Here is a 57,671-nt window from a genome sequence, read left to right on the forward strand (position 1 = left end):
GCCCTCATTCATTTCGCGCACCGTACCGATAAAACTGACCACCGCGCCCACACCGGGCAAGCCGGCGCGCAAGGCCGCCACTTCGCGGCTTACATCAAAATCTTCACTTTGTATTCTGACTGTCATGCCACCCTCACACGCGCAACGGCGCTTCGCTCAACAAGGCGATTTGTTCACGTAATTCGATGATTTTTTCCTGCCAATAACGCTCTGTGCCAAACCAGGGAAAGGCGGGCGGGAAGGCCGGATCAGTCCAGCGCCGCGCCAGCCAGGCGGAATAGTGAATCAGGCGCAGACAGCGCAGGGCTTCAATCAAATGCAATTGGGACGGGTCGAATTCGGCAAAATCTTCGTACCCTTCCAGAATATCGCACAGCTGCTGCGTCATCTCGGCGCGATCGCCGGATAAGAGCATCCATAAATCCTGAATCGCCGGGCCGTTTCTGGCGTCGTCAAAATCGACAAAATGCGGGCCGGAATCGGTCCACAAGACATTGCCCAGATGGCAATCGCCGTGCAGGCGGATTTCCGGGTAGTCGCCAGCGCGCGCAAATGCGGCGTGCACCGCTTCCAGCGCCTGCTCCCAGGCGGCGCGCCAGGCCGGGCGCAAGGCTGGCGGTAAAAAGTCGTGTTCCAGTAAAAAGCGCCCGGATGCTTCGCCCAGCGCCGCGATGCTGATGCGCTCGCGCGCGGCAAATGGCTGGCGCGCGCCTATCATGTGGATGCGGCCCATAAAGCGGCCCAGCCAGCGCAACACTTCAGGATCAAACAATTCCGGCGCGCGCCCGCCCTGGCGGCGGAACAGGGCGAAGCGCAAATCGCCATCGTGCAACAGGGTTTGCCCGTCCACTGTCAGCGCCGGCACCGAGGGCACTTCGGCTTCAAACAATTCCTGCAAAAACGCATGCTCTTCCAAAATCGCCGCATCGCTCCAGCGATGCGCGCGGTAAAACTTGGCGATGATGGGCGCGCCATCTTCAATACCAACTTGATAGACCCGGTTTTCATAGCTGTTCAGGGCCAAGAGGCGGCCATCGACCGCCAGCCCGCGCGCGGCTAAAGCATCCAGCACGCGCTCCGGCGACAAGCCGGCAAAGCCCTGGCCGAGCTGGTTTGCTTCTGTGGTATGTGATAAAGACATGGGAACGATCCGGCTGCTAATGCCTCATTTTAGCCCAGCCTGGGAATCGCTGGACAATTCAGCGTCTTGGCTGATTTGGCTTGCCCAGGCACAGTTTTTTTATCATTCGTAGCGGGCTGAGGGCTGTTTTTTGCCGTTCGCACTGGGCTTATTGCATTTTTTCCCTTGCGCCACCCTGCCCTTCGACAGGCTCAGGGCGAACGGCAGGTAAAAATTACCGTCAGCGCTCTTCACTGTATGTGGGTGGCGCCGTGCGTGCTGAGCTTGTCGAAGCACGCTTTACGCATCAATCTTCGTTTTTGGACAACAGCTCCACCACAAACTTCACCGCCTCCACAGCACTTGAAAAGCCACTGACCAGACCCACCGCATTCATGATGTTGCGCATGTATTTTTTCACTTTGGGCAGATTCGGCTGTGCGCTTTGCAATTCCGCGATGGCCTCTTGCACATCTGTTTGACAATCTTCAGCCTTCTGCGCGTGCTCCGGCATGCTGGCTTGCCAGGCGGCGAATTGCTGCTGCAGCTCAGCAAGCTTTTTCATGACTTCATCGTAGCCGGCGCTGCCCTGGTTGAAGGAATGGCTGATGGTTTCGGCTGCGGCGACATTGCCGTGGATGGTGTTGTTACCGGTGATATTGACGGTCGAACCCATATTCTTTTCTCCTAAGATTTCTACATGTGAACCTGCGTGAAAATGCTGATGAAACTCCATGCTGCCGGTTTTGGATTGACCAAAAATGGCGAAGACTTTGCGCAAATCATATTTCACCCCTTTGGCCGAGATATAGCTCGCCTGCCCTTCGCGCATGGTTTCCTGGATTTGCAAATAATTCGCCCATTCCGGTTTGTGATGCGGCAAAGCAAACCCGGCGGCGCGCGCTTCCTCCGGCAATTGCAATTCCTGCTCCCATTCCAATTGCGGCAAACGCTGCAAAATCGCACTCAAGTCGGCCAAAATCGCCGCCAGAAAATCGCGTACATCGCGCCCGAACAGGGTGATGGCGATTTCGCGCCTTTGGTAGTCAGATTCCAGCAAGGCCAGCGTCTGCCCGGACTGGTCTTGCAGCGCCACGCCGTATTGCCACACCAAGTCACGCACGATTTGCTTGTGGCGCATGACGATGAATTCCGGCAAGACATGGCGCGGCAAGAATTCGGCAAAGCGCAGGCGGAAGGCGCGCTGTGTGCCTTGTTGCTTCAGAAAACTGCCCAGCTTTTTCGGCGCCGAGGTTGGCAGCAAGCCTGGGATGATGTACTTACCCGGCTGGCCTGGCTGCACATAGCAAAGCTTGAAATGCAACATGGCATCCAGAATCACCTGGCATTTGGCGGCGGGGTAGTCAAGGGTTTGCCCCAACTCATCGACTTGCGGCGTGGCGCTCAGCAAATGGCGCACGCTTTGCAAATCAATATTTGCCTGCTCTTGGTACATGACGGTGTACACGCCATAGGTCAGCCAGCGCGGGTTCAAAATGAAATCGTCATCGCATGTGATATTGCCGATATGCAGGATCACGCCAAGGCGGTCTAAGACATCCAACAGCCAATCCCGGTTCAAGCCTTCTTGCTGCACCTTATTGTCTGCGCAGAGTGTGGTGAATTCTTTGTTTGCTAAAAATGATTTCTGCGAGGCCAACTGGCGCACTGCTTGCAAAACCTGGAAATGCGCAGGGCTGAACATGACCTGGTTGTTATTCAAGCCATGCAATTCTTTAATCAAGCGCTGTTTGAATTCGTCAAACTTGTGCTTGCGCTCCCCTGTAAGCGCTTGCGCGCATGACAGCGGGTAATAGCCGATGATGTTCGGATATTTGCGGCACAAGCTGTCATAGTCCAGCTTCAGTTCGGTCAACTCGCATTTATTCGCCACCAGCAAGACCGGCGCCGCCTCGCCCTGTTCATTGCTGCCATAAGCTTTGACATGCTGTAACCAATATTCCGCCTGTTCATTCGCATTCGTTTCCGCACGCGCGCACATTACCAGCACATACAGGCAGGAGGCGCGCAAGAAAAACTGGTGGGTGGCGTGCGCAATCACCTGCCCGCCAAAGTCCCAGATGTGGGTGGTCAAATTCTGTCCCGCACCCGGCCATTCGCTGATGGCGATACCGGGCGTCATTTTTTCATTTTCTTGCATGGCCAAGCCATGCAGAGCGCGCACCAGCGAAGTTTTGCCGGCATTGCCATCGCCCAGCACAATGGCGCGCACGCGGTTGAGCGGCTTGCTCAAACTTTTATTGCGCAGGCCAGCCAGGTATTCATTGATGGCGATAGCGCCTTGGGATTCGATTTCGGGCGGGCATTTCAGCCAGCTTAAATATTCGTCAGAGGCTTGGAAACGGCCTTCGACGCAGTCATTCCAAAGCTCGTACCAAATCAGGAAGGAGGGATGCAAGGCCTCTAATTGCTGGCGGAAGGCGGCGCGCAGGTCGAGCCAGATCGGGGGCGGGGTGTCATTTGCTGCAGATGAAGAATGCGGAGTTTGTTGACGCCAGAGTGGCTGCGCCAATAGTAATTCAGTAGAGCTTGTTTTTAACAAATTTAAATCAAAAAGAAAAATTTCTTTTAGCTCCGGTATAGTGCTTTGTGCTTCGGCGGCGGCGGTAGCGGCGTAGGCGGTTGCGACGTAGGCGGCGGCGGCGGAGTCAGCGTAGGCGGCTGCCGCGGCGGCGTAGGCGTAGGCGGCGGAGGCGGCGTAGGCGTAGGCGGCGGCGTCGGCGGCGGCGTCGGCGTAAGCGTAGGCGGCGGCGGCGTCGGTGTAGGCGGCGTTCTTCGCTCTGAATTCTGCAGCAATATGCGCTCTCAGCACACTCAATGCGAAGTCAACCCTTTTATCCTCTTCCCAATAAAAAAATGGTGCGCGCCCAGGATTTTGCAACACGGTCCAGGCAAGTAAAGGCAGGGTGCGGCGCGACAGCCGTAATGTAAATGCCTGCCTTTTTTTCCGGGGCAAGCCGCTGATTTTTTTACGGTAAAAATCCCGTACCGCTTGCCGATCTTCATCTCGCCCCATCCCGCCTCCCCGTTTTATTTGCGCCTGACCATCCCCGCCAACCATCAGTCACGCAGTCTATCATGCGTCTCGATGCAAAAGCGCAGCCAGACACAGCCAGCCCGAAGCGGCCATAGGTCTGGGTTGAACGACGCGATAAGCCACCATTCGACTGCGCTGGATACGCAAATGCCCTGCCGCCGGCCACCATCCCCCGGCAGGAAGGGCTTCAGCTGCGAATGATGCTTGCGGCAGGCCAAGGCTGCTGAATTAATTGTGTGAGGGGCTTGGCGCCCCGAATCAACACTTGCGGCAGGCCAAGGCTGCTTTCGCGGCTAAAGCCGCTCCTACCAGCAAAAAATACGGCTGCGCCTTTGCCACTGACAGACTTTGGCGCAACCACCGGCTGCTGAATTACTTGTGGGAGGGGCTTGGCGCCCCGGATCAACACTTGCGGCAGGCCAAGTCCGTTTTCGCGGCTAAAGCCGCTCCTACCAGCAAAAAATACGGCTGCGCCTTTGCCACTGACAGACTTTGGCGCAACCACCGGCTGCGGCGTTGTTTGGCTTTTTCAATGGCTGCTGAATTACTTGTGTGAGGGGCTTGGCGCCCTGAATCAACACTTGCGGCAGGCCAAGGCTGTTTTCGCGGCTAAAGCCGCTCCTACCCGCAGAAAATACGGCTGAGCCTTTGCCAAGGACAGAATTTGGCGCTACCACTGGCTGCTGAATTATTCTTTTAGCTCTACCACCGGCTGCTGAATTACTTGTGGGAGGGGCTTGGCGCCCCGAATCAACACTTGCGGCAGGCCAAGGCTGTTTTCGCGGCTAAAGCCGCTCCTGCCAGCAGAAAATACGGCTGCGCCTTTGCCACCATTTTCGCTGCGGAACCGCCGCCAGCTGCTGCACGCAGCAAAATGCGATACCGCCCACGCGCTTTCCCAAGCTGCGCCTCACATGCTAGGCTTATAGCGTTTCCCTGACCATTTTTCATCATGTTGCAAACTGTGCGCCATCTGCTGCTGTGTCTGTGCTGCCTGCCAGGGCTGGCGGCGGCGGCGGATATCTGGCGTGCGATTGGCGAAGATGGCGTGCCGCGCTACGCCAGCAGCAAACTCGATTCCAGTTACTCCCTGTTTTTACGCGACGATGCGCCACCCGCCGGCGAGGCCGCGAAAAGCACGATGCCGGCGGCGCGCCGCAATCTGCTGCTGCGCTGGCTGCCCACCATCGAAAAACTCAGCAGCAAACACGGGGTCGAATTGGCCCTGGTGCTGGCGATTATTGATGTGGAATCGCGCTTTAATCCCAGCGCCACCTCACCCAAAGGAGCGGCAGGTTTAATGCAAATCATGCCCGCCCTGGCGGCGCGCTACGGGGTGCGCAACAGATACGATGTGCAACAAAACCTGGAAGCTGGCATACTTTATTTGAAAGATTTACATAAAATCCATCAAGGCAACATCCCCCTGATGTTAGCTTCCTATAACGCCGGAGAACACGCAGTGGCGCGCCATGGCAAGCGCTTGCCGCCGTATCGAGAAACCATGCTGTATGTGCCGCAAGTGATGGCGAGCTTAGCCGCCGCACGCGAATTGGCGGCCACAGCAAACGGCGTTGTTGCCGTTCCCTGACAGGAGAAGCCGTGGATGGCATTTTGATATTGCTTGCTCTGGCGTATTTTTTATTCCCGGTGTTTTGTCTGATTTTATTTATCAGCATGCGCCAGCGCTTCAAGCAACTTGAGACAAAACAGGCGCAGGATGTGCACGCCATTGTGCAGGAGCTGGACAAATTGCATAGCAGTTTGCAAGCCTTGCCGGAGCAAGCTGAACATCAGGCCGCCATCAGCGCCCACATCGCCCAATTGCAGCAGCGCATCAGCCTGTTGGAACAGGGCCGGCGGCAAGGGCAAACAGCGCAAGCAGCCAGCGCGCCCGAGGACAAGAATGTCTGGCAGGCGCCCGCCAGCGCCCCCGGCGCGCCGGCCCAGAGTTTGCAGGAATTGGAACTCAATCTGGCGCTGCCGCCTGCCGCAAGCGCGCTTGCCGACGATTCGACGCCCGCTACTGCGTCCTCTACTGCGCCGGCCACGCCAGCAAGCGCGCTGCAGATCAGCGCTGATCTGGATATGTTGACGCCGGCGCCAAGCCTGCCCGCTGCCGAAGCCGCAGCGCCCGACGCGGCAGAAAGCGCGTTCTTGCGCGAGCCGGCGCAGGAAAGCGCCGCAGCACATGCCACTGAAACCACCGCCGCAAGTGCAACATCCGGCGACGACACCCCCGATACAGCCGCAGAGCGCGCCGCCAACAGCGCAGCCGCGCCGCCTGCCGCGCCCGCCATGCCGGCCTGGCTGCAAACCGCGCGCGACTGGCTGTTCGGCGGCAATCTGGTGGCCAAAATCGGTTTGCTGATTTTGTTCTTCGGCATGGCCTTCCTGTTGAAATACGCCAGCGAACAATTCGAGACGCCAATTGAATTGCGCCTGGCCGGCATGGCCGCCGGGGCTATCGGGCTGCTGCTGTGGGCCTGGCGCATCCGCGACAGCCGGCGCAATATCAGCTTGCCGACTCAGGGCGCAGCGCTGGCGATGTTGATGCTGATCACCTTCGGCGCACTGCGCTTTTATCATGTGATTCCACCCGGACTGGCGTTTTTCCTGCTGTTCGCCCTGACCGCCTTCACCTGCATCCTGGCGGTTTTGCAAAATGCGCTGTGGCTGGCCTTGTTTGGCATCAGCGGCGGTTTTTTGACGCCGGTGCTGACCTCCAGCGGCGGCGGGAATCATATTGCGCTGTTCTCGTATTACCTCTTGCTCAACGCCGGGATTTTGGCGATTGCCTTGAAACGTTCCTGGCGCAGCCTGAATCTGGTCGGCCTGTTTTTCACCTTCACCATCAGCACTGCCTGGGGCGTGCTGCGCTACAGCCCGGAGCACTATCTGAGCACGCAGGGCTTTTTGCTGGTGTTTTTCCTGTTCTATGTGGCGCTGGCGCTGCTGTATGCCGAGCGCCAGCCGCCCAAACTCAAGGGTTTGATTGACGCCACGCTGTTATTCGGCACGCCGATGCTGGCGTTTGGTCTGCAAGCGGGGCTGGTGCGCGACAAGCCGTTTGGCCTGGCCCTGTCAGCGCTGACGCTGGGTTTGTTTTACGCCGGTTTGAGCATGCTGCTGTGGCGGCGCAAGCAAGCCCTGCCGGGCTGGCGCTTGATGCTGGAAGCTTTGCTGGCGCTGGCGGTGGTGTTTGGCACGCTGGCGATTCCCTTCGCGCTGGATGCGCGCTGGACTTCCGCCGCCTGGGCGCTGGAAGGCGCGACGATTGTCTGGGTCAGCTTGCGCCAGCAGCGCCCGCTGGGCTGGGGCTTTGGCTTGCTGGTGCAAGCCGGGGCCTGGCTGGCCTTTATGTATCGCCTGGCGGATGTGACTTTGCGCCAGGAACACAATGTGTGGCTGGGCTTTTTACTGCTGGCCCTGGCCGGTTTTGCGATTGCCCACCAGTTCCGTCGCCAACCGGCCACGGGGCCGAAGCAGCCGCCGGGCGTGTTTGCCCTGTTCGCGGCGATTTTCCTGTGCATTTCGGCGGCCTGGCTGCTGGCCGGGGCCTGGCTTGAGCTGTTTTTGCGCGCGCATGGCGCCGATCTGGCGCTCGGCCTGGTGCTGTCTGCGCTGGCGGTGGCGGCGCTGCTGTTTTGGCTGGCGACCTCTTATGTCTGGATGCTGGCGCGCACCCTGGCCTGCACCATTGTGCTGTTGGCCAGCCTGACGCTGGGCATGGTGTGGCTGAATATGCCGGGTTTTGTGTGGGCAGATCAGGGCGGCGGCTTGTGGCAGGGGCCATTCCTGTCTTCTCTTTTGCTGGCGCTGGGCGCGCTGGCCTCGGCCTGGTTTTTGCAGCAGGCCGGGCAAGGCCGCTGGCAGGCGCTGTTGCTGGCGGTGGCCGGCATCTGGTGGTTTGGCCCGGCGCTGACCGATCTGGCGCGCGCTTCCGGCAGCCTGGCGGCATGGCTGAATGTGCGCCCGGATGATGTGCAAGCCGCTTGCTGGTGCATCCTGGCGGCAGGCACGGGCGCACTGGCGCAGCAGCAGGCGCACCGGCGCTGCTGGCCTGATCTGCGCCACGCCGCCTGGCCGGCCTGGTTAGTGCAAGCCTTGTTATCGCTGGCGGCTGGCGTCATGTTGCTGGATGGCGAAATGCTGCCCTGGCTCGGCTGGCTGAGCATGCTCACGCTGTGGCTGCATGGCGAATACAGCTTGCGCTTGCTGCAAGCCGGCGCACTGCCGCCGGCGCGCGCCGCGCTGCTGGGGCAAAGCCTCTTGCACCTCTTGCGCAGCGTGGCCCCGCTGCTGCTGGCGGTTGTGCTGTGCCGCTATTGGCTGCAAGCGTTGCTGTTGCCGCCGGCCAGCTTGCAAACGCTGCTGGATTACGCCAACTGGCGCGTGGATCAGATCTGGATTCTTGCGCTCAGCCTGGGCCTGGGTCTGGCCCTGCTGTGGCAGCTGTTATTGCGCGCCGAACAGCAACGCTGGCCGGCGGCCCCGCGCAGCATGCTGTATCTGCAAATTGTGTTGCCGGCGGCGCTGGCCGGCGGCGCGCTGCTGCTCTTGTTCTGGCACCTCACGCAAGATGGCGGCATGCGTCCCCTGCCCTATCTGCCGCTGGCCAATCCACTCGATTTGCTGACCCTGGGCTGGGCGATGCTGGCGTGGCGCCTCAGTCAAACTTATGCGCAGCATGATTGGCCCGGCCAGCAGCGGCTTGCGCGTCTGGTTCCGGCCCCGCGCCGCCACTTGCTGCTGCATGGCGCGCTGTTTTTATGGTGCAATCTGACGCTGATGAAAACCATCGCCCATATGCAAGGCATCGCGTGGGATGTGGATCTGCTGTTTGCCTCCCAAACTGTGCAAGTCGGGCTGTCCCTGTTGTGGAGCACGTATGCCTTGGGCTTGATGCTGTACGGCGCGCGCCGCCGCATCCGCCTGGATTGGAGTCTGGGCGCGGTTTTGCTGGGCTTGGTGGTGGCAAAATTATTCCTGGTCGATCTGTCGCAAGCCGGCAGCATCGCCCGCATTATTTCCTTTGTCGGCGTAGGCTTGCTGATGCTGACGATTGCATATCTGGCCCCATGGCCAGGTCAGGCGGAGAAAACATGAACCGATTGATTTGCGGCGCCATGCTGGCGCTGGGCGCGATCAGCGCAGGCAGTTACGCCGCCGGCGTTGAAAAACCGGCCAAGCCGGAACACTACCGTTACCTGATGCCGCTGGAGGCGCCCGGCAAAGGCGGCCTGGTGGCGCTGCGCCTGCCGCCGGCGGTGTATTTGCAAGCGCGCGGGCGCGAGCTGGAAGATGTGCGCCTGTTTGATGCGCAGGGACGCCCCTTGCGTTTCGCCCTGCACTATCCGGAAATGCAAAACGTCAAAGAGCAAGTGGAAAAAGCGGCGCGCATTTTTCCGCTGTATGGCGAGAGCAAGGACACCAACGCCAGCAAGATGGCGCTCGACATCGATACCGATGAGGGACAGGTGCGCAGCGTGCGTTTAAAAAGCCAATCCGGCACAGCGCAAGGTTTGCACGCGCTGTTTTTGGATCTCGGACTGGGTCAGGAAGAAAAACCGCTGTTTGAGGAATTGCGCTTGCAAGCGCCGCCCGGCAGCAGCAATTACAGCGTGCGCGTGTGGCTTGCCGTATCTGACGATTTGCAGCAATGGGAGACGATCGCCAGCGCGGATCTGCGCTGGCTGCAAAACAGCGACGGCCAGACTTTGCAGCAAGACCGGCTGCGTTTCGCCGCGCGCAGTTTCCGCTATGCGCGCCTGAGTTTTGAGGAAAATGGCAAAACTGCGGCCAAACCGTTTTCCACCGCGATTTTTTATGGCGCACAAACGCATGCGCTGCCGGGCGGGCGCGACAGCGTCAGCTTGCAAGCGCAAGCCGGCGCGCTGGCCGACACCGATCTGATGTATCAGGTTTCGCGTGCCTTGCCGGTGTACAGCATGCGTCTGGAATTCAGCGAGCCGCAAGTGGTGCTGCCGCTGACCATCGGCACCTATCGCGACATTCCGGCAGTCTCGGGCGGCGCACCCAAGCGGGTTTTTCATGGCGATTGGCAGCACACGTTTTACCGCATGCAACAAGGCGATGCGGTGCGGGTGTCGGGCGATGTGCGTCCCGGCGGCGAAGACCGGCAAGATCTGTGGGTGTTCCGCGCCAATGCGCCGCTGAGCAGCAAACCGGTTTTGCGGATTGAGTGGGCGCCGGCGCAAATGCTGTTTTTACACGATGGCAACGGGCCGTATCAATTGGCTTTCGGACGCGCAGACGACCACAGCGCGGCCAGTCCCTTGCACCAGGTGGCGCCGGATTTTCAGTTGAGCGAGTTGGAAAAGCTGCCGCAAGTCAAGGCTGGCGAAGCGCGCTTGAATCCGGCGGCGCAAGTCGCACAAAGCGAGGTTGAGCGCGCCGGCAAACTGGCGCAGCGCAATACCTGGCTGCTGTGGGGTGTGCTGTGCGCCGGCGTACTGCTGCTGGGCGGCATGGTCTGGCGCTTGCTGGGACAGATGCGGCGCCAGGATGCGAAGCAAGATGGCGGCGCGGCATGAAGTGCCGTCCCGGTTGCGGGGCCTGCTGTATTGCGCCGTCTATCTCCAGCCCGATTCCCGGCATGCCGGATGGCAAGCCGGCGGGGGTGCGCTGCATCCAGCTGGATGAGCAGGAACGCTGTAAAATCTTCGGCCAGCCGGAACGCCCCGCCGTATGCGGCTCGCTGCGGCCTGATCCTGAGTTATGCGGTGAAAACCGGGAGCAGGCCATGCGCTGGCTGGGCTATGTGGAACAAATCACCAAACCCGGCTCCTGAGCCGGGCCGCTGCCATTCATTCGAGGACAACTATGAGCCAAGCGCCGCGCATTGATGCCGCCTACTATATCGAGACTTTACAGATGCAGCGCCATATCGAAGGCGGCGCGTATAAAGAACATTACCGCGCCGCCCTCACTCTGCCGCACAGCAGCCTGAGCGCTGCGCACCAGGGCGCGCGCAATGCCTCGACCGCGATTTATTTTTTGCTGGAACACGGCGAGTTTTCCGGCTTCCATAAGCTGGCCTCAGACGAGGTTTTGCATTTTTATGACGGTGCGCCGATGCATGTGTATGAAATCGACGCCGCCGCGCAGATGCACCATCATGTGCTGGGCCGCGATTTGGCCGCCGGCCAGCGCTTTTCCCTGGTGATTCCGGGCGGCCATTGGTTTGCGCTGCGCTGCGAAACCGCGCAGTCTTTCGCCCTGATCGGCTGCACCGTGGCGCCGGGTTTTGATTTTGCCGATTTTCAGATGGACGACCGCGCCAGTCTGCTGGCGCAATTCCCGCAACATGCGCAGCTGATCACGGAAATGACCTTCAATCGTTAAATCTGCAACACTTTCTTGCAGACCGGAAAAGTTTGTTGCATTTTCCCAGTACATTGCAGCAAACAAGTACGTGAATTTTGATTTTGCGCTATGCTTCGCCGACTGCCGCCCCGGCGCCGGAACTCCGGGCGGCGCTGTCTTCCGCCCGTATTCCCGGCGGATTTTTCCAGACATTCTCCCTGCACAAGCCAAACGGGCGCGCGCCTGATATAGCTGGCTGCGGCATATCAAAAAACAAGGAAAAACGATGCAAACTCTGAATCAGGCGATTGCCGCTTATCGGCGCAAAGCCGACGGCATGCAGTCAGATCTGGCGCAAGCGCAGCAGGCTGACGCGGCGCAATTGGCGGCGCTGGCCGGCGCTATTCCACATATCCTGCCGGCGCAATTGATTGTGCTGTACCAGTCAATTGGCGGCTTGCACAGCACGCAAGCGCATGGCCCGCAGTTGCAGATTGACAGCGTGCAACAGATTTTGGCCAGCCGCAGCGCCAACCCGGCGCGCGCCGGCATGGGCTTGCTGGACAGCATTCAATACAGCGCGCCGCGCAGCCCGGCCTGGTGGGATGGCGTAAACGCTGAGGAAGTGCAGCAACTCAATCGCGAATATCTGTGTTTTGGCTGGTTCAAGCTGAGCGCGCAAGGCAACGATATGCATTGGCTGTACGCCGATTATTTTGGCCGTTTCGGCATCTTGCACGGCAAAACCGACCGTTTGCACGAATTGCAGCCGGTGTTGCGCCAAATGCTGGCGCACAGCCCGGCGCGCCAGCTGTTCCTGCCGGCCCTGCTGCAAGATGTGTTGCAGCAGATGGAACAGGCGCTGCCGCAGGCGGAGTTGTTGCGGGCATAGATGCGGCTTGGGGCCAATTCCTTTGTTGCGCCAGCGCTGTCTGACGCCGGATAAGCCGCTGCGCGGGGCGCAGCCGGCAAAGGCGGCTTGATCTGCGCTTTGGTGTGCTCAGGGCAACTGGAAAAACTGCCTGATGCGTCCCAGCATGCGGGCTTGCTGGCCGGCGCTTTGCGCCACGTCAACCGCGCCGCCGGCCATGCTGCTCCAGCTGCTGCGCGCGCTGATGATGGCGGCCAGCTCGTTCGCCAGCGCGGGGCGCTCTTGCAAGATGGTGACAAAGGTTTGCTGGTCCATGCTGTAGCACTCCAGATTGCTGCGCGCGGTGACGGTGGCGTTGCAAGGGTCACCGGTGAGCATGCCGAGTTCGCCAATCACTTCGCCCACGCCCAGGGTGGTGATGTGTTTGCGCGCGCCATTCGATTCGTCCCAGACATCCGCCTCACCATGCACCAGCAAATACAGCCAGTTCGCCACCGCCCCCTGGCGTGTGATGACATCGTTTTTGGTGAAGGGGGTGACGTGCAAGGCTTGCGCCAGCTGGCGCAATTCGTCGCTGTGAAAACCGGCAAACAGCTTGACCCCGGACAGCATATGCATGCGGTGCTGCACCTCCGCCTCGCGCTTGGCGACATTGCGCGCATCAGTCCAGGATGACATTTTGGCGTCCAGCACAGGGCGCGCCAGCTTCAGATTGGCGCGCTTCAAGGCGGTGTAAATATGTTTTCTGATCACCGAATCCGTATTCACATCGTATTGCGGTTGCAGCAGCCAGTAACGCACGCCGAAAATAATCTGGCCGTCGCGATAATCCAGCACCAGACATTGCGGCGGCGGATCGAGCGCAACATGCTCAATCAAGGCGGCGCGGATCGCGGTTTGCACCGCGCTGCAGACTTTTTGCGGCTGCGCGCTGTTATCGGTGGCGAATTGCACCGTGCGGCGCGAAGCCGGATGGCTGATGCTGGAAAACACCACCACTTTGCCGGCCATCAACAAGCTGTTGGGCAAGACCACCAATTCGCCTTCATTGGTCAGCACCGCAGTATGGCGCCAATGCACTTCCACCACTTTGCCGCGCACGCCTTCGACCTGCACCCAGTCGCCCAGTTGCAAGCTGTTATCGAGCTGCAAAGCCAGCCCGCCCAACACATTGCCCAGGGTTTCTTTCATGGAAAAAGCCAGAATCGCAGTCACCACGGCGGAGGTGGTGAGCAGGCCGGTCAAATCCAGGCCGGCTAAGCGCAAGCGCACCAGGCCCCAGCCCAGACACAGGCCGAGAAAGACGATTTCTTCCAGAATACGCGGGCGTGGCCGGCCAATCGATGGCAGAAACACGCGGAAAAAGAAAATCCCGGTAATGCGGATGAACAGCACGCCCCAACCGACCAAGGCTAATTCGCCAACGATTTTGGCTTCTTTGGCCATGCCCAGCGCCGGCAGGCTGCGCGCAAACACATCCAGGCCAATGCCAAACACAATCAAGCCCAGATGCATGCGCAACAGGGCGCGCCCTTCGCGCAGACGTTTGCAAATCAGCCATTGCAAGACCGCGCCGATCACAAACGCGCCCAGCAGCACCGGATTCCAGTGCGTCAGCCAGGCGTCGTAAGCCAGCGCGGTATTCATGCGCCGCCCTCGTTATTGGCCGGCGCCAGTTGCGGCGCAGAAAACGGCAGGCGCAGAGTGAAGCAAGCGCCCTGCCCCGGCGCACTGCGCACGCTGATGCTGCCGCCCAGCACCCCGCTGACAATATTGTGGGTGATGTTCAACCCCAGACCGGAGCCGCCGGCGCCGAATTTGGTGGTGAAAAAGGGATCAAAAATCAAACCCTGATGTTCTGCCACAATCCCCACCCCATCATCCTGCACCGATAATTCCAGCCAGGCCGCATCCAGTGCGCGCGCCAGGATGTGGATGCGCCCCTCGCCGCGCCCCTCAAAGCCATGCAACAGCGCATTGCTCAGTAAATTGGTCAACACCTGTCCCAGCGGGCCGGGATAGCTGTCCAGATATAAATCGGGGTCAACCTCGACACAAACCTGCACGCTGGTCTGTTTCAATCTGGGGCTTAACATCATCAAAATTTCATTGCTGACTTCAGACAGGGGAAAGTGGCGGCGCTGTGAGCTGGTCTGGTCTATCGCCACCTGTTTGAAACTGGTCACCAGATCCGCCGCACGGCGTAAATTGACCAGCAGAATATCGCAGGCGCTGGCGGCGTCGCCCATATAGTTGTTGAGCGTCACAGCTTGCAGATTGGGGCCGATCTGGCGCACAAAGTCGCGCGTTTCATCGCTTAACATACTGGCGGCCAGCAAGGAATTGCCGATTGGCGTATTGATTTCATGCGCGATCCCGGCCACCAGCGAGCCAAGCGCCGCCAGCTTTTCTTTGCGCACCAATTCCTGATGCGCGACTTGCAGATTATCCAGCGCCAGCCGGGTTTCCTCATGCGCCGCCTGCAGCTCGCGCCCGCGCTGCTCCAACAATTGATTGCGCGCCTCCAGTTCCTGATTTTTGCTTTTGATGCGCTGGCGCAGGCGGGCGATGAAATTGCCCAGCAGTGAGATTTGCACCATCATCGCCACCAAGGCCAGCAAGGTCAGGATTTCGCTGTTGCCGTCCACCATGCGGCCATTGTGCGCCAACAGCGCCAACATCAAGAGATAGCCGGCGATGGCCGAGCCGGTGACGATCAGAAAATCTTTGAGCTGGAAACGGAAAACCCCAAACAAAAACACCGGCACGCCCAGCAGCACAAACATGAGCCGCTTGTCGCCAGCGTAATACATCAAATATAAGCCGGTGGGCAGCGCCAGCAGTAATTGCAAGCGGGTCAGGCTGGGATCTTCAAAGCGCAGATTAAAACCGCTGCGCAACATGCCATAGATGAGGAGATTGACGCCAAGCGCAATGAGCAGGTAATTTTGCACCACATGCCAGGGCAGCACGTCCAGACGCCAGCAGGCGGCGGCCAGCACGGTATACAACAGGTATGAGCCGGCCCCGGCCAGCATGCGCCGCACGCGCAGGGCCTGCAAAGGGTCGTCATCGGGGATCACGCGCCAAGCGCTCATGCTCATTTTTCCTTTGCCTGCAATGAAGTGCAGCGTATCACTTTCAGCGAAAAATGGGCATGCTTTTGCCATGCTGCGGCGCATTTTCACATTGGCAGGCGGAGCCCGCAGAGGAAGCGCCGCCGGCTTGTGTTAAAGTCAAGCGGCACACAGGAGGCGCTATGGCCAAATCAATCTCACGTCTGATTATTATCGTCCTGCTGGCGTACGCCGCCTGGATTGTCGCCAGCCCGCATGTCGCCTTGCGGAATATGCGCCAGGCCGCTGAGCGCAATGATGCGCAAGCCTTTTCCAGCTATGTCGATTACCCGCAATTGCGCGAAAGCATGAAAGTGCAGCTGCAACAGAAAATGCATAGGGAAGCCGGCGCCGTGGGCGGCTTTCTGGGCGCGCTGATCATGAATCCCCTGCTCGACTATCTGGTCACGCCGGAGGGCATGCAAACTATTATGCTGGAAGCCCGTTTAGCGGATAAACCGCGACGCGGGCAAGACGCCAAACAGGAGGAAGCGGCGGCGCGCAAAAAAACCCACACCTCCGGCAGCTATGACGGCTGGTCGCGCTATGTGGTGGAGATCAAACATGATGACGGCCACAGCCTGTCGCTGGTTTTACAGCGCCATGGTTTGAGCGAATGGAAGTTGAGCGGCATCCGCCTGCCTTGAATGCGCGGCGGGGCTTGCCGAAAGAACAAAAAATTCCCCAAATGCAACAATTTTGTTACAATCCATACGCCAGGCAATGATTGCAGATTGGCAATTATTCCCGCCGGCCCCGCATTTCCTGCCGTCCTTATTCATCCCTGGAGTCCCTATGAAGCAATCCCTGCTGCGCCTTTGCCTGCCCGCCGCCTTGAGCCTTGCCTTCGCCTTGCCGGCGCAAGCCGCCGTGCAATCGTTCACAAATGACTACGCAGCCTGGGCCGCCGCCGCGGGCGCAGTCAGCACGGTGGATTTTGAAACCCTGCCGAATGGCGCCGCGAGCACAGCAGGCACACAAATCACCTCCAGCTTCAACTATGACAGCCAGCAGGTGCATTTTTCTTCCAACGCGAACTATTTCGGCATCAATGGCAATCCGCAAACCGGTTTCGGCCTGGCCGGGAGCGAATGGTTTTCCAATAAGCAAGTTTATATCCGCGCCGATTTGATCGGCAGCCGGCACGCTTTTGGCCTGTACTTCCCCGGCAACACCACCTTGTCAGTGTATGACGCGCAAAACAATCTGCTGGCCAGCAACAGCTTCAGCTCCAGCGGCAGTTATTTCTTTATGGGCTTTGTCTCGGATACGCCAATCGCATATGCCGTCAGCACGCGCGGCTACGACATGGAATATTGGCAATCGGTGGCGTTTTCATCCACCGCCGCCGTGCCGGAAGCGGAAAGCTGGGCGATGATGGGCGCGGGTTTGCTGTTGTTGGCGGGGCTGGCCAAGCGCAACAAGGCTTGATGGGCAATCCTTCTTCATCCCCTGCCAGCGCTGCACTGCTATAAAAAAACCCGCAAGCGGAAGCCTGCGGGGATCAATGGGGATCAATGGGGTCATACTCGATTGATATCAACAGTGACGCAAAACTTTCAGCGCGAGGCCAAGTTGGCACACACCGCCGCGCAGATCGCTGTGCAACTCCTGAAATGGCAGCTTAAACAACATTCCGCCAATGCTGCGCTATTCTCCCTCGTTCATATTTCAACGTCTCGATGAAGGAGTTCAGGCTATCCGGCTGGGCGACTTGAGAATCAATCCAGTCTGACCCATTTCGTTATACACATCTTTTTATTCTTTTAAATCATGCACTTACGTTGAAGCAGAGAGGCTTCCTGAACAGAAGGCGGCAAGTTTGTATGTGTAAGGGTTAAGGCTTACAGGTGGGAATTTTTGCAAAATAATCAACCATCTTGCTGATTTCGCTTCCCCTGGAATACTCGCACTCTCGAACCTTGTATGGCCTGCTGATCAGTCCAGGACTTGTGTATAAAGGTATGAGTCTGACCCCATTGATTCTCGCAGTGATTGTGAATCTGCACTTTGTACGCGAAGTGGTGCGCGGGGTGAATGAAACTGCTGATTTGTATTTGCGCGACTGTGATGAGGTGCTGCCGGTCAGCAGGAGTTATTTGCAGCATTTCAGGCAGATGTAGAATATCTGCAGAGCGCAGTAATCATTACCTGATGGAAATTATTTTCCTGAACGCATCAAAATCATTTTTTCCAAAAACTGGAAAATTTTAATCGGAATACAGTCTGCGAATGCTATAATTTTCAGATATGTCAATCCACTATCCATCTCTTACCTGAGAGCAATCCATGCAGATTCATTCCAGTGACGTTAATGATTTTTACAACTGGGCCCGCTTGCTCATTGAAGATAAAGGCTCATGGGTGTTTCCGGAAATCAATCTCGACCTCAGCTTTTATGGAAATGATGATTCCTGTTATTTGGTGCTTGAAGTGTATCAAAATGAAGAGCAGACGCAACTTCACCAATATGTGATATCCAGCCAAAAGGAAGAAAACAAGAAAAATAATCTTCGCCTGATTTTTGATCTGCTGAAAGAAAAGGATTACAACCTTCTACAGCTTATTCAGTGGTTGGAAACAAGTGAATTCACAGAATCGCAGGATGGCGCCTGCCTCGTTTGGAAAGACTTGAGCATACATCGGGAAAATTACAGCTATCACCCACAAGAGGCTCAGCCATGAAAAAAGAAACTCCTGCAAACATTCGCCATGTTAAAACCGGTATGGAAGATGCCTTGGCTTTTTTAACTCCCCAAAGAATTACCGAAATTGCCTTGGCAAATGAGAAAGACTTGATTGCAAAAGGGAAAAATCCAGAGCTTCAAAATGATGAAGGCGACCTGATATGCATATTGTGACACATTTATCGGACAGGATCAGCAGGCAATTGAGCACAGAGCAAATTGATGCACTGATTATCGAATTTGTGAATTATAAGTCAGGAAAAGGCTCACAATATTTTGGGCGTGACGAATTATACAACCGTCCTGCCAGCGCGGTTGACGCAAGCTTAAGGCACGCCCATATTCACCCACATTTTCTGCAAGGGCTGCCTGTAACACGGCAAAATAATACAGAAAAGAAATGGCGCTTACAATCAATTCCATTTCATCGCACCAGTGATACACATTTGATTTATTGCCAAGGTATACGCATGCAAAATCACTATAAATTGCTGGCATTTCTTAAAACCGGCGCACATGATTATGCAAAAATGACATCCAATATCGGAATGCTGGCAGATGAGGCCGAGCTTTTTCAAAGGAAATATTGAATATTTGAAGGGCAAAGCCTGATTCAATTAGATCAATGGGATCAGACTCGATTGATATGAACAGTGGCGCCCAACTTTCAGCGAGAAGCCAAGTTGGCACACACCGCCGCGCAGATCGCTGTGCAACTCCTGAAATGGCAGCTTAAACAACATTCCGCCAATGCTGCGCTATTCTCCCTCGTTCATATTTCAACGTCTCGATGAAGGAGTTCAGGCTATCCGGCTGGGCGACTTGAGAAATCAATCCAGTCTGACCCCATTGATTCGCGGCTGGGCGACTTGAGAAATCAATCCAGTCTGACCCCATTGATTCGGCTGGGCGAGTTGAGAATCAATCCAGTCTGACCCCATTGATTCTTCAGCGGGATGCGTCAGATGGCCAGCATAAGCCAAAACCGGGCGCCTGCGGCCCGAACAGAAAATGCAGCACGCGGCGCTGGCGCTGCGCTGTGATTTTGCCGGAGGCGTGCCACAAGCGGGGGCGCATCAGCATCAGGCTGCCGGCCTCGGCGCTGCACAGTGTTTCTCCGCAGGCTGCGCGTGCGCTGGCGGCGTCGGCATACTCGCCGACATGGCTGCCGTTCAAGACCCGTAATGCGCCGTTTTCAGCGTCCACCGCATCCAGATGCAGGCGCAGCGCCAACATACGCGCCAGCAGGCTGGAGGGCGGCTGCACGAAAAGCTGTCCGTCTTTGCACGACCAGCCGCGCAGGGCCGGGTGTGCGTTGCGAGCGGCCACCGGCACGCTCAGATCCTGATGCAGCGGAACCAGCCAATTACAATCAGCGCTTTTGGCGAAGTAGCTGCATTGTACCGCTTGCATACCGTGTAAATGCGTTTGCAGCGCAGGCAGTTGGCGCATGGCTTGCAGCAGCGCCACGCACCAGCTTTGCGCCAGCACGTCGCGCCGCCCGGCCCCTTGTTGATGCAGACTATCCGCTTGCGCCGCGATTGCAACGCAGTCTGGCGCCTTGAGCCAGGCGGGCAGGATGGCCCAGCCCTGGCTGGCGAAATTCTGATCCCAATCAATTGAATGCGGCAGCATGTTTTTGAAAGTGCGGAAAATCCCTATCCTATCCGAAAAAGCGCTTGCGCCCGCCCTCGCGATCAATGGCGATCGATCAATGGGATCAATGGGGTCAGACTCGATTGATCTGAGCAGTTACACCCAACATTCAGCAGCGCGGCCCAGTTGGCGCACACCCGCCGCGCAGATCGCTGTGCAACTCCTGAAATGGCAGCTTAAACAACATTCCGCCAATGCAGCGCTATTCTCCCTGTTCATATTTCAACGTCTCGATAAAGGAATTCAGGCTATCCGGCTGGGCGGCTTGAGAAATCAATCCAGTCTGACCCCATTGATTCCTACCCCATTGATTCCTGCTATAAAAAAACCCCGCTGGCGGGCGCCTGCGGGGCAAGGCGCAAGCCGGGCTAGCCGGCCTGCGCAAACGGAAAATCAATGAATTCCGTCAGATTTTTCCGCCGCATACGTGGCGTCATCTGCTTTTTTCAGGAATTCGCCAGCCAGATTCAAATCGCCCGCCAGCTTGGTGGCGAAAGCCTGGTTGTCAAACATCGTCACCTTTGACCAGAAATTCTGCAGCCAAATGCCGAGCTGATTGCGGCGCGCCGCATCGTTTGGCAGTTTTTGCAGGAAGTCATGAATTTTCTGGTAGTAATCGACGCCATTGGTCTGCTTCATGGCCCATTCCGCCGCCATCTTGCCGATTTGCGCCGGTGTCGCGCTGTCCGGCGTGGCCGGCACATCAATCTCCTTATGCACCAGATAATTCAAGCGCCGCCCCACCACTTCCTGGATAAAGCGGTTGCGCGCCACTGCGCCGGCGGCGCGGTCAGCTTGCGCCACATTCGCATCAAACAGGAAATCACGGGTGTCCGCTTCAATCAGCGCTTCGCTCTGGAACAGCAGGTAGTGACAGATCTCATGCGCCAGGATGGGGAAATAATCCTTGGCGTAACCCGGCTTCACCAATTTGTAAAAGCGCATCACGCAATACGGCAAACCGCCATCGCTGAAAGAACGGTTATAGGCCCAGGTCGAGGGATCGGGATCAGTCGCCGGATTTTTGCCGTCCCAGGCGGCAAACGATTCCGCCGCAATCGTCTTGGCCTTGTCCGCCGCGCTGGAATATGTCGCCGGCACCGCATTCGTGCCCAGATACTCGACCAGCTTTTGGTGTTCGCCATGATCCACCATGCCGATGATGCCGCCCTTGCCATTCCACACATTTTCCAGCTTGGACTTGACGTAATCAGCCACGATTTTGACCGTGGCCCCGGCCGCATGCCCGCTGTACTTGGACAATTGGCTGCTGATTTCAGCCGGTGTGCGGCGCGCATCTTTATCCACACTGGCCGCGCCTTCCACCGGCCCGCCTTCGCCTTCGCCCGGCTTGCCGGCACCGGCTTTGGAGGCAAAATGCACGATCTGCACAAACAGATTGTCGGAAGGATTGTCCGTCACCATTTGCTCATAGGCGGCGACAAATTTGGCGAAGCTCTCGGTGGTCTTGCTGCCGGAAGCCGGATCAATAAAGGTGAAATTCGTGCCCACGCCATCGGCAGCGCCGGTACCGGAAATTTTCACCAGAATCCGCGCATGCGGGCTGAATTTTCCGCTGGCGTCAGACGAATCGGTCGTCACCCACAGCGGGCCGTATGCATTCACCCAATCAATATATTGCTGCACGGTGTAGGAAGCCGGCGCTTCGCCCTGCATACCCAAGACATTCAGGAAGGCCGGTTTTTCACCTGCGCTCAAGCCTTTTTTGTCATTGAATTTTTGCAGATAAATCGCGCCCGCCGAAGCCAGCACTTCCGGCACAGACAGGCTTTGCTGTTTCTGCCAATTCACCATCATGGTCGCCACCGTGGCCCAGCAAGCCATATTGTTTTCCTGCTTCAAGAGCGGAATCGCGCCTTTCACTTCAGCCAGCACCTTTTCCGGCGCTGCGCCTTCGATGGTGACAGATTCAACACCGCCTTCCGGCCCCACTTTTTGCGCCTTCACGGTCTTGCCCTGCTCGGCGGCTTTGACGGCTGCCTCGGTCAGGCTGGGTTTGTGTTTTTCCGCTTCGGCTTTCTGGCCATCGCCGCCGTCAATCAATTGCTGCAAATGGCTCTTCAACAGACTGCCATATTCCTGCTGCGTGATGCCGCCGGAATCTTTGGCTTTCTTTAAGGCATTCATGATCTTGTCGGAATTACTGGTGTTGCGCTCTTGCGAGACCAGTCCCTTGGAGGTTTCCGCCAGCGCGCGCACATTTTCATTATTCGATTGCAGTGTCTTGAGCGCGTTTTCCTGATTGCCCTGCAAGCCGGTGATGTCATTGAAGATGCCGGCTTTGCCCAGCAACTCGCCAAGACCGGCCAGGCCGGCCCCCGGCGCGGGCAAGCCGGGCGCGCTTTGAATATTCACAATCGGCGCGGCAAAATCTTTATAGCTCGGCTTGTAATCCGTGATGCTGGGCGTCGGCGCGCTCAGCGGCAAAATCGGCGTCGGTTCATCGGTGGTGAACTTGGTCCAATCCTGCGAAGTGTTTTCTTCCACCGGTTCGCAGGCATTGCAAACGCCCTTGACCGCTTCTAAGAACACCCCGCGCGAGGGGACGCTGATGCGATACGGCGCAGCCGGCAGGCTCGGCCGATAGTGTTCCAGCAGGGACACATGCTCCTCATCGCCCTGCTCATTGTGCTCGACGATATACGACTTGCTGATCTTGTAGCCGGCAGCGACTGGAAACACCAGCGAATTGCCGACGATCGACAGCAATTGATTTTTCACCACAGAAGCCAGGGCGCGATAGCCTGCGGGCTGGCCATTGGTGTCGTAAATCTGAATGTGGAAGCCATCCAGCAACATAAAGCGGCGGTCATGATCCAGATTGAACCAGAGCGCCTTGTTGTAATGCTCCAGATTGCTGTTCAAATGCTCCACCAGTTTTTGCACCAGGTAGGCGTCTTCTTTCTTCGGATTGCGCTTTTCGTCTTCGCTTTCGGGGATGTACAGCTTGGCGCCGCTGGCGTCGAGCAAATCATTATTCACCCGGCCATTGAACAACACGCCATGGAAGTGCTGGGTGGCGTAGGTGATGCGCGCGGTTTCGAGCACAAATTTGATCTGGTCGGCAATCTGCTTGATCGCCACATTATTGCACTTGAGGAAAATATCATCCGGCAATTGCTTGCGCTTGAATTGGGTGCTGCCGGAGAAGGCGACCCGCATCAAATGTTCGCCGCCTTTGTAATTGGTGAGCGCAGTCCAATCCGCATTCACATAATCCAAATGCAGTTGTTCAATCAAACGGCGATACACTACCGGCACGATGTCGTGATAGAAAATCCCGTCCCACTCAGCGATCAGGCGGCCCTTGAAGTAATACTCCAGCATGTCAATCGGATCGGCATAGCCCAAAATCGTGGCGTAGGCTTTCCAGGCGTGACGATCCAGAATGCTGTCTTCAAAGAAATCCGCCGCCGTAATCGACACATTCGCGCCCCAGATCTTGACCGAGACCGCACGGAAATTCACCACCCGCATGCACTTGGCCGGCGGCGCCGTTTCAAAATTGGCGTCCATTTGCATAAAGGCGTCAAACAGCTTGGCGCGCGCCAAGACTTGCTCGGCGACGGTCTTGCTGCCATCGTCGCCCGCCAGCAGTGACAGGCCGCCGGTCAAAATGCCGAGGAAAACGCTTTTCGCAACCGAGCCGGCATCGCTTTCTTTGTGGTACTCGGTTTTGCTGATAACCGGCGCGGATTTGACAAAGTCATAGCGGGTTTTCGGGCGCGGCAGATGCACGCGCAAGGTCAGTTCGCCTTTGACATCGCGGATTTTCTCATCGTCATAAGTGGTGGCCGGGAAATCGACATTCGCATAATTCGTCAAAATCCGGTCATTTGCGTCAAACGCTTTGAGCAGCGGGTGATTGCGCCCCATGCCCAACGCCATACGCGGTTGCAAATAGGTGTTGGCATGCAGCGGCAGCATATGACGGGACAGCACATCGCGCCACTTATTGATATTGTGCGGCGTGAAATTGGTCATCAGAAGCGGCACAAAAATGCATTCCTCAACATCAACCAGCTCTTGGTACACGGCAAAATGGCGCAGCACTTCAAAATACATCATGGTCAGCGGATGGCAGTGATTATGGTTGGCCACCACTTCGGTTTGCGCTGAATAATGCTGTCCCTCATTGACAGACGTCACCACCGTCGCATTCAGCTGACGATAGCTGTTGGCGTTTTGCATAATCGACTGCCGCAGTTTTTCACTGAAATACTGCGAGACATTGCGTGCGCTGTTTTGCGATGCTTGCGAATTCGCATTCGCATAACCGCCAGCCACGCCGAGCGAGGCGCCGAAAAAGCCGGCAGAACCGGAAGCGCCCAAGCCCGCGCTGACCCCGCTGGTGCTGGCATTGCTGCTGCCGCGCAGCGCTTCGCTGATGCCGCCGCCCAATTGATCGACGATTTCACGCTCATCGCTGATACCTGCGCTCAAGCGCTCGCCCTGGCTCAAGCTCTGGCTTTCCGCGCCGCGCAAGCTGTGCTGCGAGTCAAACACCACCACCTGTTTTTTCTGTCCCGGCGCCAGCGCCAGCGAATACAGCAAATCGCCCAGCGAATAGCCATCGGCGCGGAATTCAGATTTGAAATGCAACACATGGCCGGTAGCCACCGTCACCGCTTGATACAGGCTCAAATTGGCTTGCGCCGTCGGCGCATCCTGCCATTGAATCGGATTGTTCAAATCCACCGTGGCGCGCTTGAGCTTGGCCGCGCCGCCGCTTAATTCATAGCCGCCATTCGGCAATTTCTTCAAAGTGTAGTTCGCCACATCCGGGTCGGAGGTGCGCACAATCGCCTGGTAATTGAATTCACGCAAGGTGCGGTTCGGGGTAGACAGATTCATGCACGAGCCGCCCAGATCTTGCGAATATTCATTCGAGTTGATCAAGTCATTATGGTCAGGCAGGCGCGGCGCATTTTTCGGCTGCTTGCAGCCGCAATCATCGCCGCCGTCATGCGCATGCGGCGGCTCATCGATGTCTTGCACCATCAGGTACAGGAAATCGTCGGCAATGCAGGCTTCATCCGGGGCCTGCGGATCAACCGGAATCGGGGCCGGGCTGTTGGGCGTCAATTCCACCACAGCCTGCGCCGCCTGATACACACCCCAGGGATAGGGCAGGACAAAGTTGCCAAACGCATCGGTCTTGCCGGCGCTCACCACGCGCCAGGCCGCCTGTGCGCTGTCGCGCGCCTGCACCATCACGGTGACATCTTTGAGCGACACACTGCTGTTGACTGCTATCAGCTTGCCGCGCAATTTTTTATTGCTGGCGCGGCGCCGGGTTTCGGCTTCCTGCAATTTGTTTGGCCGCTGCAAGGCGCACACAATATTGAGCTTGCGCAAGGTGGGATCATCTTTTTTATATGAACGGCTCCACACCACCGCGCCGTCATACGCCTTGACCACCACATGCACCAGGCTGTGCACCGCATTCGCGATAATCGCCTGTGTATCGGCAAAAGCAAAGCTGAGGCTGTCTTGCTCGACTGTCCCGTTTTGCGCGCTCCAATCCAGGGTTTGGCTGACAAAGCCGGCTTGATTGCCGGACGCCAGCGCGGAATATTCAAGCGCCACTTGATACAGCGCAAAATCATCGCGCCCGACTTGCTCCTTATCGTCGCGCGGCTTGAGTTGCAAACGTCCGCCCACTTCCAGCATGCGAATCTCGCTCACATGCAGGGGGAAATCAAACAGCTTGTCGAAACGCTTTTTCAACATATCCAAGCCGGCGCGCGCCTTGGGCACGCCGCGATCTTCCAACACCGCCGCCATGCGCGCCAGCGTCGCCTCGTTCAAAAACAGCGGCGTGTGGCTGCGCTCGTCGAGATAGTCCAGCATTTGCCGCACCAGGCCAAAAAACACCCCTTCTTCGTGATAGCCGGTGAGAGCGGAGAATTCGGTTTGCAGCGCATCAAAGCCGCTTTTTGACAGCAGATACAAATTGGAAGGCGCAATCCCCGGCGCCGCGCGCGCAGGCTGCGCGTCTGGCTGCGCCAGCGCATGTGCGCCGCCGGCCTCATCTTTGCCGTTCAGCGCCTGCGCATAGCTGCGCGGATTTTTCATCAGCAGCAGCGCTTGCAGATGCTGCCCTCCCACCACGGCGCCGCTTTCCAGATCAGAAAACAGCACATCAAAATTGAACAGCACATCATCCAGATTCGGATTTTGCGCCTGTAACACCTGCTGCATATACGCGGCGAACGCCGCTCCATTGGCCCCGCACAAATGGGCCGCCGGCAGATCCAGCCGGTATGTGCCATCGCCGGCCTGCTGGATGAATTCCAGGCTATGGCTGGCATTGGATTGACGCTGCGCGATGTAGGCGCTCTCCGCATTATTCTGATATTCCCACAGAGCGTAATTGACTTCGACTTTGAGGGTGGAAAAGCGGCCATCTTTGGTGTGGCCGTCAAACTTAAAGCTTTTTTGCAGGGTTAGCATGATAGTCCTCAATTTTTTGGCGCAAACAATCCCCCTGCCCAGCCCCTGGCGGGCTGTGCTGCTTGGATGGTGTGACAGGGAGCGCGCGCCTTGTTATGCAAGCGGCGCTGCGCGCAAGCGCAACAGCACCAGTCTTTGTATCAAGCCGCTCAGGCTGTTTTTCGTCCCGCCCGCAGCCGGCGCTTACGGGTGGGTGGAGGAGAATTGAAGGCAAGTCAGGCAGTTGCTGGTTTTTTCTTATCGCTTACTGCGCGCTGATGTGTCTTGCATGAATAGATCAATTTAAATAACTGTCATGCACTTGCCGAACTGAACGATAGACCTGTTTTTGAGAAAAGTCAAAGCCGCTTTTATGGTGTTTTTAGCAACTCCATTACTCTTCTTCCGATTTTTGTACCTGCCTCTATACTTACTTACGCCTGATAAACAATACTATTTTTTTGCTTACAATCACATTTGCAAGCTTAAATTAATTTATATTTCTACGCTAAAAATTAAAACAGTTTTTGCAAAATTTAATTTGTACAATTCAATTTTGCTATTCGATTGCCCAGAGAAAATTTTTCTGCAGGCTTACGCATGCCTGCAGCGGGTTTGGTGCAGACTGCATAACAGTTGGATAGAGAAGTAAAAATAGTAATTACAGTGATTCAAACCCGATCAGCCATGCAGCAGGGTCGGATGGAAAATATTTACAAAATAATTTTTACTGATATTTTTTACAGACGTGCAAAAAAAACCGATTAACGGCCAAGCGGATCAATGGGGATCAATGGGGTCAGGGATCAATGGGGTAGGGATCAATGGGGTCAGACTCGATTGATCTGCGCAGTGACGCCCAACATTCAGCAGCGCAGCCAAGTTGGCACACACCCGCCACGCGGATCGCTGCGCAACTCCTGAAATGGAAGCTTGAATAAGGAGCTGAGGCCCAGTTCCGCCAATGCAGCGCTATTCCCCCTCTTTCATATTTAACGTCTCGATGAAGGAGTTCAGGCTATCCGGCTGGGCGATTTGATCAATAGGGTCAGACTCGATTGATCTGAGCAGTGACGCCCAACATTCAGCAGCGCAGCCAAGTTGGCACACACCCGCCACGCGGATCGCTGCGCAACTTCTGAAATGGAAGCTTGAATAAGGAGCTGAGGCCCTGTTCCGCCCATGCAGCGCTATTCCCCCTCGTTCATATTTCAACGTCTCGATGAAGGAGTTCAGGCTATCCGGCTGGGCGATTTGAGAAATCAATCCAGTCTGACCCCATTGATTCCCAGCGCTATTCCCCCTCTTTCATATTTAACGTCTCGATGAAGGAGTTCAGGCTATCCGGCTGGGCGATTTGAGAAATCAATCCAGTCTGACCCCATTGATTCTCATCGTGCCGATTGCCGGTGGCAGCTATCGCCTGAAAAATCAACGACAGGCCGGCATGGTGCAAATGGCGGCAAATTGAGCGCCGCGAGCAGCGGGCCTTCCTCCGGTCGGGCTTCGCCCTCCCTCCAGAAGGCCCGCTGCTCGCACCAATGGTGCGGACGGTGGTGTATCAAAATTCAATCGCTGCATGAGGGAAAACTGTATCAATTTTGAATCGCTGTTGACACGGCTGGGCGATTTGAGAAATCAATCCAGTCTGACCCCATTGATTCTTTTCCATTGATTCTTCATGTGACGCTGTTGTTTCAAGTACAAGCAGAGATGCGCACAAGCAGTCAAAGCAAACTGCCATTTGGCGTTACAATGCAAGCAGCTTCCCTTTTCATGGCGTGAGCCAGCCAAAGCGGCTGAGCAAGGCGCCGCCGACAGGCCCCAACCCTGCCTGCCACAAGCAACCGGCCTGTATGCCGGCTGAGCATGATCTCTGCTCCCAAGCCACCCGAAATAACCCGATGCTGCCCGACGAAGTACATAGAGACTTAATAACTTGCATTTTAAATGCTGTTTTTATATACTGCCGGCATCGCTCGATATGAAAGCAAAACATGTTGCTGAATCACTTCACAGACTTTGGCCTGCGCATCCTGATGTATTTGGCGCGCCAGGAGCAAGAGCGATTGGTGACGGTGGCGGAAATTTCGGGGCAATTCGGAATTCCCCACAATCATTTGATCAAAGTCTCCGCGCGCCTGGTGAAATTGGGCTGGGTGCAAGCCCAGCGCGGCAGAAATGGCGGCATGCTGCTGGGCGCGCCCGCGCATCTGATCCGTATGGGTGAAGTGGTGCGCGCGCTGGAGGGGCATGCGCATTTGATTGATTGTGGCAAACCGCCCTGTCCCCTGAATCAGGGTTGCGGATTGCAAATGGCTTTGGATGCAGCGCTCAATGCCTTTTACGCCAAGCTGGATGAATACACCCTGGCGGATATGGTGACCAAACAGACGGGCGAAACCCTGTTGCAGATGCGCCGCCAATTCATCGCGATTCAACAAGCAGCACAATAAGCTTTAGTGGCGCGGCCAGGCCGCGCTTTTTTGTGGATTTTAATATGCATTTTATATACCGTTTTTAAGGAGCTATGATGTTATCGTCTCAATCCCGCCCATTGATCGCCGCCAGCGTACCGGTTTTGCGTGAGCACGGGGCCGCCATTTCGCAATGTTTTTACCGCAATATGCTGACTGAGCACAGCGAGCTGAAACACCTGTTCAATCTGGGTAATCAAGCGAATGGCAGCCAGCAACAAGCCTTGGCGGCGGCGGTGTTTGCGTATGCCGCGAATATCGATAACCGCCAGGCGCTGGCCCCTGTGCTGGAGCGCATCGCGCATAAACACGCCGCAGTTGGCATCAAAGCTTCGCACTACAGCATTGTGGGCCGGCATTTGCTGGGCGCGATTCAAGAGGTGTTGGGGGCCGCCGCCAGTCCGGCGCTGCTGGCGGCCTGGGATGAGGCGTATTGGCTGTTAGCGGCAGAACTCACCAGTGCCGAAGCCGCTTTGTACCGCGCCAGCGGGGCCGGTCCGGGCGAATGGCAAAGCGTGCGCGTGTGCAAGCTTGAACGTGAGAGTGAGGATGTGCTGTCGTTTTATCTGCAAAGCGCGGATGGCGCCAGCCCCGGCCCCTTTGCGCCGGGACAGTATATTTCTGTGCTGACGCAGCCGGGGGAATGGCGGCAAATGCGGCAATACAGCCTGTCGGATGCGCCGCAATGCAATTACTGGCGCATCAGCGTCAAGCGCGAGCCGGCGCAAGCAGCGCAGCCGGCGGGACTGGTTTCAAACTGGCTGCATGAGCATGTGCAAGCCGGCAGCGTGCTGCAAGTCAGCCGCGCGTATGGCGAATTTCAACCCTTAGCGCAGCGCACCCGGCCCATGGTTTTGCTGTCTGCCGGGATAGGCGTCACACCCATGATGGCGGTGTTAAACAGCTTGCGCCGGCAAGATCCGCAACGCGCGCTGCTGTTTTTACACGCGGCGCGCGACGGCGCGCACCACGCCCTGCAAGCTGATCTGTCCCGCGCTTTGGAAGCGATGCCGCATTTGCGCAGCCTGGTGGCGTATGAAACGCCGCGCGAACAGGATGTGGCCGGCATGCACTATCAGCACAGCGGGCAGCTGGAGTTGCGCAAGATATTGCGTCCCGCGGATCTGGAAGCCGATTTCTGGCTGTGCGGCCCACTCGGCTTCATGCGCGCGCAATGGCGCAGCCTGATCGAACTGGGCGTTGCGCCGCAGCGCATCCGGCGCGAAGTATTCGGGCCGGAGATGTTGGAGCAGCTGCTCTGATTTAACGCAATACTTTTTGCCTGCCGGCAGCTAAAAAGCAGCGGCCAGCGGCGAATGCCGCGCCTCGCTGCGCAGCTGCTCCGCCCCCGGCTGCGCAGCGTTTGATGCGCCTCACATCATCTCGCGCAAGCCCGGATGGGTGTGCAGCAATTCTTCCTGCATGGCTTGCATGCGTTTGATTTTGTGTTCGATTTTGGCGATTTTCTGCTCCGGAATGCCTTCGCGCCGGGCGCGCTCGATGCCGGCTTGCAGTTTGGGAATTTCCTGCTGCGTGGCGTGGATGAAAGAGGCATATACGCGCAGGTTTTGGCGCGCTTCATATTTGGCGTACAGCTTGGGGTCGGCCAGTTCTTCCGCGCTGGGCTGCTCTTGCTTGAGTTCGCTGCGCACTATCGGCGGGCTGCGCGGGTCGCCGTCGCGGGTTTCCAGCAGGCTTTGCGCCGCCGGCATCTGCGGCCCGGTGGGCAGCAGCGCGACCCGGCGCAAGTCCGGCGCGGCGGCCGGCGCTTGCGCATGCGGCGGCGCCGCCGGGGCGGCGACTGGCGCGGCGGCGGGGACAGGCGCCGGCAGTTGCGCGAGCGGGGCTAATGGCGCTTGCGGCCATGTCGCCCAGACCGTCAAAGCGAACAACACAATGCAGGCAAGCACAAAGATGCGGACTCTCATGGTTTGGCGCTCCCGTTGCCGGCTTGCGCGAGCAAGGCCGGGTTGAGTTCAATTTTTGCTTTGCTGCGCAACTCTGCGCGCAGTTGGGCATATTGTTGCGCAGCTTTGCGGCGCGCTATCGCGCGCGCCGCCTGGTAGCGCACGCTTTCGGAAGCTGCGGCTTGATAGCCGTCTTTACGCTCTTCAACCAGGATGATTTCCCACCACGCCGCTTCATGCGCGCCGACCGGGGCGCGGAATGGCGCGCTGACTTTGCCGACTTCCTGCAACATGGCCAGTTCTTGCAGCCAGCTCATGCGCCCGGCGTGTTTGATCCAGCCCAAATCGCCGCCTTTCTCGGCATCCACCATGGAATGCCGGCGCGCCAGGGCGATAAAGCGTTGGCGCAGCGCTGCGCCTTGCAATGCGCTCAGTTCGGCGCCGATTGCGCGCGCCTGGCTTTCATCCGCAATCCGGATATGCCTTGCGCGCAAGCTGTCGATGCGGCGGAATTCTTCTTTGTGGCGCTGGTAGTATTCCCGGATTTCCGCTGCGCTCACGGCTTGCGCCAGATGCGCTAACAGTTTGCTGCCGCCATCGGCGTGTTCATCGCCGCCCAGTCCGTGCAGCGCTTCCAAGGCGCGCACTTGCTGTTGTTCGAGCAAGGCTTGGCGCAAATCTTCCACCGCCGCCGCGCCGAATTGCTGGCGCGCCCATTCCTGCACATACGCCCCGGCCAGGTATTGCTGGGCCTGCTGGCGCATGTATTCCGTGTTGCGGTTGAAAAATTCGACCCGTCCCTGCACGTTTTGCCGCACATACACATCGTACAAGCTGATCTGCGTCAGGCCCTCCAGCGCGCTTTTCATGAGCAGCACGCCTTTGGCTTTTTCCAATTGCGCCGGGGCCAGGTTGTAATCCAGCAGCAGGCTTTGCGAGGTTCCGAATACGGCGTCCAGCGTGGCCCCATCCAATTTGCCTTGCTCTGTCACCAGGCCGGTGAGCGTGCCGCCCGGCAGTTGTTTGATGCGGGCTTCGATCTGTTTGCCGTAAGCGCTGCGCAAGTGGCCGTTTAATAAATCATCGATCTGCACGTCGGGCGCAAACGCCACGCGCTGGCTGCCGATGCGCATCGGATAGGCGGCAAAGCGTGTTTTGATGCTGCGCGCCAGCAAGCGGTTGTCAATGATGGTTTGCAAAATCTGTTCGCGCGTCAAACTGCTGTCTTCGCCCTGCGCCACCACGCTCATGGCGTCCAGGGTCAAGCGGCTGATGTGTGCGCCATCGATGCGTGCGGCCTGCGCCACGGCGGGCGCAGTGACGCTGGCCGCCGTCGCCAGGGACGGGGCCAGGCTCAATTGGCACAACAGCACGCCGCACAAAAAGCGGGAGCTGAGTTTCATGCCTTCTCCTTATTGGTTCAGACGTTCAGCGGCGCGGTTGATGACGTGCACCATCATCGCAATCGCATGCGGCACCACTTGTTTGGCCACGCGCACGCGGTCGTTGTGGTCGGTCGAAGACAGTACGCTGGCGCCGACCCGATAGGAGAAGGCGCCGCCTTGCGTGAGCAGGGGACGGATATCTGTCGCATGCGCGGCCAGCGGGGTGAAGTTGGCCAGCGCGGCTTGCACCATCGCACTGTCGTTCAGGTTTTGGCTGTAGTAGTTATCGTTGACCCATTGCTCCCAGCCGGAATGGTTGCTGCCGGATAAGCTCCAGGTGTGGTGCGGTTGCAGCAGGTCGGTGCTGTGCATCACAAAGCCCAGGCTTTGCAGGCTGGGGCGGGCTAAGAATTGGCCGAACCAGTATTGCGCCAGGTTGTCGATGGGTTGAAACGGGGCTTTTTCAAAATCTTCGTATTGCTGCGGGGTCGAGTAACCGCCGTGGCGATAGCGCGCTTCGGTGATGCCGAAAGAATTGTATTTGGATGAGTCGCCAAACCAGCCTTTCAAGCCGCCGGCGCCGTCGTCCAGGTAGTCGCCCACCAACCAGGTGGCGGCCAGTTTGTCGATGTCGCCCGGATTTTGCAATTTGGCGTAGTTATAGCCGCCAAACGGATTGCCGTGCACATCGCGCCCGGCGCTGTGATTTTGGAAATGCCAATACGAGGTGTAATTGGCGATGCCTTTGCCCAAGCCCCACAGCGGCGCTTGTACGCAAGAACCTGTCACGGCGCCGCACAGATAGGTGTCGGCGAAGTCGTCCACATCATATGCACCCTGTCCCATGGCCTGGGCGAATTGCTCCAGCGTGACGCCGGCTTTGGCCAGACCGGAGGCCAGTTTGTTGTAATTCGTGATGCCGGGGTTGTTTTTGATGAAGTTCACCGCGTCGATCGCGATGCGGCGATGGGTTTCCTGTTGGAAGGCGTGGGCCGGCATGGCGCTGGCGATGAGCAGCGCGCAGGCGCTTAAACGAATCAGTTGTTGCATCTTGCATTTCCTTAAAATCATGGTGTTGATAGCGGGTGCTGCGTATTGCAAAGAACTGCGTGTGTTGCCGGGTATGCTGGCTGGCGCTATTGCGTGGCTGGCGTTGAAACCCGGCTTTATTGGTTCAGGCGCTCGGCGGCGCGGTTCAGAATGTGCACCACCATCGCAATCGCATGCGGCACCACCTGTTTGGCGACGCGGCTGCGGTCGTTGTGATCGGTTGAGGACAGTACGCTGGCCCCGACTTGGTAGGAATACGTGCCGCCCTGTGTCAGCAGGGGACGGATATCGTTTGCCCCGGCGGGAAGCGGGGTGAAATCGGCGAGCGCGCTTTTCACCAGCGCTTCGTCATTCAGCTTCAGGCTGTGATAGTAGTCGTTCACCCATTGCTCCCAGCCGACATGGTGGCGCGCCGAGGTGGTCCAGGTGTGATGCGGCTGCAGCAGATCGGTGGTGTGCATCACAAAGCCCAGGCTTTGCAAGCTGGGGCGGGCCAGGAATTGGCCAAACCAGTATTGCCCCAGATTGTCGAGCGGCTGAAACGGCGCCTTCTCAAAGTCTGCATATTGGCTGGAAGTGGAAAAACCGGCGTGGCGGTAATGCGCTTCGGTGACGCCAAAACTGTTGTATTTCGACCAGTCGCCAAACCAGCCGCGCATGCCGCCGGGGCCGTCATCCAGATAATCGCCCACCAGCCACACTGCGGCCAGGTTGTCGATGTCGCCGGCCACGGTCAGTTTGGAATAGTTGTAGCCGCCAAACGGATTGCCGTGCACATCCGCGCCGGCGGTGTGGTTTTGGAAATGCCAGTAGGAGGTGTAATTCACCAGGCTCTTGGCCAGTCCCCAGAGCGGGGCCTGCACGCAGGAGCCTGTCACCGCGCCGCATAAATATGTGTCGGCGAAATCATCCACGTCATAAGCGCCCTGCCCCATGGCCTGGGCGAATTGTTCAACCGTGATGCCGGCTTTGGCCAAGCCTGAGGCCAGCTTGTTGTAATTCGTGATGCCGGGATTGTTTTGCATAAAGCGCACCGCGTCGATTGCGATGCGGCGATGGGTTTCCTGCTGAAAAGCCTGGGCCGGCAGACATGCCACCGCCGTCAGGACGAGCGCCAGCCCGCTCCGTGTGATTGAAGCCATTTTCGCATCCTTGGGTAAAGAGGAAAAACCCGGCCCGCCCGGTCTTCAGTTGCGTACGGAAACCAGGTGCTGAATTTATTCCGGTGTTGTGGAAATACAAAAAGAACTGCGGACTGCTGCCCGTATTGATTGCAGATCCGCGCCGGGGTTGTTGCGGATCGGTACTACGGGCTGCTCCGTGGTTCCCATAGCATCCGGTTGATTGCGTTCCGGATTTTATTGTGGAACTGATTAAAACATAGCAAGCACTTGCTTTGCAAATGCAATGTTGAAATCATTTGCTGCATAAAATTTTGGATTTGGCATCAGCATTTGCAAGATCAAAATAGGATGCAGCATGCTTATTACACGCAAGTGACACGCATGTAATCCACCGCCGGGCACAAAGCGGGAGGGTTGCGCTTTCCAACTGCTGCCGGAATTGGCGTCTGCCATGATTCCTGTGCGGCAATACAGTGTTGCGGCACAGGCTTTTTGCAGCCGGGATGTGGTTTTTCGACACGTACAGTGCCTAACTGTGCTGCATAACAGCAGTTTTTAATATAAAGATGTGCTTTTCTGCTGCCAATTGATTACAATCAGCATGCCCAGCCCATTCCATCCGGATCAACAACCAAAGGTATGCGAGTTGGCATAAGAATGTGTGCATCCGGAATCGTGCACATCGCCCGCCAGGGTCATCCAGTTTCTACCACAATCTGATAACGCATGGACAACCATCAATTAAGTCTGTATGAATCGCTGGCAGAGGAAATCAGCCAGATGATCAAGAACCGGGTGCTGGTGCCCGGCGACCGTCTCCCTTCTGTGCGCAAATTGGCGCAAAAGAAGCAATACTCGATCTCCACCGTGACCCAGGCCATGCGCCTGCTGGAATCGCGCGGTTTGATCGATGTCAAACCGCAGGCCGGCTATTTTGTGCGGCACAAACCGCGCCCGCTGAATGCGCCGGACTCCAATGAATTCAAGATCCCGACCTATGTCGATATCAGCAATGGCTTGACGCAGATTTTGAAGGCCAATGCCGGTCCCAGTCTGGTGCAGCTGGGCAAGGCCTGGCTGCCGGATGATTTGCTGCCGATCAAGCGTTTGCAGGCGGTGATTTCCAATGTGGCGCGCAACAATCCTTCGCTCTTGGGCAGTCCCAGCTTTTTCGATTTGAACGAAGCCAGCTTCGTGCGCCAGCTGGTGTTGCGCGCTGACTGGGGCGATATCGATCCGGGTGAGGTGATTGTCACCAACAGCGGCACGGAAGCCTTGAGCCTGTGCCTGCGCTTGATCGCGCAGCCGGGCGACACGATTGCGATTGAATCGCCGTGCCATATGCTGACTTTGCAGTTAATCCAGACGCTGGGCATGAAGGCGCTGGAAATCCCGACCCACCCGACCACCGGCGTGGTGCTGGAAGCGTTGGAACTGGCCTTGCGCCAGGGCATGGTGAAGGCGGTGATGATGCAGCCCAACGCCAGCAATCCGATGGGTTTTGTGATGTCGGTGGAAAAGAAACGTCAGTTGGCGGCGATGCTGGAAACGTATCAGGTGCCGATGATCGAAAACGATGTGTATGGCGATTTGTGTTTCGCCACTGACCGTCCGCCGCCAGTCAAGGCTTTCGACAAGGCCGGCAATGTGCTCTTGTGTTCCAGCTTCTCGAAGGTGATCGGGCCGGCGCTGTCGGCGGGCTACATCATGGCCGGCAAGTTTGCGCACAAGATGATTTTCATGAAGTCGCTCTCCAGCGGCCCGGCTTCGCATTTCAAGCAGGCGGTGATGGCCGGCATGATTTCCAGCCCGAGCTACAACAGCCATTTGCGCCATATCCGCCGCGTCATCACGCAACGGATTGCGCAAACCTCGGATGCGGTGGCCAAGGCGTTCCCGCAAAGCTGTTCGATTTCCGAGCCGCAAGGCGGGTTTGTGTTGTGGGTGCAATTGCCGCAGCATGTCGATTCTTTCAAACTGCATACGCAGGCGGTGGAAAACGGCATTGCCTTCATGCCCGGCCCGCTGTTCTCGCCAAGCGGCAAATACAGCAATTTCATGCGTTTGAATTGCGGCAATGCCTGGTGTTCGGAAATCGACGCGGCGATCAAAAAGCTCGGGCAATTGGTCAGGAATTACGAGTACGAATAAGCCGCCGCACGGCTGGCGTAAAAAAAAACCGCATGCCCTCAAGCATGCGGTTTTTTTACGCCCCCGCTTCAATCTGCGGGCAAGGCGCGCAATTCGCCGCTGACTTCAATTTCCACGCGCCGATTCGGCTGCAAGCAGTCTATCAAGGCGCTGCGCGCTTTGATTTGTTCACAGCCGATAATCTGCTGCGTTTTGCCCACGCCATCGTGCATCAATTCGCCTTGATACCCTTTGCTGCGGATGTAATCCGCGACCGTCTTGGCGCGGTTGCGCGACAGCTTCAGATTGTAATCCTGGCTGCCCAGGCGGTCGGTATGGCCGACCAGTTTGATATAGTCGATCCGGGTATACGCCTGTTCCAGCTTGCGCATCGCTTCATCAATCCTGGCCCGTCCCTGCGGCAGCAAATGCTGCAAGCTGTGTTGATCAAAGCGGAACAAGGCGTCCGCCTGCAAACTCAATTTTTTCACCTGGCGCGGCGGCGTCGATTCTTTACAGGGCTGGCATGGCGCTGGCGGCGGTGGCGGGGTCACGGGACAGGCTGCAGCGGCAGCGTCGGCCAAAGCCAATTTATCTTCCGCAATCTGAATATACGGATTGGCGTGACGCCAGCCTTGCTGCTTGTATTCATTGCCGGCATGCGCCAATTCCACTTCAGCGCAGGCCACCAGCGCGCTGGCGCAGCGAAAGCCGGGATGGGTTTTCAGATTGGCGAAGCGCTGCCATAAATCGTCGCGCAGGCGCTCGGCCTGATTCAGCAGCGGCGTTTGCAAGCCCGGGTTGGGCGTCTGTTTTTGCTCCATCGCTTGCAAAATCAAGTCGGCCTGGGCCAAAGCCTGCTGCGGAAAATCAGAGCGGTCGTTGCGGGTGTATTCATGCAGTGACACATCCAGCCAGCATTGCGCTTTGGACAGTAAATAATCCGCCACCGCTACGCCTTGCTCGTTTTGCGCTTTGATGCGGGCCTGCGCCTGGCGATAGCTTTGCATATCGCGCAAAACACCCTGATCGCTCATCACCTGCTGCGGCGAAACCGCCGGCTTCGTGCTTTGCGCCATGGCGGCGGCGCTTAACAGCAGCATGGCGCCGGCGAGGCCAGACTTGATCGAAAAAGAAAAACGTTTCATAGCATGACTTTCTTGTGGGGGACGCGCTTGCTTGCGGCGCAGCGGGATAAACATATGCACTCTCCATGCCTGGCGTGGGTCAGCGGGCCAATGAACGATTGACGTTTTTGTCATCGCCCTTGAACAAAGTTTCATCAAATTTGAAGCGCAAGCGCATAAACACGCCGCGCGCGGTGTAGTCGGCTGCGCTCAAGTCGCGATCAGTAAAGCCGCTCTTGTTGTAGCCCAGCGAGAGCCACACATTTTCTTTCAAGAGATAGCCGGCCTCAATTCCCAGCGCATATTGACGCGCGCCGCCTTGCGCGCTGGACAGCCGCGCCGCCAGCAAGCCGAGGTCAATGTTTTCGCTCACGTCATACACCAGGCGTCCGCCAAGCAGCCAGGCGCTGTAGTCCTGTTGGCCGGCGGGCAAGCTGAAGTCGCGCACCCGCTTGGCGGCCAGGCGTCCGCTCAACCACCATGGGCGTGCTGGATGCCAATCCAGGTGGCTGGAGAAAATATGGGCGCGGTAATTCTCGCCATCCGCGCCGGATTCATCGCGCACCAGCTTGTTTTCATAGCGCAGCAAGGCGTTGAAGCGATTATGATCAAGCGGGCGCCAGGCCAGCCCGAGCTGCGCCCGGTTTTGCCATATATCGCCCAGCGGCTTGCCGCTGACGTCATCATGGTTGCGGGTGTACAGGCTGTAATTGCGCAGCAGCAAGGCATAGTCGCGCTGCAATTTGAAGGCCCCCGACAGGGTGCTCAACCATTGCTGCTGACGCTGATCGCCCGGCGCATCGGCTTTATCGCTCAAGCGCCGGTATTCCAATTTGGCCGAGGCTTTGTAATGCGACTGCGCGGTGTAATCCAGCCCGGCGGAGACGGCGAATCCGGTCTGCTGGCTGCCGGCCAGCACTTTCAGATATTCCGCGCTGCTGTTGAGGGACAGCCCCGGGGCCAGTTGATGGGTGTTGCGCAAACCGGTGGCGAGTTGTTGATCACGCAAATGCGCCAACTCCACGCTTTGCGCATCGCGCAAGCGGTACTCGGTAAATACATTGGTGTTTGGTAAAAATTCGCTTTCCAGACCGGCAATCAGGCTGTTGCTGCGCTGATCCGGGTGCTGGGAGTAGGCGGAGGCCAGGCCGGTTTGCTGTTCGTAGCGGGCATATGCGCGGCTGCGCTCATTGAGCGTATATTGCGCGCCCAGCGCATAGCGGTGTCTGGCGCCGCCTTGCAAGCCCTGCTCGGCCTGCGCCGCCAACAGCCAGTTTGGCGCAGGCCGGTATTGCAATTCCAGGCGCAGGGTGTTCAAGTCTTGCCGCCAATCGGCGCCGGGGCTGGCTGCGCCGCCTTGGCTGAGAACCGGCGTAATCAAATTCCCGGTTTGCGGGCTGATGATGCTGTCGGCGCTGGCGGCGCCAAAAAAGCCGCCGCCGCTTTGCGCATTGCCGGGCAGGCTGGCGGCAAGCGCGCCGGCGTCCGGCGCGCCGCGTTCATGCACATGTCCGAGCGACACATCAAGACGCAAATCCGGGCTGAGCTGAGCCAGCGCGCCGGCGCGCACGCTGCTGCGTTCGGCCTGGCTTAACTGGTCTTGGCTGCGCGCCCCATCCAAATACAAGGTCACGCTGTCGCCCGCTTTGACCGCCAGCTTCAAGCCGGCTTCCGTCCGTCCCGCGCTGATATTGCCGGCGCTGTTGAGAAAACCCGTTTGCGCTTTTTGCCAATACATGGCGAGCTGCCAGCGCTCGCCGCGATGCTCAAATTCCAGCCGTCCGGCGTCGCCGCTGCGCACTTGGCGCTGTTCACCGCTGCGCCCGCTCGGCGTGCTATACCACTGCCCATCCACGGCGTATGCGGTAGCGCTGGCGTGCGCCCATTCAGCCACCAGACGGCTGCGCTGGCCGATGCGCCATCCCAGGCTCAGGCCATGCAAGCGGAAGGGCGATTCCGGATTGCGGTCTTCCACCACGGAAGCGGCCAGCACGGCGTCTTCAGATAATTTGATTTCGCCATCCAGGCCGCCCACCCAGAAGCGCTCGCCGCCCTGCTCGACTTCATAGCTGATGCGCAGCGATTGCGGATCGCCATTTGGCGTCAGGGAGGGAATCGCCTGCTTGAACACAATCCGCCCATCGAATGGCTCAAAGGTGTAATCCTCAAAGCGCGTCAGCGGCGTCACTTGCAATACGCGATCATTTTGATTTTTATCGCGCACAATAATTTCCACTTTTTCGCTGTTGGCGATCGCTTGCGTATTGCGCACGGCAAACGGGCCGGATGTGCCGTTGGCGCGATATTCTTCCACCGCCTGCTTCATGCTGTCGTACAGCGCAAAGCCATTGAGTCCCAGATTTTGCTGTTGATAGTGGCCGCGCACGCCGGTGGCGCTGCGCTGGTAGCGCGCGAGTTTGCGCAACAGCGGGCCGGCGTCCTGCGCTGGCGCGGCGCTCTGGCTGGCCGCTTGCGCTGGCCCGGCGCCTGCAGGCTGCAATGTGGCGCTGTGCAAAAACGAGGGCGGCAAGCGCAGCCCGCGGCCAAAGCCGATTTCATCGCCCGTGCTGAAGTCGCCAAACATTAAATAATTGTGCTGCGCATCCAGTCGCGCATACAGACGTTTGGCGGAACGCGCATCAAAGCCGGTGCGCGCCGCATCGCCATAGATCGGATAAAACTCAATCGGATTCAAGTCGCGCATAAAGCGTGAACGTTCATCCTTATCGCTGTCATACGCCAGGGTCAGCATCAAGCCTTGCGCCGGATCGCCCAACAGCCCTTTGGCGAAGGCGGCGCCGCGCACGCCGTACAAAGTGCGGCCATCCGAGGATTGGCGCGTAAAGCGGCTCATGTCGCGCTCAAAGCCGTCCTGGAAACGGCTTTGCGCCTGCGCCTCCAGACTTTCGCTGCGACGGCGCAGCAGACCTTCGAGCAAACCCGCCGCCAGCCAATGCCGCACTTCCGGCACAAATTCCAATTCGCCGGCGGCGCTCAAGCCGGCCCCGCTCACGCGCAAGGGCACAGTCTTAGGCTCGCCCGGCGCAATGATTTGAAAAGCGGCGACGCCGTCTTGCGCCACAATTTGCACTCCCGGCGTATTGCGTGCGGCGTCGCTGCCGCCCGGGCCGGATTCGTCGGTGCGCAAGTCCTGCGCGGTTCCGGCTTGCAAGATGCGCAGGCCGGGCGCTTCCACCGTCAGCAGCGTCTGGCCGCGCAAGGGGCGCCCCTGCGGATCGAGCAGCCTGACTTTCACGCTGATCAACTGGCGCGCATCAGCCTGCACCCGGTTGCGGTCGGTTTCCACCTCCAGTTGTGCGGCGGCGGCCACCCGGCCCAAGGGCGGCGCAGCATGCGGCAATTTGAGGCCGGGCGCGAAACTGCCGGGGGCTGCTGGCGCCGCGTCTTGCGCCTGGGCGCTGGCGGCGTAAGCAGCGAAAGTCAGCGCCAGCAACTGCGCTAATGGCCGGCGCGACCAGCCGCAGGGGGAGTGTGTTGGGCGTTTTTTCATGGCTGAACTCAATCTGGCGGCCTGTTTGAAAACTTTACTGTGCATGGCCTGCCTCCTCTTGACGCGGGCGCACCAGCTCCTGGTTTGCGCTGTCGCTGGCTTGACGCGGCGCTTGCGGCGCCTTGCTGCGGAACTGGTAGCGCTGCTTGCCGCTTTCATTTTCATGTTCGCGCACTTCGCCGCCGTTGCGGCGCGCTTTGACTTGCTCCAGCACCTGATTGCTGCAAGAGCCTTCGGCAAAATCGGCGCGCAACAATTCGCCGTTCTTGACATCCAGGAACAGGCTGTTAGCGTCGCCCAGATTGCGATTGCTGGTGGTGGTCAGGCGGCTGCCTTTGGGCAAGGTCAGCGCATCCACCTTGAGCACATGCGATTTCGGCGTCAGACCGCAGTAGCTGTATTTGCCCTCCACATCGCTGACCAGCCAGGTTCCATCCTGCAGATACAGGCGCACGCCCGGAATGCCCAATTCTTCGCTGTCTTGCACATGATTATGGTTGCAATCCACAAATATCTTGCCGGCCAGACAGGCTTCATCGCCAAACACGCCTTTGCTGACGCGCACTTGATGCTGGCCCGGGTTGGAGCCGTTTGCATCCGGTCGTGCTTGCAAGGCCGGGCCTTGCAGACAGGAAGCCGGGTTTTGACAAGCCCAGGCTTGCGCCCGGTTCACGCCATCGCCCTGCAACGCGCCCACGCCCACCCGCACCCGGTAGCTGATGGCAGCGCTGCGGCCCGCCGCCAGCGGCCCCAGTTGGAAACCGAGCACCGGCCCCGGCACGCCTTGCGGATCAGGGGCCGGCGCGCCATTGAGCTTGACGGTTCCCGGAATCAGCTTGAAGCCGGCTGGCAACACATCGCGCACCGTGGTTTGCTTGACGGCGGAACCGCTGTTTTGCTTCACCACGATGGTGTAGCGCACGCTGTCGCCGATTTCCGCCTGGGTTTTATCAGCGCTCTTACTGAGTGACAGTCCAGCCGGCTGCAGCGGATCGAGCGGGATGTGGTTATTCAAAATCGGCGCCGAAACCCCGTTCGTAATCAGGAATTGGAAGTAATACTGGGTGCTGTCGGCTCCGCCCGGGACCATGCCGACGCAGGCGTTCGGTTTGGCCAGCGGCACGCCCAGACCCGGTGCGCTATCGCTTTTTTGCACCAGTGCAGGGTCCGGCTGTGCGCCCACCGGCAAGCCATTGCTGATGCAAGGTGGAATCAGGCCCGAAACCTGATTCAGATAGCCCGCCGGCACATCCTTGACTTGCAAGGTATACACCCCGCTGGGGAAATCGTTTTGCAAGAAGAATTGATACAAGCCATCGCTGCCGGTGATTTGGGTTTCCGCCTGCACCCCGCCTAAGAGGTGGCGTTTGACATCGTAACCGGGCGGGCCGCTGAAGGTAACCACGGCCCCGGCCACCGTTTGCCGGGTGACTGCGTCATACACCACGCCAGCCGGGTCGAGCGGCAGATTCTGTTCGCTCACCTCATCGCCCGGGCGCAAGGTGATATTGCTGATCACGCCGCCCTCCACATCGCCTGAGCCGCCGCCGGAAATCGCCACCGCCGGCATGCGGTTGCCCTCATGCGTAAAGACAATCGCAAAGCCGCTGCCGGTTGGCAAGCCGCTTTCCTCATAGCCCGGGCAGTGCAGATTATCGAATTGGTAAAAGCCTTTGGCGTTGGTGCTGGCAAGGCAAATTTGTTTGCCGTTTTGCGACAGACTGACCGTCCAGCCTGCCACGCCATCGTTGCTGGTGTCGCTCGGACGCTGGCGGCTGTGATTGCGGTCGCGCCAGACGTAGCCGTTGACAATCGGCGGCTTCAAGCTGGGCTGACTGCGCGGCGTTTCGCCAAACAGATAGCCGCCCAACACGCCTTGATTGGCGCTGATGACGCCGGCGTTGAAATCAATCGCATCAATCGTATTTTGATACGCAGCGCTGCCGGTATTGGCGTTATTCACCACGCCGCCGGCAAGCCCGGCGGTTTCTTTGCCATCGCTGTATTTGACGCCATCCACATCGAGCTGATTTTCCACCAGCTTGTAGCGCCCCGGCGCCAGGCCGTCGAATACAAAGCGGCCATCGCTGTCGCTTTGCACGGTGCAGGCGCGCAAGGCGCAGATATCGTCTCCGCTGTCGGTTTTGCCCGAGAGCGTTATGCGGACTCCGGCCAGGCCGTTTTCGCCGCTTTCTTTCTGGCCATTATTATTCGCGTCCACATACACAAAACCTTGCAGGGTTGCGCCGCGCTCGCCGAATAAATAATTGACGCCGCTTTGGCCGGCCGGCAAGGCAATCTGGCTGATCTGGTTGCGCGCCGGGTTGCTGTCAAAAGCGCTGTTATCGACCGCGCCCACGCTTTGCGCACCGATCTGTCCCGGACTTTCCTTGCCATCCACATACCCTGCCGGCTGTGTTTCCAGCAAGCTGTAGAGGCCCGCCGCCAAGCCGCTGAAACTGAAGCTGCCATCGGCTGCGCTCTTGCCGCTCAGACTCACCTGTTTGCCATCCACATCTTTGCCGCTGAGGGTAATGCCGACATTCGCAATCCCGCTTTCGCCGCTTTCTTTCAGGCCGTTATGGTTGGCGTCGAAATACACAAAGCCAGACAGTTGCCCCGGTTTTTCGCGGAAATCATAGCCGCTTGCGGCAGTATTGGCCGGCAGCTTAATGTCCTTGATTTTGTTGGCGGCGGCGTCCAGCGCGCCGCCGGCGCTGCCGACCCGGCTGCCGCTATTGCCCTCAAAATCGCCCCAGGCCGCCGGCTGGCTTTGGCTGATGCTGTACACGCCCTGCAGTAAAGCATTGAACAGATAAGCACCATTCGTGTCTGTCTGCACGCTGCGCGTCACACTCTGGCCGCTGCTGTCCTGCCCGCTCAAGCTCAGCGTGACTTGCGCCAACAACGGTTCCGGCGTGGCGCCCGCATCGCGCACGCCATTCCCGTTCATATCCACATACGCCACGCCGGCAATGCTGGACAAGCCCGTCATTTCGCGGAAGTCATAGCCGCTCGCCGCCACGCCGCTCAAGGGGAATTGCAGATTGCTGAGCTGGTTTTTCGCGGCCACGCCGCCGGCCCCGGTTCCCGCCTGCACCCCGCTGGCGCCGGGGAAATCATCCCACTTGGCTGGCTGGCTTTGGCTCAGGGTATATGTGCCGGCAGGAATGTTGATGATGCGATATTGGCCGCTGGCGTCAGTTTGCGCGGTAAAGCGCTGCGGATTGCCCTGGTAATCCGTGCCGCTCAAGGTGAAGCCGACGCCGGCTAACAAAGGCTCGTCCGGATCGCGCACGCCATTCCGGTTCAAGTCGCCATACACCACCCCTTGCAGGCTGGACAGCACGGCCACTTGCTCGCCAAATAAATAGCTGTGGCCCTCAGTTGCGACCGGCAGCGTGATGCCGCTGATGCGATTGAGCGGATTATTCGCCACACCGCCTGCTGCGCCGGCAGCGTCGCGGCTGTCGATATAGCCGGCTGGCTGGCTTTCGCTCAAGGTATAACTGCCCGCCGCCAGGCCATAGAAGGCAAACACGCCATCGCTGCGCGTGACGCCATTGCGTGCGGCGGCGCCGCTCAATTCAATCGACACGCCGCCAATCCCGCTCTCGCCGGCATCCAGCACGCCATTGCGATTTTGATCGAAATACACACGGCCGCTGATGCTGGAAGCGTTTTCGCGGAAGTTGTATTCCACCCCATTGATGGCCGAAGGCAAGACGATGGCGGAAATCTGATTCAGCGCGGCCAAGCCGACGCTGACGCTGTTTTGGGCGCCAACCTGGGAGCCTGACGCCGCCGCATAATCATTCACCCCGGCCGGCTGGGTTTCGCTGATCGTGTAGCCGCCTGGATTGGAGGGGCGCAGATTGTTGAAGCTGTAACGCCCATCGCTGCCGGTGAGCGTGCTCAGGTTGACGCTGGCGCCACGGTCATCCAGCCCGCTCAGATTGATGGTGACGCCCGGCATATGGCCAAGTCCGCCATACACGCCGCTGTTATTGATATCGTGATACACCAGCCCGGCCAGTGAAGCCGGCAACACTTCGCCAAAATTGTACTGGGTGAAGGTTTGCGCAGCATTGAAAGGCAAGGCGCTGATCACGTTATACACGCTGTCGTTACAAGCGCCGCATGGCCCGGCATTGATCAAACCCTTGCTCACTTTGCCATCGTACCAATTGGCAGGCTGGCTTTGCGTGATGACGTAGCCGGCGCCATTGGCGTTTTTCACGCCAAGCAGGGTATAGCTGCCATCGGCTGCGCTGAGCGCGCTGCAAGGCGCGTTCATGCACGGCGCGCCGCCGCCCGCCGCCACCCCGCTCAAGCTCAGCACCACTCCGCCAATCCCGCTTTCCCCGCCATCTTTCACGCCATTATTGTTTTGGTCGTGATACACAAAACCGCTGATGGTTCCGGTTTTTTCGCCAAACAGATACTGCTCGCCCGCCACGCCCGCCGCCAGCACGATGCCGCTGAAACGGCTGTTGAGGCCCGCCAGGCCGGCGCTGCCGCCTTGCGTGCCGACGCTATTGACCGCTTCGGCAAAATCCTGCGGCTGGGTTTCCGTCACCGTATACCCGGCGCCATTGCTGGCCGGCAAGCCAAGGAAGCTGAAATTGCCATTGCTGTCGGTGCTGCGCACGCAAGAAGGAATCAGGGTGCAGACATCCACCCCGCCCGCGCTCAAGCCGGACAGCGTCACACTCACATTCGGCAGACGCACATCGCCTGCCCCCAGTGCGCCGTTCACATCCACATCAAGATAGCTCACGCCGCTGATGCTGGCGCTGCGTTCGCCAAAGTCATAATTGACGCCAATCTGTCCCACGCCAATAACAATGCCGCTGATTTGATCATTCCCGGCCAGGCCGACCGGCGCGCCGCCCACCGTGCCACGGCTGTCAATACCGTCGCCATAATGCGACAGCGGCGCGCTGGCCTGGCTTTGCTCTGTCACCGTATACCCGCTGCCATTGCTGGCCGGGATGCCAATGAATTGCCATACCCCGTTGGCGTCGGTGCTGACGGTGCAGGGATTGGGCGAAAGCGCGGCGCACACATCCACATTCGCGGCAGTTTGCCCGGACAGAGTGACGGCGATGCCGGGAATGCCGAATTCGCCGCCATCCATCACACCATTATTGTTCAAGTCCACATACACATGGCCGGACAGACTTTGCCCGCCTTCGCCAAAGTTGTAATTCACAGCCGCATCGCCCGGAACCAGCACAATATTCGACACCGTGCGCTTGTTCAGGCCGACCACCGCAGTATTCGCGCTGACCGGGGTCGCGCCATCATTGCCGCCCTTGCTGCCTACGGTGAGGCCGGTGTGCGTCACCCCGCTCAAGACTTGCTGGCTGACCTGGTACACGCCGGGGCGCAAGCCGGTGAAGCTGTAGGCGCCGTTTGCGCCGCTGGTGGCGTTCAGCGAAACCGGCCCATGATCGCTCGTGCCGCTCAAACTGATTTGCACCCCGGTCAGGCCGGCGCTCTCATCCGTGCCGGGCAGCGAGGTCAAGTCGCGCAAGGCGTTGGCGTTCAAATCGCCAAACACAAAACCGGACAGGCTGGCGTTCGCCACCTCGCCAAACAGATAGCCGGTGGCGTTGGTGTTGGCGGCCAGATTAATCGCGCTGATCTGGTCTGTCAGCAAAGCGCCGGGCGCGCCGCCGGCGCTGCCGGCCACGTCCAGGCCATCTTGATAACCGTTTGGCTGGCTTTCGCTCAGGGTGTATGCGCCGGGCGATAAATTGGCGAACAGGAAGGCGCCGCTGCCATTGGTGCTCACGCTCAGATTGCTGACCGCATTGCCATAGATATCTGTGCCATTCAATTGCAGCGCCACCGAGGCGATTCCGTTTTCCGCGCCGTCTTTCACTCCATTATTGTTTTGATCGTAATACACCGTGCCGGCCAGGGAAGCGCTTTGCACCGTCATCGGATAGCAGATATTTTGATTATTCGCGCTCACCAGATCGACTTGATTGGTGCTTGCGCTGGCGCAGTTATTCAAATTCCCGGTGCTTGTGGCGCGCACCGGAATCAAGACCGTGGCCACCTTGCCGGCTTCCAGCATGCCCAGATTACAAGTGACCGTGCTGCCGCTCACGCCGCATACGCCATTGCCCGGGCTGGCGTTATTGTTGCTCCACACAATCCCCCCGTTATAAGGCGCGGCGTTATATGGCGCAATCGCGCCGCCGCTGTATAAAGACAGGCCAGCCGGCAGCGCATCGGTGCTGGTGGTGACGATGCTGTCGCCCGGCCCGGCGTTGGTCACCGTCAGCACATAGTAAAACGGCTGGCGCAATTGCACGCTGGAAGTCGTGACATTGGCGCTGCCATTCCAGGCGCGCGCGCTCTTGCTCAATTGCAAATCGACGCGCTGGCGCACGCTGGTGGTTTGCGCCATCGTATTATTCGCCAACACGGTTTCCGGCTCGTTTGCGCTCACCGTCACGCTGGATACATAAGAGTCGCCCGTCGAGGCCGGCAGCGTTTCCACCCGGTAATCCAGATATAAATCAGTGGTGGCGTTATTCGCCAGCAGGATTTGCCCCGGCGGGAAGGCGCATTGCACTGTCAACGTGGCCGGACCTGTCACGCTGGCGCCGAGATTATTACAGTAATTGGAATAGGTCTGGCCGCTGGCGCTGAGCTTATCGCCGAGGAAGGTCATGCTCTTGCCTGCCGGCGGCGTCATGCTGTAGTTCAGTTGCAAACCGGACGCGACCGAAGGCCCACGATTGGTGATGATGTTGCGGTATGTCACCACATTATCGGGGAACTGTGGATTGGCGCTGGCGGGCACAAAGCCCAGCGGATCAGGGTTGTCAGTGTTATTCACCAGAATATCGAGCGCCGCCGGATTCACCGTCAGCACCGTTTGCGCAGTATTGTTGGCGTTATTGCTTTCCTGCGTGCTGGTGCTGACGCTGGTATCGGAGGTAATAGTGCGCGGATTGGGCGGGCTGGCCATGTAATCGGGACGCGTCACCACTGTCACTGTCGCGGTGGCGCCATTGGCCAGACTGCCCAAGGCGCAATTCAGGGTCTGGCTGCCGCTGTTAAACGGACTGCAACTGCCGCTGCTGGGCGTGGCGGAAATAAACGTCATCGTGCCGCCATTGCTGGTGAAAACCTGGCTCAAATTCACATTCGCCGCGCTGGATGGACCATTATTATTCACCGTCAAAATCCAGGTGACATTGGTGCCGGCCAGGGTCGGATTCGGGGTCGCGGCGGATTGCACGGTGATATCGGCCACCGGATCAATTTGCACCGTCACTGCACTGCTGTTATTGCTGCGATCCGGATCGCCGATATTGCTCGAAATCACGCTGGCGGTATTGGTATACACGCCGCCCGGCTGACTCAGGCTGTCATACAGAGGACGGTTGACGGCGATGGTGAAAATCGCCGTTTCGCCAACCGCCATGCTGCCGCTGTTTTGGGTACACACCACAGTCGCCCCGGTGCTGCAGTTAAAACCGGCGGCAGTCGTGCCGCCGGTTTTGCTGGCGCTGACAGTGGTGCTGCCGGTGACATAGGCTGGAATCGGATCATTCACAATCACGCCATCCACTGCGCCCGGCCCGGCATTGGTGACAGTCAGGGTGTAGGTCAGGGTTGGCGCGTTCCAGGCCAGCACCGCCAAATCGCGGGTCTTAACGATTTGCAAATCCGCTGCGCTGGCGGCGACCGTAGCGGTCACGCTGGCGCTGACGCAGTTATTGCCCGTCACCTGATCTTGCCAGGAGCCGACTGAATCGGTGTAAGCGGCGCAGGCGGTATTGCTCAACACGCCGCTGCCGGTTGCAGTGGTGGTCAAAACCAGCGGCGAGGCGCTGGCGCCGGCATTCAAGGCCGCATTATAGGTACATGTCACGTTTTGCCCGATTTGCGCGCCGCAACTCCAATTGCTGCCGCTGGCCATGCTGACAAAACTTTCGCCAGCCGGCAGGGTGTCGATAATTTTGACTTCGCCGGCGCGCGCATTGCGCGGCCCGTTATTCTGCACCACCATGGTGCTGCTCATATTGCTGCCTTGCGCCACCGGATCAGGCGTTTTGCTCTTGCTGATGGATAAATCCACGCCATCCGGCATCAAGCTGAAATTCACGCTGCTGCTGTCATTGCTGTTGACGCCGTCCGGCGTTTGCGCGCCGATGCTGGCGCTGTTGATGAGCGGCGTGGCCAAGGCGACTGCCGGCGCGCTGGCGCTGATCGTGATATCGTCCGCCGCCCCCACCGCGTAGCTGGCGCGGGTGCAGGTAATGGTTAAGCCGCTGACGCCGCAACTCCAGCCCGGGCCGCTCGCGTTAATGCCGGTAAACGCCGCCGGCAAGGTGTCAATCACAGTCAGATTGCTGGACGCAAACGGGCCATTATTGCGCGGCTGCAAAGTGAAACTGACATTGTCGCCGCTGGCCACCAGCACGCTTGACACCAATTTCGTTATCGCCAGGTCTGCCCCGCTGGTAACGCTGATATCCGCGCTTGCGGTGTCATTGCTGCTGTTGTAGTCAGTCGCCGCCCCCGTCACGCTGACGCTGGCCGCACTGGTGATGACGCCCAATTGGGCGCCGGTAATGCGCGCCGTGATGAGAATATCCGGCAAAGCGCCGATGGCGGCATTGCTGCGGGTGCATGTCACCACTTGCGCCGCCACACCGCAAGACCAGCCGCTGCCGCTGGCGCTGAGGTAGGTCAAATTCGGCGACAGTGTGGTGGCGATACTGACATGTTGCGCTGTGTTCGGGCCAATATTGTTGCTGGCCAGGGTATAAATCACACTGGAACTGGCGGGAAAGGTATTTTGATTCGGCGTCAGGGTCACCGCCAAATCGGCTCCATTATCAATCGTGGTGGTTTGGCTCAGGCTGTCATTGACGGGGTTGGTGTCGGTGTCGGTGCTGGAAACGGTGGCGCTGGCGCTCACCGTGCTGCCGGCGCTGACCAGGCTGGCGACGGTGATATCAACGCTGAACACATCGGCTGTGCCCGGCCCGCCGGTGTCGCCGCTGACGCTTGGATAGCTGCATTGCACGCGGTGCGGCCCCGCTTGATACGCACAATGCGCGCTGTCTGAGACCGAAACAAAGGAAGTCTGCGCATCCAGCGCCACATTCAAGGTCACATTATGGGCCACGTCTGGCACGTTATTGGTGACGGACAGGCTGTACACCAGATTGCCGCCGCGCACCGCAGGATCAGGGCTGTCGGTGAAATTTGCGACCAGCAGATCGACCGCCAATGCCGGCATGGCAGCAAAAGCCATCAACAAACTGAAACACGCGCCAAGTATATGTACCGGGCGCAACCCACCACGCGCCCCAAAGGCGTAGGAAGAATGCGTCATCTTTTTTCCAGGAAAAGGGTAAGCCGAATTTGCTGATGCTTTTGCAATAAATTATAGCGACACTTGTCCCTGAAAAGAACCTGTTTCTTTAACAATTCATGCTTAAATTGGCATAAAAATAAAAAGTTGAAGCGTCCTCTTCTTCATCTGGACAAATAAAACATCGGGAATAATCAGTATTGCAGAATTCTGCAACATGACAAGCGCCGGCAGGGCTTGCCCACGGTCTTGGCGGGTGTTTTGAAGAATTGTATGAAAACTGCCGGCATTTTCATGATTGAAGCCGGGCGGCCAATCTGCCGCATGATCAGCATGACCTTGGAAGATGAAAGTTTTACCGTTTCGCGCAGCGCTGACTTGTAATTGATGCGGGAGCCGAAAGGGTTTGAATGTGCCCGCTCCGATTTTTTGGATGTCCCCTGCCCTTGATTGCGCCGGCTCGCATGCCTTTGCATATCCACCGGTGTCGAATGGGCCGGCTCCAATTCTTTGGCATATCCACCGGTGTCGGACGCCGGGTTATCGCTGCACTCAAGCCAGCCTGCGCAGCAGACCAGGCAAGCCAGCGGGGCCGGCTTATTTTTGCTTGATCCACTCCGGCACATGCCAGGATTTGAGCCAGACGATAAATTCAGGCAGCGGCATCGGCTCGGCCACGATGTAGCCTTGCAGCAGATCGCAGCCAAGCTTTTGCACCATCTGCAAATCCGCCTCTTTCTCCACCCCTTCGGCCACGGTTTGCAATTGCAGGCGCTTGGCCATTTCAACCGAGGATTGCAAAATAATTCTGGCCTGCTCGTTTTGCGAGGCGGAGGCGACAAAGCTGCGGTCTATCTTCAGTTCGGTGAAAGGCAGGCGGCGCAGCTGATCAATGGTGGAATAGCCTGTGCCGAAATCGTCAATCGACAATCCGATGCCCTTCAAGCGCAGGCGCAGCAAGACATCCAGCCCGATGCGCGCATCCTGCATTACGCCGGATTCGGTGATTTCAATCATCAGATTTTCCGGCTTGATGTCGTATTGCTTGAGTTGCTGATCAATATGCTCAGGCAGATTGATGGTGCCCAGGGTCGAGGCGGCCAGGTTGAGGGCGATGCGCAAATCGGGGTAACCCGCTTCACGCAATGCGGCCAGCGCCTGCATCGCGCTTTGCAGCATGGCGATAAACAGGCTGTCGATAAAGCCATGCGCTTCCATCGGCGCAATGAACTGCAAGGGCGTAATCAGGCTGCCATCCTGGCGCCGCCAGCGCGCCAGCGCTTCCGCACCGCATGGCAAGCCGCTCTTCAAATCCAGCTTCGGTTGGAAATACGGCACAAATTCATTGCGCGCCAACCCCGCCGCCAACTCCGTCGGCATGACGCCATCCTGATCGCTGTCTTCCAAGGGCAACTCACCCGGATGCGGACAATGGCGCAGCAATTCGTATAAACGCTCCGGCATAAACGGCTTGGCCAGCGTGCCCCAGATGCGCAGACCATGGGCTTGCGCCAGTTCATAGATGCTGGGCAGGAGATCGGCGGCGCCGCTGATCACAATCAGCGCCCCGCGATAATCATGTTTGGCCAGATGACGCAGGAATTCCACCCCATCCATGCCCGGCATATTCACATCGAACAGCAAGACGTCGATGTTATGCGCCGCTTTGGCCAGCTCAGCCAGAGCGATGCGCGCATCATTTTCCTGGCGCACCCCTTGCGCTCCGCGCAGCGATAATAAATGGGACAGATAATCGAGCATGAACGGATCATCATCGACCAGCATCACATGCAAACCCTGTAATTCATTGCTGCGCACCTCCGCCGGCAATTGGCCACGCTGGCGCGGCAGGGTTTGAATGCGTTCCTCGGTTTCGCGCAAGCTGGCCAGCAGGCTGGGCATATCCGCTTCCAGCAAAGCCCAGTCGCTCTTCAAGCCGGTTTGTTCGAGTTTTTGACACAGATCGGACAAGGCGGTCGCGCCTATCATGCGCGCCGAGGATTTCAGCTTGTGCACTGCGCGCACGAAGGTGATGGTGTCGCGCCGTTGCAGCGCCCACTTGGCGTCATTGATGCATTCGGCGGCTGAGTCAAGGAAGCCATGCAGCATGCGCGCCGCTTCCTGCGGGTCGTCGTCGCCCAGCATTTGCGCCAGATTTTCCAGATAGTCGGCATAGGCCGGTCTTTGCTCTTGCGGCGGACGCGGCGCGATGCGGCTGCGCGGGGCCGGTTTGACGTTTTGCAGGCTGCTCAGCCATTTTTGCAACATCGCTTGCAAGTCTTTGAGTTCAACCGGTTTGGCCAGAAAATCATCCATGCCGGCGGCGGCGCAGGCCGCAGCCGCGTCTTTGGCGGCATTCGCGGTCAAGGCGACGATGGGGATATGGCCGCCGGTCAGCGATTCTTTGGCGCGCACCGCTTGCGCCAGTTCATAGCCATCCATCACCGCCATATTGCAATCGGTCAGGATCAAGTCATAGTCGCCGGCCTGCCATTTTTCCAGCGCTTCGCTGCCATCGCAGGCGAAATCAACCCGGTATCCTAATTTCTCAATCTGCCGGCGCAATAATTTGCGGTTCGGTTCATGGTCTTCCGCCGCCAGAATCGCGCCGGGATATTGCGGCGGCAATTCTTCTTCCGGCTCCGGCGCGGCGGTGGCCTGGGTCAATTCCAGTTCAACCCAGAAAGAGGAGCCTTCGCCCAGCACCGATTCCACTCCGATCAGGCCGTTCATGGCTTGCACCAGGGTTTTCGTGATCACCAGGCCGATGCCGGTGCCTTCAATCGTGCCGCGCTCAGCGCCGATACGGTTAAACGGCTGGAACAATTCGGTCAGGCGCTCCGGCGCAATGCCGGGGCCGGTGTCGTGGATGGTGAGGCGATAGCGCTGGCCCGGCAAGGCGTCGCCGCGCACTGAGACGCGCCCGCCATCGCGGTTGTATTTGACCGCATTTGAGAGCAGATTCAGCAAGACTTGGCGCAGGCGGATGCGGTCGCCGCGCAAAATCACCGGCGCGCTCAAATTCAAATCCAGGCTGATATCGCGCGCCCTGGCTTGCGGCTCCAGCAATTTGTGGCAGTCGCGCAGAATTTCCGCCGGGTCCACGTCTTCAATCGACAATTCGACGCGGCCCGATTCGATGCGCGCCAGATCCAGAATATCATTGACCAGCGCCAGCAGATGGCGGCCTGCTTTCTCAATTTCCGCCGCGCTGTTGTGCACATCCTCGTTCAAATCGTCTTCCATCGACAGCAATTGGGCAAAACCCAGCACTGCATTCAGCGGGGTGCGCAATTCGTGACTCATGGAAGAGAGGAAGAGCGATTTGGCGCGCGAGGCCGCTTCCGCCGCTTCGCGCGAGGTGATCAATTCCTGCTCCACCTGCTTGCGTTCGGTAATGTCCTGGATGGTGCCGGAGAAGCTCTTGATGCGGCCGCTCTCATCGCTGCGCGCCACGGCTTCGGTGTGCACCCAGCGGATGCTGCCATCCGGGCGCACGATGCGGCTGTCAATGCTGTGCCGTTCGCCTTTCTTGAAGGCTTCTTTCATCAGATTGCGGATGCGCTCGACATCATCCGGGTGCAGGGTCGAGAGCAGGCGTTCCAGGGTCGGTTCATACTGTCCCGGCAAATGGCCAAAGATGCGGCACACCTCATCCGACCAGGTGATCTGGCCGCTTGCCACGTCCCATTTCCAGTTGCCCATGTGGCCGATTTGCTGCGCCTGGTGCAATTCAGCGGTGCGCTCTTGCACCAATTCTTCCAGATGTTCGCGGTATTGCGACAATTCCTGATCCATGCGCTTGCGCTCGGTGATGTCGCGCGTGACGGTGGCGAAATTGATCGGTTTGCCGCTGGCGGCGTCATCGATGCGGAAGATATCGAACCAGACCGGAATCGTCTGCCCGCTGTTGAAGTGACGGAATTGCAATTCGCCGGTGAAGCGGCCATGTTGCATCAGGTGCGGGATGATTTGATCGTGCACCATTTGCGCATCCGGAACCGGGAAAAAGTCGGCCAGATGGACTTCATCAAACACGCCGAATTCCTGCAGGCCGACCAGGCTGCGCCCGGCTTCATTGATAAAGGTGGCGCGCCCGCTGATGTCGGTAATCGCAATAAAGTCGGGCGAATAGCGCACGATGGAGGCGAGGCGCTGAATTTCCTCCTCGGCCATGGTCTGCTCGGTAATGTCGGTATTGGTGCCGACATAGGCCATGACTTCGCCCTGCTGATTGAAAATCGGCGCAGCCTGTCCCAGCACCCAGCGCATATCGCCGTTTTCATGTACAAAGCGGTAGGAGGAATGCAAGGGTTTGCCGCTGGATGCGGCGGCCAGCCATTCATCCCAGACGCGCCGCACATCGTCCGGGTGCAAGGCGCGATACCAGCCGTCGCCCATCGCCTGCGCGCTGGTGATGCCGGCGATCTGGCACCAGCGGTTATTCACGAAGGTGCAATTGCCATGCCCATCGGTTTCAAACACGCCGACCGGCGATTCTTCAATCATGCCGGCCAAGCGGCTTTCATTTTGCTGCAACACCGCTTGCTGCTGGTCGAGGGTGGCGATCATCTGATTGAATGAGCGCACCAGAATCCCGATTTCGCCGCCATGTTCTTCTTCCACCAGGCGCGCCGGGCCGGATTTGGTCGGCAGGGTGGAAACGTGTTCGGTAAAGCGTGAGAGCGGATCAATCAGACGCCGCACCAGGGTGGAGACAATCAGAATCAGCAGAATGCAACCGCCGCCAATCGCCAGCGAAACATAGTGCAAGGCGCGGTCAAACGGCGCGCGCGCTTCTTCCAGCATGTAATTGGAAGCGAAAATCCAGCCGGTTGACTCCACCCGCTTAAAGGTGACAATCACCGCATCGCCATACGAGGTGATGGTTTCGCCGACCCCTTCAAACCCGGCATAGGCCTTGTCATACATCGGGTTTTTGCCGAGGGTGGCGGTGAGCAGGCGCTTTTTATCGACGTGCAAAATCATTAAGCCGTCGCGGTCGGTCATATACACATACCCTTTGGCGCCGTTTTTGACTTTGCCGATCTGCACCATTAAGTTATCGCCCAGCAGATCCATATGGCCGACCAGCAAGCCGATGAATTGCCCGCTTTTATCAAACACCGGGGCCGACATGTGCAGCGCCGGCTCATTTTTATTGCGGGTGGAAGCGTAGGGTTTGCTGATATACGGTTTTTGCGTGATCAGGGCATGCTGGAAAAATTCGCGCATCGCCATATCTTTGCCGCGCCGGCCTTCGCGAAACGGGGCTTCGGCCACCAATGAACCGTCTTTGCCGATCAACATTACGCCGGTGTCGAACATGGCGTGCAAACTGCCCTGCTGATCCAGAAAATCCTGCGCTTTTTGCGGATCGCTGAAGACATCCGCCGGCACCCGCGCGGCGGAGGCGCTCAAGGCGCCGAGCATAAAGCGCAGCTTGTCATCCATGGTCTTGGTCAGGGCCGAGACCAGCGACACTTGCTGGGTGTAGATGGAGTTGCGGAATTCGCGCTCGAAATAGCGGAAGCTGATCCAGGAAACGGTGGCGACGAATAACACGAAGACAACCGATGCGGTCAGGGCGACCTTGGCTTTCAAGCTCAGATCGGCGGACGCCGCTTGCCGGTTTTTCGGTTTGGCTTCTGTCACTTTATTCCACCCCTTGGAGTCGTCAACCGGTTCAGAATACATCAAACCATGAGCGCCAAGCCAGCCTTTTGCATCAGATCAGACCGACTTATTCGCCCAGCAAATGATCGAGCAACACATAAAACTGTTCAATATCGAGCGGTTTGGCGACATAAGCGGTGAAACCGGCGGCCAAACCGCGCTCAGCATCGCCCTTCATCGCGTTCGCTGTCACCGCCACCACCGGGGTTTCCTGCAAGCCGGGGATGGCGCGTAATTGCTGCAAGGCCTGATAGCCATCCAGGCCGGGCAGGTTAATATCCAGCAAGATCAGGGCCGGCTTGAGTTTTTCCGCCAGCGGCAGCCCGGCTTCAGCGCTGACCGCCTCCACCATTTCCAGATTGCCGCGTCTGGCCAGCACTTTATGCATCAAGCGCTGACTGGCGGCATTGTCTTCAATATACAAAATGATCTTGCGTGAAGCATCGATCTCAGCTTGTGGCGCCATGCTTTCCTCCTGTGGCCGCACGGGGGCGGCGATGCGCTCTGGTTCGGCAGGCAGCGTGACCTCCTCTGCCCGGGTTTGCGGGGGTGTATGCGGGACCCGGAGCGGTTCCGGATCAGTTTGCGCTGGCGCCGTGTGTGCAGCTTCCATGACCTGCGGCGGCGGCAAGCGGCTGCTGGCGGCGCTTAAATTCAGCTCCAGCCAGAAAGTGGCGCCCAGTCCGGGCGTGGATTCCACCCCCAACTGGCCGCCCATTAAATGCAAAAGACTGCGGCAAATCAATAAACCGATGCCGGTGCCCTTGCTGCCGCCCTCTTCCGCCCCGAGGCGGTCGAATGGAGTGAACAGGCGCGCCAGCTTGTCAGCGCTCAAGCCATAACCGGTGTCGCTGACGGCGATTTGCAAGCGCGGCGTAAGCGCGCTCAGCGTATCGGTGTCGTCCAGCGGCATCAAGCAGCAACCGACTTGCACGCGACCGCCGGGACGATTGTATTTTATGCCATTTGCAATCAAGGCCAGCAAGACTTGATGCAAACAACCGGCATCGGCTATCACTTCACAATCCAGACACTCGCCCAGATCAAAGCCGATGCTCACGCCATTGGCCGCAGCCATGCCGACCACATGCGATTCGCAGGATAAAAACAGCTGACGCAAGGAAACCGGGGCCAGATGGATTTGCTGCTGGCCGGATTCGATGCGCGCCAGATCCAGCACGTCTGAGACCAGGCCCAGCAATTGCTGACCGGTGCGCGCAATTTCATACGCGCCCTGCTGCACGCTGGCGGCGGCGCGCGCGGCGCCGGGGTCTTGCTGCATCAGATTGGCATACGCCAGAATCGCATTGATGGGGGCGCGCAATTGTCGCCCCATGTCTTGCAAAAAAGCGGGTTTGACCTGATTCGCCTCATCCAGATTAAAACTGCTCATTTCATGCAGCGCGGCCATGTCCTGCACCGTGGTGTCGCTGCGCAACAGGCGGCCATCGCTGCCCAGATGCCCCAGGCCCACCGTACGCACATAGCGGATCTGACCATCGAAGCGGACGATGCTTTGCACGCTGTCATCGTCATCCTCTTGTATTGCCTGGTTCTGGCGCAGACTCAGATTGCTCATCAGTTCTGACCACACCAATTGTTCTTCGTCGCGCTCCAGCGTGGCTTTGCGCTGCGCTTC

Annotated in this window: 34 protein-coding genes (2 of these 34 cut by a window edge); 17 read left to right on the forward strand and 17 right to left on the reverse strand. The window is 58.3% G+C overall.

The annotated features are described in order from the left end of the window. From moaE to V8J88_RS15960, 3 genes are all read right to left on the reverse strand, one after another. A protein-coding gene (gene moaE / locus V8J88_RS15950; protein ID WP_338845190.1) for a molybdopterin synthase catalytic subunit MoaE crosses the window boundary here: on the reverse strand, positions 1 to 126 show its start. It extends 342 nt beyond the left edge of the window; 126 of the gene's 468 nt are visible here — the first part of the coding sequence; its start codon is at positions 124 to 126; its stop codon lies off the left edge, out of view. A 7-nt stretch (positions 127 to 133) separates the two neighbouring features. Beyond that, on the reverse strand, positions 134 to 1,141 hold the full coding sequence (locus tag V8J88_RS15955) for a serine/threonine protein kinase (RefSeq protein WP_338845191.1): 1,008 nt from the start codon (positions 1,139 to 1,141) through the stop codon (positions 134 to 136). A 286-nt stretch (positions 1,142 to 1,427) separates the two neighbouring features. Next, entirely contained in the window at positions 1,428 to 3,953 is a 2,526-nt protein-coding gene (locus V8J88_RS15960) for a COR domain-containing protein (RefSeq protein ID WP_338849903.1), read from the reverse strand. A 490-nt stretch (positions 3,954 to 4,443) separates the two neighbouring features. Between V8J88_RS15960 and V8J88_RS15965 the strand changes: the two genes are divergently transcribed. The 7 genes from V8J88_RS15965 (at position 4,444) to V8J88_RS15995 (ending at position 12,399) form a co-directional block, all read left to right on the forward strand. After that, complete coding sequence (locus V8J88_RS15965) at positions 4,444 to 4,734, forward strand: hypothetical protein (RefSeq protein WP_338845192.1); 291 nt, start codon at positions 4,444 to 4,446, stop codon at positions 4,732 to 4,734. Between the two features lie 396 nt (positions 4,735 to 5,130). Next, positions 5,131 to 5,769, forward strand: a complete 639-nt coding sequence (locus tag V8J88_RS15970) for a lytic transglycosylase domain-containing protein (protein WP_338845194.1) — start codon at positions 5,131 to 5,133, stop codon at positions 5,767 to 5,769. An 11-nt stretch (positions 5,770 to 5,780) separates the two neighbouring features. Then, positions 5,781 to 9,287 carry a DUF2339 domain-containing protein gene (locus tag V8J88_RS15975; protein WP_338845195.1) on the forward strand — a complete coding sequence of 1,169 codons (3,507 nt, stop codon included), beginning with the start codon at positions 5,781 to 5,783 and terminating at the stop codon, positions 9,285 to 9,287. Next, positions 9,284 to 10,735, forward strand: coding sequence for a DUF3999 family protein (locus V8J88_RS15980; RefSeq protein ID WP_338845196.1), 1,452 nt, complete (start codon positions 9,284 to 9,286; stop codon positions 10,733 to 10,735). The genes V8J88_RS15975 and V8J88_RS15980 overlap by 4 nt, the downstream gene beginning before the upstream one ends. Continuing rightward, the gene (locus tag V8J88_RS15985; RefSeq protein WP_338845199.1) at positions 10,732 to 10,992 is read left to right on the forward strand and encodes a YkgJ family cysteine cluster protein; all 261 of its coding nucleotides are present in this window, start codon (positions 10,732 to 10,734) and stop codon (positions 10,990 to 10,992) included. Before V8J88_RS15980 ends, V8J88_RS15985 begins: the two co-directional genes overlap by 4 nt. 32 nt (positions 10,993 to 11,024) lie before the next feature. After that, on the forward strand, positions 11,025 to 11,546 hold the full coding sequence (locus tag V8J88_RS15990; protein WP_338845200.1) for a cupin domain-containing protein: 522 nt from the start codon (positions 11,025 to 11,027) through the stop codon (positions 11,544 to 11,546). Positions 11,547 to 11,793: 247 nt separating this feature from the next. Beyond that, on the forward strand, positions 11,794 to 12,399 hold the full coding sequence (locus V8J88_RS15995) for a hypothetical protein (protein ID WP_338845201.1): 606 nt from the start codon (positions 11,794 to 11,796) through the stop codon (positions 12,397 to 12,399). Positions 12,400 to 12,507: 108 nt separating this feature from the next. Here V8J88_RS15995 and V8J88_RS16000 read toward each other — a convergent pair whose 3' ends face one another. Both V8J88_RS16000 and V8J88_RS16005 read right to left on the reverse strand, forming a co-directional pair. Continuing rightward, positions 12,508 to 14,025, reverse strand: coding sequence for a mechanosensitive ion channel family protein (locus V8J88_RS16000; protein WP_338845202.1), 1,518 nt, complete (start codon positions 14,023 to 14,025; stop codon positions 12,508 to 12,510). After that, entirely contained in the window at positions 14,022 to 15,476 is a 1,455-nt protein-coding gene (locus V8J88_RS16005) for an ATP-binding protein (RefSeq protein ID WP_338845203.1), read from the reverse strand. The genes V8J88_RS16000 and V8J88_RS16005 overlap by 4 nt, the downstream gene beginning before the upstream one ends. 161 nt (positions 15,477 to 15,637) lie before the next feature. On the opposite strand from V8J88_RS16005, the gene V8J88_RS16010 reads away from it, so the two are divergent. The 6 genes from V8J88_RS16010 (at position 15,638) to V8J88_RS16035 (ending at position 18,771) form a co-directional block, all read left to right on the forward strand. Beyond that, positions 15,638 to 16,141, forward strand: a complete 504-nt coding sequence (locus V8J88_RS16010) for a DUF2939 domain-containing protein (protein ID WP_338845204.1) — start codon at positions 15,638 to 15,640, stop codon at positions 16,139 to 16,141. A 148-nt stretch (positions 16,142 to 16,289) separates the two neighbouring features. Continuing rightward, positions 16,290 to 16,925, forward strand: coding sequence for a hypothetical protein (locus tag V8J88_RS16015; RefSeq protein ID WP_338845205.1), 636 nt, complete (start codon positions 16,290 to 16,292; stop codon positions 16,923 to 16,925). 533 nt (positions 16,926 to 17,458) lie between these two features. After that, positions 17,459 to 17,617, forward strand: a complete 159-nt coding sequence (locus V8J88_RS16020) for a LytTR family DNA-binding domain-containing protein (RefSeq protein WP_338845206.1) — start codon at positions 17,459 to 17,461, stop codon at positions 17,615 to 17,617. 166 nt (positions 17,618 to 17,783) lie between these two features. Then, positions 17,784 to 18,179, forward strand: coding sequence for a hypothetical protein (locus V8J88_RS16025; RefSeq protein ID WP_338845208.1), 396 nt, complete (start codon positions 17,784 to 17,786; stop codon positions 18,177 to 18,179). Continuing rightward, a complete protein-coding gene (locus V8J88_RS16030; protein WP_338845209.1) occupies positions 18,176 to 18,355 on the forward strand; it encodes a hypothetical protein in 180 nt (59 codons plus the stop codon). The genes V8J88_RS16025 and V8J88_RS16030 overlap by 4 nt, the downstream gene beginning before the upstream one ends. After that, positions 18,343 to 18,771, forward strand: coding sequence for a type II toxin-antitoxin system YafO family toxin (locus V8J88_RS16035; RefSeq protein ID WP_338845210.1), 429 nt, complete (start codon positions 18,343 to 18,345; stop codon positions 18,769 to 18,771). Before V8J88_RS16030 ends, V8J88_RS16035 begins: the two co-directional genes overlap by 13 nt. 358 nt (positions 18,772 to 19,129) lie before the next feature. On the opposite strand, the gene V8J88_RS16040 is transcribed toward V8J88_RS16035, so the two are convergent. After that, positions 19,130 to 19,816 (reverse strand): phytanoyl-CoA dioxygenase family protein, encoded by a 687-nt coding sequence (locus tag V8J88_RS16040; protein ID WP_338845212.1) that lies wholly within the window; start codon positions 19,814 to 19,816, stop codon positions 19,130 to 19,132. Here V8J88_RS16040 and V8J88_RS16045 point away from each other — a divergent pair. Then, positions 19,815 to 20,237, forward strand: coding sequence for a hypothetical protein (locus tag V8J88_RS16045; protein ID WP_338845213.1), 423 nt, complete (start codon positions 19,815 to 19,817; stop codon positions 20,235 to 20,237). The two genes, V8J88_RS16040 and V8J88_RS16045, sit on opposite strands and share 2 nt — an antisense overlap. On the opposite strand, the gene V8J88_RS16050 is transcribed toward V8J88_RS16045, so the two are convergent. After that, positions 20,231 to 26,314: a papain-like cysteine protease family protein gene (locus V8J88_RS16050; protein ID WP_338845214.1), complete on the reverse strand. Its 6,084-nt coding sequence runs from the start codon at positions 26,312 to 26,314 to the stop codon at positions 20,231 to 20,233. The two genes, V8J88_RS16045 and V8J88_RS16050, sit on opposite strands and share 7 nt — an antisense overlap. A 1,976-nt stretch (positions 26,315 to 28,290) precedes the next feature. On the opposite strand from V8J88_RS16050, the gene V8J88_RS16055 reads away from it, so the two are divergent. Both V8J88_RS16055 and V8J88_RS16060 read left to right on the forward strand, forming a co-directional pair. Then, on the forward strand, positions 28,291 to 28,749 hold the full coding sequence (locus V8J88_RS16055) for an Rrf2 family transcriptional regulator (protein ID WP_338845215.1): 459 nt from the start codon (positions 28,291 to 28,293) through the stop codon (positions 28,747 to 28,749). Between the two features lie 77 nt (positions 28,750 to 28,826). Continuing rightward, the gene (locus V8J88_RS16060) at positions 28,827 to 30,032 is read left to right on the forward strand and encodes a globin domain-containing protein (protein ID WP_338849904.1); all 1,206 of its coding nucleotides are present in this window, start codon (positions 28,827 to 28,829) and stop codon (positions 30,030 to 30,032) included. Between the two features lie 111 nt (positions 30,033 to 30,143). Here V8J88_RS16060 and V8J88_RS16065 read toward each other — a convergent pair whose 3' ends face one another. From V8J88_RS16065 to V8J88_RS16085, 5 genes are all read right to left on the reverse strand, one after another. Beyond that, positions 30,144 to 30,698 carry a hypothetical protein gene (locus V8J88_RS16065; protein WP_338845216.1) on the reverse strand — a complete coding sequence of 185 codons (555 nt, stop codon included), beginning with the start codon at positions 30,696 to 30,698 and terminating at the stop codon, positions 30,144 to 30,146. Continuing rightward, entirely contained in the window at positions 30,695 to 32,080 is a 1,386-nt protein-coding gene (locus V8J88_RS16070) for a peptidylprolyl isomerase (protein WP_338845217.1), read from the reverse strand. The genes V8J88_RS16065 and V8J88_RS16070 overlap by 4 nt, the downstream gene beginning before the upstream one ends. A 9-nt stretch (positions 32,081 to 32,089) precedes the next feature. Continuing rightward, positions 32,090 to 33,112: a phospholipase gene (locus V8J88_RS16075; RefSeq protein ID WP_338845218.1), complete on the reverse strand. Its 1,023-nt coding sequence runs from the start codon at positions 33,110 to 33,112 to the stop codon at positions 32,090 to 32,092. A 116-nt stretch (positions 33,113 to 33,228) separates the two neighbouring features. Further along, positions 33,229 to 34,254 (reverse strand): phospholipase, encoded by a 1,026-nt coding sequence (locus V8J88_RS16080; RefSeq protein ID WP_338845219.1) that lies wholly within the window; start codon positions 34,252 to 34,254, stop codon positions 33,229 to 33,231. Positions 34,255 to 34,485: 231 nt separating this feature from the next. Beyond that, complete coding sequence (locus V8J88_RS16085) at positions 34,486 to 34,689, reverse strand: hypothetical protein (protein ID WP_338845220.1); 204 nt, start codon at positions 34,687 to 34,689, stop codon at positions 34,486 to 34,488. A 273-nt stretch (positions 34,690 to 34,962) separates the two neighbouring features. Between V8J88_RS16085 and V8J88_RS16090 the strand changes: the two genes are divergently transcribed. Then, entirely contained in the window at positions 34,963 to 36,387 is a 1,425-nt protein-coding gene (locus V8J88_RS16090) for a PLP-dependent aminotransferase family protein (protein ID WP_338845221.1), read from the forward strand. A 68-nt stretch (positions 36,388 to 36,455) separates the two neighbouring features. Here the strand turns inward: V8J88_RS16090 and V8J88_RS16095 are convergent, their stop codons facing one another. The 5 genes from V8J88_RS16095 to V8J88_RS16115 form a co-directional block, all read right to left on the reverse strand. Next, on the reverse strand, positions 36,456 to 37,514 hold the full coding sequence (locus V8J88_RS16095) for an OmpA family protein (RefSeq protein WP_338845223.1): 1,059 nt from the start codon (positions 37,512 to 37,514) through the stop codon (positions 36,456 to 36,458). Between the two features lie 79 nt (positions 37,515 to 37,593). Further along, entirely contained in the window at positions 37,594 to 41,049 is a 3,456-nt protein-coding gene (locus tag V8J88_RS16100) for a hypothetical protein (protein WP_338845224.1), read from the reverse strand. Further along, a complete protein-coding gene (locus tag V8J88_RS16105; protein ID WP_338845225.1) occupies positions 41,039 to 50,296 on the reverse strand; it encodes an SdrD B-like domain-containing protein in 9,258 nt (3,085 codons plus the stop codon). The genes V8J88_RS16100 and V8J88_RS16105 overlap by 11 nt, the downstream gene beginning before the upstream one ends. 657 nt (positions 50,297 to 50,953) lie before the next feature. Next, positions 50,954 to 56,053, reverse strand: a complete 5,100-nt coding sequence (locus tag V8J88_RS16110) for an EAL domain-containing protein (protein ID WP_338849905.1) — start codon at positions 56,051 to 56,053, stop codon at positions 50,954 to 50,956. Between the two features lie 46 nt (positions 56,054 to 56,099). Continuing rightward, on the reverse strand, positions 56,100 to 57,671 hold the 3' portion of the coding sequence (locus V8J88_RS16115) for a response regulator (RefSeq protein ID WP_338845227.1). It continues 1,512 nt past the right edge of the window; the window shows 1,572 of its 3,084 coding nt (coding positions 1,513-3,084); its start codon lies beyond the right edge, outside the window — the gene reads right to left on this strand; it ends in the stop codon at positions 56,100 to 56,102.

It is taken from the genome of Massilia sp. W12, assembly GCF_037300705.1.
GTDB lineage: Bacteria > Pseudomonadota > Gammaproteobacteria > Burkholderiales > Burkholderiaceae_D > JACPVY01.

Bases quoted from the DNA above. Each gene is read 5' to 3' on its own strand.
- V8J88_RS16110 (WP_338849905.1), bottom strand. From the start codon at position 56,053: ATGTATTCTGAACCGGTTGACGACTCCAAGGGGTGGAATAAAGTGACA.
- V8J88_RS16035 (WP_338845210.1), top strand. From the start codon at position 18,343: ATGCATATTGTGACACATTTATCGGACAGGATCAGCAGGCAATTGAGC.
- V8J88_RS16070 (WP_338845217.1), bottom strand. From the start codon at position 32,080: ATGAAACTCAGCTCCCGCTTTTTGTGCGGCGTGCTGTTGTGCCAATTG.
- V8J88_RS16010 (WP_338845204.1), top strand. From the start codon at position 15,638: ATGGCCAAATCAATCTCACGTCTGATTATTATCGTCCTGCTGGCGTAC.
- V8J88_RS16005 (WP_338845203.1), bottom strand. From the start codon at position 15,476: ATGAGCGCTTGGCGCGTGATCCCCGATGACGACCCTTTGCAGGCCCTG.
- V8J88_RS15985 (WP_338845199.1), top strand. From the start codon at position 10,732: ATGAAGTGCCGTCCCGGTTGCGGGGCCTGCTGTATTGCGCCGTCTATC.
- V8J88_RS16000 (WP_338845202.1), bottom strand. From the start codon at position 14,025: ATGAATACCGCGCTGGCTTACGACGCCTGGCTGACGCACTGGAATCCG.
- V8J88_RS16030 (WP_338845209.1), top strand. From the start codon at position 18,176: ATGAAAAAAGAAACTCCTGCAAACATTCGCCATGTTAAAACCGGTATG.
- V8J88_RS16100 (WP_338845224.1), bottom strand. From the start codon at position 41,049: ATGCACAGTAAAGTTTTCAAACAGGCCGCCAGATTGAGTTCAGCCATG.
- V8J88_RS16065 (WP_338845216.1), bottom strand. From the start codon at position 30,698: ATGAGAGTCCGCATCTTTGTGCTTGCCTGCATTGTGTTGTTCGCTTTG.
- V8J88_RS16095 (WP_338845223.1), bottom strand. From the start codon at position 37,514: ATGAAACGTTTTTCTTTTTCGATCAAGTCTGGCCTCGCCGGCGCCATG.
- V8J88_RS16050 (WP_338845214.1), bottom strand. From the start codon at position 26,314: ATGCTAACCCTGCAAAAAAGCTTTAAGTTTGACGGCCACACCAAAGAT.
- V8J88_RS16090 (WP_338845221.1), top strand. From the start codon at position 34,963: ATGGACAACCATCAATTAAGTCTGTATGAATCGCTGGCAGAGGAAATC.
- V8J88_RS16080 (WP_338845219.1), bottom strand. From the start codon at position 34,254: ATGGCTTCAATCACACGGAGCGGGCTGGCGCTCGTCCTGACGGCGGTG.
- V8J88_RS15970 (WP_338845194.1), top strand. From the start codon at position 5,131: ATGTTGCAAACTGTGCGCCATCTGCTGCTGTGTCTGTGCTGCCTGCCA.
- V8J88_RS16060 (WP_338849904.1), top strand. From the start codon at position 28,827: ATGTTATCGTCTCAATCCCGCCCATTGATCGCCGCCAGCGTACCGGTT.
- V8J88_RS15980 (WP_338845196.1), top strand. From the start codon at position 9,284: ATGAACCGATTGATTTGCGGCGCCATGCTGGCGCTGGGCGCGATCAGC.
- V8J88_RS16105 (WP_338845225.1), bottom strand. From the start codon at position 50,296: ATGGCTTTTGCTGCCATGCCGGCATTGGCGGTCGATCTGCTGGTCGCA.
- V8J88_RS16085 (WP_338845220.1), bottom strand. From the start codon at position 34,689: ATGGCAGACGCCAATTCCGGCAGCAGTTGGAAAGCGCAACCCTCCCGC.
- V8J88_RS16075 (WP_338845218.1), bottom strand. From the start codon at position 33,112: ATGCAACAACTGATTCGTTTAAGCGCCTGCGCGCTGCTCATCGCCAGC.
- V8J88_RS16025 (WP_338845208.1), top strand. From the start codon at position 17,784: ATGCAGATTCATTCCAGTGACGTTAATGATTTTTACAACTGGGCCCGC.
- V8J88_RS16015 (WP_338845205.1), top strand. From the start codon at position 16,290: ATGAAGCAATCCCTGCTGCGCCTTTGCCTGCCCGCCGCCTTGAGCCTT.
- V8J88_RS15995 (WP_338845201.1), top strand. From the start codon at position 11,794: ATGCAAACTCTGAATCAGGCGATTGCCGCTTATCGGCGCAAAGCCGAC.
- V8J88_RS15955 (WP_338845191.1), bottom strand. From the start codon at position 1,141: ATGTCTTTATCACATACCACAGAAGCAAACCAGCTCGGCCAGGGCTTT.
- V8J88_RS16040 (WP_338845212.1), bottom strand. From the start codon at position 19,816: ATGCTGCCGCATTCAATTGATTGGGATCAGAATTTCGCCAGCCAGGGC.
- V8J88_RS15990 (WP_338845200.1), top strand. From the start codon at position 11,025: ATGAGCCAAGCGCCGCGCATTGATGCCGCCTACTATATCGAGACTTTA.
- V8J88_RS16045 (WP_338845213.1), top strand. From the start codon at position 19,815: ATGTTTTTGAAAGTGCGGAAAATCCCTATCCTATCCGAAAAAGCGCTT.
- V8J88_RS16055 (WP_338845215.1), top strand. From the start codon at position 28,291: ATGTTGCTGAATCACTTCACAGACTTTGGCCTGCGCATCCTGATGTAT.
- V8J88_RS16020 (WP_338845206.1), top strand. From the start codon at position 17,459: ATGAGTCTGACCCCATTGATTCTCGCAGTGATTGTGAATCTGCACTTT.